The following is a 54,308-nucleotide window of genomic DNA, read 5'->3' on the forward strand; positions in this document are numbered from 1 at the left end:
ACAACTGGTTTTGCAGGTGTTGATTTCGGGAATTATGGTCAGCAGCGTTATAGCGCAGGTATCAGAACTGCTCTAATTAAGGATAAGTTGTTTTTTGGTGCAGCAGGTCTGGTTAACAGGCAAAGTGGATTTTATACCAATGAGTTTAACAATAAAAAATATGATCGTTTACATGGCTACCTGGGAAATTATTATCTGAAATTTCAGGGCAGTTCAAAGTTTGATTTAACTTTAAATGTAAAACATAATGAGAACCGTAATGACGGAACATTTCCATTAGTGGCTTCTGTTGAGGATGCATTAAGTAGCCCTTTTAAAGTAAACCAGAATACGTTAACAAAGATGTTTGATAACTTGTTTAACGCTTCATTGTCTGCAAATTATGCTGGTGATGGTTTTAATTTTACTTCTCAAAGTGCTTATCAGTCTAACTACAGGTATTATGATAAACCCATAGACAGTGATTTTTCACCGATCGATGGAATTTCTCTTATTAATAACTATGGTAAGGACTGGAATAAAATACAGGTTTTAACTCAGGAGTTCAAGTTCAGTTCTCCTTCATCGTCTACTTCAAAGCTTAAATGGGTAGGAGGCGTGTATGGCTTCTATCAGAAAAACCCGGTAAAACAAGGCTTGTCTTTTGGTGAAGATGCGGAAATGGTAGGGTCTATGCCTGGTCTTAATATCATAAGTATTAACAAAGGGAAGGGCTTTGGCTTAGCTGCTTTTGGGCAGGTTAGCTATGCAATAACAGATGAGTTGTCGGCCACTGCCGGTTTACGTTATGATTATGAGCATAAAAAGCAAGGGGTATATGGAGAGATGTTAATGCCTGGCGAGACGCAGCCTATAGTTGAACAAAAAGATACCAGCGCAACTGCTACTTTCAACGCATTATCTCCTAAAGTTAGTCTTGCTTATTTGTTTGTGGCTGACCATAGCCTTTATGCAACTTACAGCAGAGGTTTTCGTGCTGGCGGTCTTACACAAATCGGTTCCGACAGAACTGCAAGACCTTTAGTGGCCTACAAACCAGAATATGGTAATAATCTGGAGTTTGGATCTAAAAATACCTTTTTCGATCAACGCTTAAGCGTTAATGTTGCCGCTTTTTATGTTAGACTTACAGATGCACAAATACCTGTACTGATCTTGCCAGATGCAATAACAATAACCAGAAATGCAGGAAAATTAAGTAGTAAAGGTGTTGAGGTTGAACTTTCGGCCAGACCTGTTAAAGGACTAAGCGTTGATTATAACTTTGGCTATACTGATGCAAAATATAAATCATTGAGTTTGCCGGTAGATAAGGAGGTTGTGAATTTTGATGGCAACAAACAGATCTACACACCGGAAATGACTTCTATGCTTGCATTGCAGTACGGCTATCAAATTGAAAACCTTAATAAGCTGAATTTGATTGCACGAGGTGAGTGGGCGTATACAGGAGATCAATTTTTTGATCTTCAAAACCGGTTTGAGCAAAAAGGCTATCATCTGTTCAATGCAAAAATTGGTGTTTCTAATAAGAGATTTGACGTGTTTTTCTGGGGAAGAAATTTGAGTGATAAAACCTATGTAGATTATGTTTATGATTTCGGTGCTGCCCATTTGGGTAATCCGAAAACATATGGAATTTCACTGGCAGGAAGGTTTTAAAGGTGATTCTTAAGTGACCGTCCAGGCGCTACCGTCATCCATGTTTAAACAAGAGATCTCTCACATGCGTTCGAGATGACGACAGCGTTTCAGACGATCGCCTAAATTATTTCTTTTGCTGAGAAAGGAAAGTAACAAGTGAAGCAAGTTCATCGTACGACAATGAATTGGCTAAACCCGCTGGCATCATAGATGAATCCATTTCTTTGCGCGATAAGATATCGCTTGCTTTAATAGTGAAAACTTCACCGGCAATATTACGCATCACAACCTTAGCAGCTGTTTCTTCAGTAATAAAGCCCATATAAGTTTTATCTCCCTTAGCAGAGATCATCACTGTAGCAAATCCTTGCGAAATTGAAGCACTTGGTTTAAGGATAGACTCAGCAATTTGCTCACGATTCATAATAGAACCGATTTGGCCCATAAATGGTCCTTTCATTTTTTCGCCTTTGCTGATGCTATGGCAGGCAATACATCCCTGACGGGTAAATAATGCTTTACCTTTAACCGCGTCACCTTCTAATTTATTGATGGCCAATAAAACATCCTCAATAGATGATTTACCAACCTGGCCTTTTTGATTCTTAATCTTTTCAAGATCTACTTTAGGCTCTTCGGTAGCAGCAACTTTTTCTTCGGTAGCAAATGCAGTGATATCCATACGATTGCGGGCATCTAAGTCTGCGAAAAATTGCTTGCCGCTGGCACCTTTTTTCTCTGATTCTCCTACAAGGAATTTCTCTATGGCCGGAGAACCTTCCCATAATACTGCTTTATAGTATGGACCGTGAGAATCTGGTCTTGTACCCCACCACCATGACGCATCATAAGCATCTTCTTTCTTATAAAGTCGAGCCAATGTTGTCAGGATTTGTGTTTTAAACTTTTCGTCATTCGATTTCTGATACGCATCAATTAATGCATTAACCGCTTTTTGATCATGCATATAACGTAAAGCCCACAATGCAAGCGTTGAATTTTCACCATTAATTGCTGCTATAGTAGCATCCACAGCTTTAAGGTTTATTAATGCCTGTACAGCTAAGTGAGGTTGAACAATAGCGGGATTAGGAGTAGCATGAGGACCCTCTACATCTTTAGCAGGTTCTACAAATGATGCAGGAACTTTGGTTTGTAATAGGGCAGTGGCAGTTTCTACATGTCCTAAACGACCTAGTCCTATTGCAGCAACAGCTTGAACACGTGGAGAAGGATCTTTAAGTCCCTCTAAAAACGGCTCAGTTGGAACATTTTGTAAGTTGTTTTTGCGATCTGCAAGTGTTTTCAATGCGAACTCTCTCATCGCATCTTCTTTTGTAAATGCTAATAAAGCAGGGATTCCATCAACACCAGCAGCTTGTGCATAAGTGTAAATACCAGCAACACGTGCATATAAAGGAAGTTTTTTGTCGGAAGCAATTTTTAAAGCAGCTGCAGTAGCTTGTTTGTTCGAACGGTTAATCAGCTCCTGCGAAGCAGCTAAACGGGCTACTGCACTGGCTGATTTAAGCAATTCTGCTAATTGTTTAACAGAGGCTTTTTCAACATTTGGGAATGCTTTATATGYCCAGTTGTTTGGTACTGCACGAACTACATAACCTTTACTTGGGCTACCAGAATAACCTGCGCCATCCCATGCAGAAAGGTAAAGTCTGCCCGATCCGTCAACATCTAAATCTGTGATTTGAGGAAGTTTAATAAACTCTTCTTCTTTTTGGGTGAAAGTAGGCCCATCAGGTGTAACTCTATGGATATAGAGCATGCTTCTTCCCCAATCAGCCATCATTGGAACGTTGTTGTATTTTTCAGGCCAGGTTGGTTCGCTCATAAATAAAGCGCCGGTACCTGAACCTCCACCAACATCTACTAATGCCGGTAATATTTCATCAGTAAAGTGTTGAAACAAAACAGGATATCCATATTCTCCAGATTGGATAAAATGCGAAAAGCGAACATTCCATCCACCACCATCATTGGTGTTTTCTCTTGTGAAAACATTCATGTACGGATCAATAGCCACATCATAAACGTTACGCGTTCCATGAATAAATATTTCCATTTCGGTGCCATCAGGGCGCACGCGGACAATACCACCACCAAGCATGGTTAGTTTTTTGCCAGAACGATCTACTGCATTATGAAATCCAAAATCACCAACAGAAATGTAAATCCAACCATCTATACCCATTCTGATTCCATTTGTAGCGTGGTCTGTTCCACGTTCCTGAATGTATTTAGTATTACTAAGGTTTTCAATTAGAGGTTTTGCAGGACCATCAGCCTTTCCGTCACCATCTTTATCTTCAAAAACTACCAGCGCCATTCCTGTAGCTTTACCAGTTTCTTTAGAGAAGGTTGTGTGTAATACAAAGACCTTATCGCCTTGCACGATAATACCACGAGGGTTATCAACCATTGCAAATTCTACATGCTGGTCCATTTTACCATCGTTGTCTTTATCAACAAGTTTAAGGATACGGCCTTTGCCCGGATCTTTTCCTAATGATCCGATCATATCAACACCTACAAAAACTTCGCCTGTTGCAGCAACAGCCAGACAAGCGGGACTTGGTGTAACATCAGGGCCGGCAAACGGCGTAATTGTTAATTCAGGAGGGTCAAAAGAGGTGGTTTTTGGTTCGCCCACGAAGCTTTTTATTCCCAGGAATAGTATCAGGGAATAAATAAGGCTTAAAGAAAATTTAATCATTTGTGTATTCTATTAAGTGTTTACTGTAAGTGTGTTATTGTTTTGCTACTCTTTTTTCTGCCATTAGTTTTTGAACCACTTCCTGTAATTTAGCAGGGCTCTTGGCATACTTTTCTAAATTGATGATTTCAACTTTTCTGAAATCTACCGGATGGCTTTCGCTTTGTAATGAAATAGAACCGCCTTTTAAAAGCTGGCCCTCTGCAGCACCGCCAACAGGGTCTAACTGTGGTCTGGTGTAGCGTAATACCTCTTCGCCATTCACATAGTGAACCACTAAAGAGTCTGCAAGTACAAGAACTTCAACGCGTACCCATTGATCGCCATTGAAAGTTTTTGAGTTAGATTCAATACAATGGGTTTTGATCACTTTGCCGTCTTTTACAAATTGAGTACCAGGGGTACATAGGTTTGCAGTTGAGCGTTCGCCATTGCCAGCGCCGCCCAATAGCTGAACTTCTATAGAGTTAGGGAAATCCTGATCTTTTTTCATCGTAGCAGGATCCTGACCATGGATCATGATGCCGCTGTTGCGGTATGCCCATCCCGGACCGCCTTTTACTTGATCTCCAACAAAACGATACTCTACTCCTATAAGATAATATGAGTAAGGTTTTTTGTAAAACAGGTGACCATATTGCTCATCAAATTCTGAATATTTGTCATATCTAACCTGAATGTTTCCGTCTTTAACACTAAAAGTATTTCCGTAATTGTCATTCAGATCATGCTTTCTTATTTTTACATCCCAGCCATTTAAGTCCTTTCCATCGAACATTTGTTCCCATTTTGGGCTTGGTGAGGATTGCTTAACTGAGCAGCCAAAGAAAATCAGGGGTAAACTCAGGGCAATTGCTACCCTGAACATTGTAGAAATGAAGTTTTGTTTCATTATTGTGGTTTATGTGTAGGTTTTTCATTGTAAACTTAGGAATAATCTTTTTTAGATAAAGCCACTTTGTTGTTTCGACCTGTTTTTTTATTAAATTTTTTCAGTCTCGTAGGTTTTTGGGGCTATTATGTTCATCATGTTACAATTACAATATTGMAGCGCCTATCTTTTTTTTATACTTTGGGCCTTTTAACCGAACCTAACCTATTGTGCGAATTAGCCTCTTTTTACTTGCTTTCTTTTTCTGTTTATCTGTTTCAGCTCAAAAAAAAAATGATGCTTATCAGTTACATATCAATAAAGCTTCGTCGACCATTAAGATAGATGGGGAATTAGATGAGCAAGCCTGGCAAGATGCCGACGTAGCATCAGATTTCTACATGATCCTGCCAATGGATACCAGTTATGCCAAAGTGCGTACTGATGTGCGGATGACCTACGATCAGCAGAATCTTTACCTTTCAGTAGTAAACTATAACGGGGCACCCGGCCCTTATATGGTAGAATCTCTGCGCCGTGATTTTTCCTTTTTAAAAAACGACAACTTTATTATGTTCATGGATCCATTTGATGATCAAACCAATGGTTTCGCATTTGGTGCCAATGCTGCGGGCGCACAATGGGATGGCCTAATGTATGATGGCGGTAAGGTAGATCTGAGCTGGGACAATAAATGGCAATCTGTAGTAAAGAACTATCCCGATAAGTGGGTTTTTGAAGCTGTAATCCCATTTAAAAGTATCAGATATAAGAAAGGTATTACAAAATGGGGGATAAACTTCGGCAGAAATGATCTGAAAACTACGGAAAAAAGTAGTTGGGCACCTGTACCAAGACAGTTTCCATCAGCTTCCTTAGCTTATACCGGTACGCTGGTATGGGATATGCCACCGCCAGACCCAGGTACTACTGTTTCTCTAATCCCGTATGCACTTGGTGGCGTTATTAAAGATTATGAAACGGATAAGCCATCAACATATCGTAAGGATATAGGACTAGATGCTAAGGTGGCTATTACCTCTTCCCTAAACCTTGATCTTACCGTAAATCCTGATTTTTCGCAGGTAGATGTAGATAAACAAGTCACTAATTTAGATAGGTTTGAGTTATTTTACCCTGAAAGAAGGCAGTTCTTTCTGGAAAATGGAGACCAGTTTACCAATTTCGGGTATGCAGGTATTCGACCTTTCTTTTCCCGCAGGATAGGCCTGGGGGTACCCATTAAATTTGGTGCACGCTTAAGCGGTAAATTAAACAAGGATTGGAGGCTGGGCATTATGAATATGCAAACAGAGAAACAGAACTCTACTGCTTTGCCCGCTCAGAATTTCACGGTTGCAGCCCTGCAGCGTCGTGTATTTGCCCGCTCTAATGTTGGCTTTTTATTGATCAATAAAGAATCTTTAAATTATAATCCAAGTGATCTGGCACCGGGCACAGCTACTTATTCCCGTTACAACAGGAACTTTGGGATGGAATATAATCTGGCTTCGGCCAATAACTTCTGGACTGGGAAGGCAATGGTACTTAAATCTTTTAGTCCGGGGAAAAGTGGACACGACTGGACGCATGCCGCTAACCTGCAATACACAAGTGGTAAATGGAACATTAGCTGGCAACATGAATATGTAGGCCGCAATTATACTGCTGAGGTAGGTTACGTGCCCCGCCAGGGATATGTTAAAATGATGCCACAGATTACCCGTCTTTTCTTTCCAAAGAAAGGACCATTACTGAGTCATGGGCCACAAATTACATCTACCAATTTCTTTGATGAAAATATGCACCGTACGGATAACGAGCTGTTGGCATCTTATGGAATGGTGTTTAGAAGCAGGAACACACTTACCGTATGGGGGTCTGGTACTTACATTAAGCTTCTGCAACCCTTTGATCCGGTAAGTACTAAAATAGATACGCTTGTAGCTGGAAGTGAGCACAATTGGACAACCGTTGGGGCCGATTATGTGTCTAAACCTCAGAGCTTGTTTACATATGCATTGAATGCTCGCTATGGAGGCTATTATGCCGATGGTAAACGATTAACATTAGGTGGGGAATTTGGTTATCGTTTTCAACCATATGTAAGTATTGCACTAAGTGCAAACTACAATAAGCTGAACCTGCCCAAACCATGGGGATACAACGATTTCTGGCTTGTAGGCCCAAGGCTGGATGTTACCATGACAAATACATTGTTTCTTACCGGCTTTGTGCAATACAACGAGCAAATGAAAAATATGAATGTAAATACGAGGTTCCAATGGAGATATCGCCCTGCTTCAGATCTGTTTATTGTATATACTGATAACTATTTGCCCGAACCTTTTGCTGTTAAAAACAGGGCTTTGGTAATAAAATTGGTGTATTGGTTAAATATTTAAAAAAATTCATCAAATCTTCATAATTGCTCCCTATGTTTGTATCGAGAGCGTTAATTTAAATAGCCTGCGACATTCATTTGTCGCGGGTTATTTTATGCTTTTTTTCAAAAAAACTACAAATGCTTCGTAGCATTTTCATAAATTTAGACGTATTGATATTTCTGGCTAGTGCCAGGATGTTGCTTAGGAGGTTGCTAAGGCGTTTTTTGGGGTTGTTTCGGATGGGAGCCGAATAAACCGCTTAAAAAGCTCAAGGCAACCACCTGGCAATATTTCACAAAGAAGAGGGGGATGCTGACAAAACAAGTTGTTACTTTATTTGTTAGTGAATAATAAGTCTCATCGAGATGTTTAATATAGATCATCCCCTTAAACTCCCTTTTCTGAGGGAGGTGGCCATTGTCATGATGACTTGTATATTGTTTTGCCTATCCTGTACCGTTAAGCGTACTGCTACACCAACACCACTGGTGCGGCTAAATAAAATAGAGCCTCCAATTTTAAAGAAACATGCTGAAAAAATGGATGTCGCAGCCGAATTCAAAAAAGTTTTTGAAGCCAGCCACCTTACTTTTACTTATCCAGAGCAAATTGACTCTTTTTATAAGAGAAATGAATTTCAACCTGTACTCGTGTCCCGCTTTATGCCGGATAATCAGCTACGAACTTTAGAGGATTATTTAGGGAACGCGAATGTTCATGGGATAGATCCGGAAGTTTTTTCGGTAAGCCGTATAAAAAAGTTATTGGATAATTATAATGATAAAGATTCCCGGAGAAAAGAATGGGAAGTTTATCAGGATGCTATGGAGCTTGAATTGGTCATTGCCGATGCAATGATCAAATATAGTAATGCTTTGCAATTTGGGATTACCGATCCGGCAAGGGTTTATATTAATTATAGCAGTCCAACATTGCGACCCGATAGCATGAGTATTATACAGGTTTTTGAAGTAAGAAATATCAAAACTTACCTTGATAGCATACAACCAAAAGACAAACAATACCTGGCTTTGCAAAAAGCACTAAAATCGGAAAAGGAAAGTGACAGTATTTATCGCACTCTAATGGTAAACCTGGAAAGATTGAGGTGGAAAAACAAGCCTACCGCTGATAAATATGTGCTGGTAAATATTCCAGAGTTTATGTTGAGTGTGATAGATAGCGGAAAAGTGGTGCTTCGCATGAAGGTTTGTGTTGGTGAAAAGGAAGTGAATAAGGAAACTCCTCAACTGAGCAGCATGATCTATAGTGTACAGGTAAATCCGGTTTGGAATATCCCGCAAAGCATTGCAAGTAATGAGATCATCACGTACGCAAAAAGAAACAGGTATTATTTTGCTAACAACGATATCAATGTATACCGGAATGGTAAGCTTGTGGGCGATCCGGAAGCTATCGACTGGCAATCTGAAGAAACAGGTTCTTATTCATTTAAACAACAGCCGGGCGAGCAAAATCCCCTTGGCAGGATCAAATTTCTTTTTAATAATGAGAGTAGCGTTTACCTCCATGATACACCTACACAATCGCCATTTAAGCAAAGTATAAGGGCAGTGAGCCATGGTTGTGTGCGGGTCGAACAACCTTTAAACCTTGCTTATGCACTGTTTGGTAAAGGACCAAAGTTTGATCAGATAAAAAAAGCGATGGCTAATGGTTATCCAAGAGCAAAATATATCGGACTACCTCTTCAGGTTCCTGTTTGTATTACCTATTATACTGCCTGGGCGGATAAAAAGGGTGTTGTTCATTTCTATAAGGACATCTATGGTTTGGATGATGTTTTATATAAACAGGTATCTTTTCCTTTTTCTCAACTCTATTAGGTGGCGTTTAGTCTTATTTTTGCCATAAATTCAATTACCCTTATTTTTTTTGATTTGCTAGGGGCATCTTTGCCACCAATTATAATACGCAAATCATTTTTTTAGGTAAGATTCAGAAAATCTTATTGGTAGAAATAAAAAAGAAACATTAATAATGACTAACAGGTTAGGTAAAATTCTCTTTTCAACCCGTACCACGGGTGTGATGTTGTTGCTTTATGCTTTTTCTATGGCCATGGCCACTTTTGTGGAAAATGACTATGGAACATCTGTTGCCAAGGCGCTAATTTATGACTGCTGGTGGTTTGAATTGATTATGCTAATCCTGGTATTGAACTTTATTGGGAATATTGGCAGATACCAACTTTTGCAACGTAAGAAATGGCCTCTATTGGTATTCCACCTCGCATTTGTGCTTATTTTTATTGGTGGTTATATCACAAGATATATAAGTTTTGAAGGATCAATGCATATCCGCGAAGGCGAAACAAGTAAAGACATTATTTCGGATAAGACCTTTATTAAGGTACAGATAGGTAAGGGTGATGCGGCATTGGCATATGATGATGTGCCTGCTAATTTAACTTCTAGCCGCATTCCTATGTATTTAAAGCCTTTTAAAAAGACATTTACTTCTGAGTACGATTACAATGGAGAGCGTGTTAAGCTAAAGGTTGTTGATTTTTATGCAAGGGCACAGGATTCATTGGTGCGCGGTGATACTGGTAAACCAACCTTACATCTTGTTGTACTTGAAAATGGTAAACGTGTAAATAAATATATTCCTACGGGTGGTGTGCAGCTGATGCAGAACATGCTGGTTTCTTTTAACAAAGAAACACCGGGTGCCATCAATATAAGTGATGCAAGCGGTGCACTTCAGATTTCTTCTCCTTACGAGGGTAATTATATGATTATGGCTACCCAGGAAAGAAAACCTGTTGTTGGAAATAATGTTCCTCAGCCCTTCAATTTAAGAAGCTTATACACTTATGGTGGATTTGCCTTTGTTGTTCCTGAGCCTGCAATACCAGGCCACATCATTTATTTTGAGGGTGATAAAAGGACTCATGAGCATGATCTGGATTTAGTGAAAGTACAAATTACTACACCAACCGCTGTGGATACGGTGTCGTTTTACGGTGGAAAAGGGATGACAAATTTTCAACATCAAAGTGAAGTTGGCGGTTTGAGGATTTCCTTGGCTTATGGATCTAAGATCTATCAAACGCCGTTTTCGCTTAAATTGGTAGATTTTAAGATGGAAAAATATCCGGGTAGTAATAGTCCGGCTTCTTATTCTTCTGATGTCATGATTTTGGATGAGGCTGGAGAAACACCATATAAAATATTTATGAACCATGTATTGGATCATTCTGGTTATCGCTTTTTTCAGGCAAGTTTTGATGAGGACGAAAAGGGGACGATTCTATCTGTAAATCATGATCAGTTGGGTACCAACGTTACTTATATTGGTTATATTTTACTTTTCTTAGGCATGTTTGTTACGCTATTCTGGAAAGGGACTCATTTTTCGAAATTGAATGAGCAATTGAAAACAATCTCTAAATCGAAAACATTGTTGTTGCTGCTTTTCTTTTTGCCTGTCGGTGCGGCTTTTAGTCAGAAGATAGATATGCATGGTACTGATGGCGCAACTACTCATGTTCATGAAAATGGTGAGGTTCACGATAATGAGCACAACGTTGTGCCTGGGAATGGTACTGCCCCAGAACATAAACATGAGCATAATGATACGCAACTGTTTTTGCCTACTAAAACCTTAGACCCGGTACAATTTGCTTCATCTATTAAAATAGATGAGACTCATGCCGATAAGTTTGGCCATTTATTGGTGCAAAATATTGATGGCCGGATTGAACCTGTTAATACGATGGCACTGGAAATCCTTAGGAAATTACATCGCAAGGATCGTTTTTATACATTAAATGCAAACCAGTTTTTCTTATCTATTTCGACAATGCCTTTCAACTGGATCAACGTTCCGTTGATTAAAGTAAATACTAAGGGTGGGCCTGAATTGCTTAAAACTGTGAGCGCTACTCCCGAAGGTTATACTTCGATGGTAAATTTGATAAAGATTAATTCGGACGGGACTGCTGAATTCAGATTAAAAGACGATTATGCAAAGGCATTTGCTAAGAAACCTGCTGAACAAAATAGCTACGATAAAGATGTAATTGATCTGAATGATAAGTTACAGGCTATGGAGCAATTGGTTTATGGGCAGTATTTACGTGTTTCTCCAATTATTGGTGATGCGAATAATACCTGGATTGCTATGACTATAAGTGATTTAGATAGTATTTCCGTTAAACCAAGTGCTATTAGCCGTTATGTTAAAGCTGTTAACGACGCTCAGGTATCAGGTAACTGGTCTTCGGCCGATGCAGCACTGAAAGATATTGGCGAAGCGCAACAGAAATATGGTAAGAATGTAGTGCCTTCACAGTCGAAAGTAGAATGGGAGATCAGTTATAACTCATGGAATATATTCCTGAATCTGATGATTACTTATGCCATTCTAGGGGTAGTGATACTTTCACTTGCCTTCATGAAGCTATTTAAGAATTCTAAATCACTTGATACACTGGTTAAGGTAGTTTTGATACTTATCGGCATTGCAGCAACTTTACAGGCGGTTGGTTTAGGAGCTCGTTGGTATATTTCGGGGCATGAGCCTTGGAGTAATGGTTATGAAGCGGTATTGTTTATTAGCTGGATAGGTGTTTTATCCGGTTTACTAATGTATAGAAACAGTAATGCGTTTATACCTGCTGCGGGTTGTTTAATTGCTGTGATTTTGATGGGCTTTGCACACGGTGGTTCTCAGATGAATCCTCAGATTACTCCGCTGGTTCCTGTATTGAAATCATATTGGTTGATGATTCACGTAGCAATTATTACTTCTAGTTATGGTTTCTTTGGCTTAAGTGCATTGATGGGTACAGTTGTATTGATACTTTATGTAATTGATAACAATAAAATCAGTGCAAAGGTTAAAGCTTCGATAACTGAGCTAACGATTGTGAATGAAATGTCGTTAACGGTAGGTTTATTTTTACTTACTGTTGGTACGTTTTTAGGTGGTGTATGGGCTAATGAGAGTTGGGGCCGTTATTGGAGCTGGGACCCGAAAGAAACCTGGGCGTTTATTTCGGTTATTGTTTATGCGTTTGTACTGCACGTTCGTTTAATTCCGGGCTTAAGAAGTAAGTACTTGTTTAATTTGCTGTCGCTGTTAAGTTTCTCMAGTATAATCATGACTTATTTCGGGGTTAATTACTACCTGACTGGTTTGCATTCGTATGCGCAAGGTGATCCTGTGCCAATTCCGTCGTGGGTGTATATTACGCTGGCGGTAGTTTTTGCTTTGGCTTTTGTTTCTTACAGAAGATATAAGGCAAGGAGTAAGAAGTAATCTCTTATCTTTATTATAGATATGAGTGAAATTTCTGTTTATTCAGTAGCGATATATCCTGTTCTCTCAGTAATGGAAAAGGTGAAGGCTATGAAAGATGAGCTGGCATCCGTAGCTGGTTGGTATGGCAGTAGAAATTCAAAGGCTCACATAACAATATGTGAGTTTAATGTAATTGGTGAAAGAGAATTGTTAGCTATTAAAAGTCAATTGCTTAAGCTTTGTACTTCTGAACCGCCTTTGGATTTAACATTTGATCGTATTGATGTATATGAAAATGGAGTAATATGCATATTGCCAGATAAGGAGTCAGAGATTATACTTAAACAATGTATGAAGAGGATTCAACAAGGTATGAAAGTTAAGTTGACTCATAGAAGTTATAACCCTCATATATCAATAGGTAGGAGATTAAACCACGAACAATTATCCTTGGCAAGAGATCTGTTTATGGATACAAAAGTAAATCTAAACTTTATTTGCGATAGAATAGTTCTTCGTGTTCGTGTGAACGAAGGCCAATTTGTAGTAATTGGAGAGTTTGTTTTTCAAAGCAACTCTCAATCGAGAGATGAGCAACTATCAATGTTTTAGGTAGACTGAGATAGGGCATATATAGATATAAAACAGTCTTGTTTTTTTCTTATTTTTGTAATGAGGATATCAATTTTTAGTGATTTCATCGTAGTCTTAAGATATGGAGCACAGTAGAAAAATAGCCATGGTAGTTAATCAGGTCAAAATGGAAGACGAAGACAGTCTCGATGTTTTATTTTGGCTTAGCAGAACAGTTTCCGAGAGATTATCTGAAGTTAGTCGCTTGAGAAAAAACTATTTTACTTGGGCAGATGGTAAATTTCCCGAAAAAATTGAAAAAGTAGTTCAACAAAGGAAATTATGATCTTCGAACAAGATTTTATTGATTTTATAGAATTGCTCAATCTTCATAAGGTTGATTATATGATAGTGGGTGCCCATGCACTTGCGTACCATGGTCGCCCCAGACATACCGGAGATTTAGATATTTGGATTAAACCAAGCGCCAAAAATGCATCAAGAATGATTAAGGTATTGAATGATTTTGGTTTTGGATCATTAGGTTTAACTGAACAAGATTTTTTAAAGGAAAATTATGTTACTCAATTGGGATATCCACCCTTACGGATTGATATCCTAAATGCAATATCCGGTGTTGAATTTGATGAAGCTTATATAAATAGAGTGGATGGCGAGGTTGATAATCTTAAAGTTAACTTTATTAACGTAACCGAGTTCATAAAAAATAAAGAAGCCTCGGGAAGAAAAAAAGATCTTGGAGATATCGCTTCTATAAAAAAGATAAAATCTTAGCTTTAACTAACTGGTTAATTTAGTAACATTCTCGTATATTAAGAGTCTGATTATTAATTTGTTCAATATGAAATTCTTATTCGTCTTCTTAGTCGTTTTCAATCTGTTTTGTGGTGCTTTATTAGCCCAGCAAAGCCAGGAAAAATATACCAACGAATTAAAGTATCTCCTTTATTTACCGGAAAATTATAATAAAGATGATCAACAAAAATTCCCTGTTGTATTATTTTTACATGGCAGTGGTGAACGTGGAGATGATGTAAGCAAGGTTGCAGTAAATGGTTTACCAAAATTGATCGCCGATGGGAAAAAGTTTCCATTCATTGTAGTGTCGCCCCAGGTGCCAGAAGGAGAACGCTGGGAAAGCACAGATTTAATGCGTTTAATGAAGGATATTAAGAAAAAGTATAGAATTGATGAAGATCGATTGTACTTAACGGGTTTAAGTATGGGTGGTTATGGCAGTTGGGATATGGCAATGAAATATCCTCAGATGTTTGCCGCAGTTGTGCCGATCTGTGGAGGGGGGGATGTTTCCAAAGTCTGGGCAATAAGGCATACACCTGTTTGGGTTTTTCATGGAGGAAAGGATAATGTTGTTCCGCTTAAAGCAAGTCAGGATATGGTTAATGCACTAAAACCTATAAATCCGGATGTTAAATTCACTATTTTTCCGGAAGACGGCCACGACAGCTGGACTTCAGCATACAATACCGATAGTTTATATACCTGGTTGCTGGGCATCAAAAAGTTTAAGTACGCTAAAGTTCCGGTAGATCAGGAACTGCTGGATACTTATCAGGGCTCCTATTATAATGATCTTGCCAACGATACCTTGAAGATAACCGTAACAACGGGCATAGTTACAATGATTCGGAAAAAGGGAGTTACTGAACTAAAACCCTATGCAAATGAAAAGTTCTTTGTAAATGAGAACGATCCGGTTGATGCTGTATTCTCAGGCAAAAAACGAAAAATGCAACTCCTTATAAATGCCGACAGACAGTATGTTTACAAAAGGATTGGTGATTAAAAAGTACAGCTAATCTCAGGGATCATTACCTGTTTTATGTTAAAATCCCTTAAGATGATGTAAGAATTGCTGAATTTTTATGTGCTTTATTTAAGTATCATTGAAAACACTTTTTAACCAAACCTGTATATCACAAAATGAAACCACACAAAAAACAAATTTATGCACTTTTTATTTTCCTGCTGTTTCAGCTTAGTCTGACTGCTCAGGTAAAGAAAGTAGCGCAACCCACACAGGACTTAAAACTATGGGATAATAAGCCTGCCAAAGAATGGATGACAGAAGCTTTCCCTATGGGAAATGGAAGAATTGGCGGGATGGTATTTGGCGGAATCTCACAAGAACACATTCAATTTAATGAAATTAGTTTGTGGACCGGGGACGAAACAAATACAGGTGCTTATCAAGCATTTGGTGATGTGTACATCAATTTTAAAGACAAAGATGCTAAGGCCGCTGTTCCTGCTGATTATCGCAGAGAAACTGATATTAGCAAAGCTGTTCAGAAAATTTCTTTCACAGACAATGGCGTTGCCTATAAACGTGAGTACTTTTGCAGTTTCCCTGATAAGGTAATGGTGTTGCGTTTTACTGCCAATAAAAAGGCAGGATCCTCGGCTACTATACAACTTAGGGATGCTCATGATGCAAAAGTTACCGCTGATGGAACAAGGTTAACCATTGCTGGGAAACTTGAAAATGGAATGGCATACAGCGCTACTTTATTGGTAAAAACAGAAGGTGGATCTGCAGTTATAGAATCGGATGGTAAAGGTGGATCTCAATTAAATATTAATAAGGCAGATGCATTTACTATTTTACTTTCAGCAGCAACTGATTATAGCAATAAGCGTGATCAACAATGGAAAGGTGAGGATCCTGATGCTAAAGTTAAACAGATTTTGGCGGCGGCATCAACTAAAAACTATCAGCTGTTGCTAAACAATCACATTAAAGATTATCAGAATTTATTCGGAAGAGTGTCGTTAAACCTGGGTGCTACCCCGGCAGCAACGCTGTCGCTTCCAACTTATAAAAGGATAATTAATTATAAGAAAGCAACAGATCCTCAATTGGAGGCACTTATTTTTCAGTATGGAAGATATTTGTTAATCAACTCATCGAGAAAAGGGGGCTTGCCTGCCAATTTGCAAGGCTTATGGAACGAAAGTAACAACCCGCCATGGCGGTCTGATTACCACTCGAACATTAATATACAAATGAATTATTGGCTTGCAGAGCCTACCAATCTTTCTGAATCTCATTTTCCATATCTGGATTACATAAACAGTATGCGCGAAGTGAAAAAGGAAAATACCAAAAAGGAGTATCCTGGGGTACGTGGGTGGACTGTGAAAACGGAAAACAACATTTTTGGTGGCGAAAGCTTTTTATGGAACACACCAGGTAGTGCATGGTATGTACAGTCTATCTGGGAACATTACGCATTTACAAGAGACAAAGCTTACCTTAAAAACTTTGGTTACCCGATACTAAAAGAGATCACGGAGTTTTGGGATGATTATTTGAAACGTAGAGATGATGGCACTTTGGTAGCACCAAAGGGCTGGTCGCCAGAACATGGACCTACTGAAGACGGTGTTTCGTACGATCAGCAAATCGTGTATGATCTGTTTACCAATTATATTGAAGCTGCTGATGCATTAGGCGTTGACAAAGCTTATAGAGATAAAGTAATGGATATGCGTGAGCACCTGTTAAAACCCAAAATTGGTAAATGGGGACAGTTACAGGAGTGGGAAACAGATCGTGATGATCCAAAGGATAACCACCGACATGCATCTCATCTTTTTGGTCTACATCCGGGCAGACAGTTCAGTACGACTGAAACACCAGAGCTAACAAAAGCTGCAAAAGTAAGTTTACTTGCACGTGGCGATGCCTCAACTGGTTGGTCTATGGCCTGGAAAATGAACTTTTGGGCAAGGTTACATGATGGTGATCATGCTTATCTGATTCTTAAGAACTTTATTACACTTGTAGGTGGTTCTGGTGTTGATTATAATGAAGGTGGTGGAATTTATGCGAATTTGTTTTGCGCACATCCTCCTTTCCAGATAGACGGTAACTTTGGTTATACTGCTGGTGTTGCGGAGATGTTGCTTCAAAGTCAAACTTCAGAAATTGAATTGCTTCCTGCTTTACCCAAAGAATGGACTAGTGGAAGTGTAAAAGGTCTGCGTGCAAGAGGTAATTTTGAAATTACTGATCTGCAATGGAAAGATGGAAAGATCGTTAAGCTCTCTGTGAAATCGTTATCTGGCGGAGATTGCAATCTTCGTGTTCCAAATGCTTTAAAGGCAGTTTTTGCTGTGAAAAACAGCAAAGACGAAAATGGCTATAAATATGGTTTTAAAACTGTAGCCGGTAAGGTTTATGGTTTTGTAGACCAGTAATTAATTAAGGACAGGATAGTGCATGACACTTATGTCAAATTAATTACGGATAATAGTGAGTTGCTTAGGATTTCCGGGCAACTCATTATTAATCAAATATGAGACCATGTATTAAGACGTTGCTGCAGAAATGTGCAGTATTTGGGCTTTTGTTTGCCGTTAACCTTACGGCCCTTGCCCAGAAATTAAGTGTAAATGACCTTAAGGTTGAGCACCTTAAAAATCCACTGGCTATTGAAACGCCAAAACCCAGGTTTAGCTGGAAAATCATTTCAACAGTAAAAAATACCTTACAATCTTCTTATGAAATTAGAGTAGGCACTAGTAAGGCCTCAGTGAATGCAGGTAAGGATCTTGTCTGGAAAGGATCTACCACAGGAGATCAATCTGTATTGATCGAATATGCAGGATCAGAATTACAATCAAAAAAGAGATATTATTGGCAGGTTAGGGTAAAAGACAATCACGGCAATACATCTGCCTGGTCTGAACCTGGTCTCTTTCAAATGGGAATTGCTCCGACAGACTGGACCGCAAAATGGATCACCGTAGCGGGAAAAGATAGTTCTGCAAGAAGCCCGCTTTTTAGAAAGGAATTCTCCTTACAAAAGAAAGTCAAATCGGCTATAGCCTACATTACTGCAAAAGGATTGTACGAAGCCAACATCAATGGTCAGCGCGTAAGCGATACCTATTTTGCACCGGGATGGACCAGTTATAAAGATCACCTGCAATACCAGGTATACGACATAACTGCTGCTTTGAAAAGTGGAGCTAATGTATTGGGTGTAAGTCTAGGAAATGGATGGTACAAAGGGCGAATCGGTTTTGGAAATCAGCACAACTTTTATGGTGATACACGCGGATTGCTGATGCAGGTAGAGGTGGAATACACTGATGGTACCAAGGAATCGATAAATACAGATGAGAGCTGGAAATATACCTATGGACCAATTATGGCTTCGGACATTTATGATGGTGAGATCTATGATGCCAGGATGGAAATAGCCGGCTGGAACAATACAGGCTTTAAAGAAGATGCTGCATGGACTGCAGTTGGTACAATGGAAAAAGGTACTGAAAAGCTGGTGGCTATGAGTGGTCCGCCGGTAAGGAAACATGAGCAATTTAAAGCACTTAAAGTTTTCAAAACGCCAGCAGGAGAGACAGTAGTGGATTTCGGGCAAAATCTGGTGGGTTGGGTTATGCTTAAAGCTAAAGGTACTGCAGGAACGAAGATCACTTTGAGCCATGCAGAGGTACTTACAAAAGAGGGTAACTTTTATACGGTAAATCTGAGATCTGCAAAGGCACAGGACACTTATATATTAAAGGAAAATACAGAGCAGGTTTTTGAACCTCATTTTACTTTTCAGGGATTCAGATATGTGAAGGTAGAAGGCTATCCAGGAGAATTGAAAACTGAGGACCTAACCGCAGTTGCTGTGTATTCGGATATGGAAACAACAGGCAAGTTTTCGACGTCTAATGCCATGCTGAATCAATTACAGCACAACATCCAATGGGGGCAAAAAGGAAACTTTGTAGATGTACCGACTGATTGCCCGCAGCGCGATGAGCGTTTGGGCTGGACAGGAGACGCACAGGCTTTTGCCAATACAGCAGCTTATAATATGGATGTTGCCGGATTTTTTACCAAATGGTTAAAAGATGTAAAAACAGATCAACAACCTAATGGCCTGATCCCGCATGTGATCCCAAATGTATTAGGACCAAATGATGGTGCATCTGCAGGATGGGCGGATGTATCTACAATTATTCCATGGGATATGTATGTTGCTTACGGTGATCGCAGGATATTGGAAACACAATATGAAAGTATGCAGAAATGGGTGGGTTATATTTCATCCGTTGCAAAGAACAATCTTTGGAATTCAGGTTTCCACTTTGGCGACTGGCTGTTCTATCGTCCGAATGATGATAATGATGGCAGGGCTGCAGTAACCGATAAATATTTGATTGCGCAGACCTTTTATGCGCATTCTACACAGTTGCTGATCAATGCGGCAAAAGTATTAGGTAAACAGGATGATGTAGCTAAATACACCGCACTTCTTGCTGAGATCAAAGCAGCATTTGTGAAGGAGTACATGACGCCAACTGGCCGATTGGTATCTGGAACGCAGACCGCTTATGTTTTAGCTCTTCATTTTGACATGCTGCCCGAAGAACTGAGAGCGCCATGCGCTGAACGCCTGGTTGCTAATGTCCGCGACTATGGAAATCACCTGACAACCGGCTTTTTGGGTACACCTTATTTATGCCATGTACTGACCAGATTTGGACACAACAATGTTGCTTACGATCTTTTAATGCAGGAAAGCTATCCTTCGTGGCTTTATCCTGTAAAAATGGGCGCTACTACGATATGGGAAAGATGGGACGGTATTAAACCTGATGGATCTTTTCAAACTCCTGATATGAACTCTTATAATCACTATGCTTATGGTGCTATAGGTGACTGGATGTATAGAACAATTGCAGGAATAAATTCGGTAGCTGATCAGCCAGGGTATAAGTCTATTGTTATTGCGCCGAAACCAGGTGGAAAAATAACTAACGCATCGGCAGAATTAGAAACTGTATATGGCACGGTAAAATCAGCATGGACATTGGAAAATGGATTGTTAAAGCTTGATGTTACGGTACCAGCAAATACCAAAGCTAAGATCGTATTGCCAGATACAACTAAAGAAATTGGATCTGGTAGTTATCACTTTGAAAGTAAAATTTAATAAAAGAAAAAAGGCCGGTATCATGATTAATGATACCGGCCTTTTTTCTTTTATTACCTTGCTAAAGGTATTTGATATTATTTTATGTCAAACCACAGTCTTGTAGTTAATATATCCGCACCTTGTCTTGCTACTGCGGCTTTATAATTTGTCCCGTTAAGCGATTGTTCACGTCCTGGATATATAAATCTTACAGGTAGTTTTCCGCCTAATGTACCTGCAACGGCAGGAGTAAGTTCCGGATAATCCAATCTTCTCCACTCAGCAAAGGCTTCTAGTCCCTGTCCAAATAAAGCAATCCATTTTTGGTCACCAATAGATTTTTTGTAATTACCAGCGTTATACTTTACGGCAGGAAGGTTTGTATATGTAGTGATTTCACCTTCTGTAACCCCATATTGCCTTAATGATTCTTCAACGGCTTGTTTATACAAAGCTGCCGGATCCTCACTGCTAAAACCACGCGCTGCTATCTCTGCACGATCAAATAATACCTCAGCATAGCTGATGATAACCGCAGGTGCAGAAGGAGCAAGGAAGTAAGTGCCGGGTTTAGAAGTTTTATTTAAACCAAGGCTGTTGGCATCACTGGTTAGCAAACCATTTGGAACGCCCACATAAGTTTCAGGCGTCGCATCTTTAGTAGGGCTGGCAAATATTGGCAAACGCGGATCACCTAAGCTCCTCAATTTATCTACAATTGTTTTGCTTATCCTATGGTCGTTACGTGTGTCAAATGTATTACTTATCGGGTTTTGATTAGGAGAAGCAACATATACCAATTGTGCTATTTCAGCATTGCTACTAATGTAGGCGCCACCTTCTGCTGCAATTTCTGCCAACACGGATTTGGTTTTCTCTGGTTCACGGTCGGCTATTCGGAGTGCTATGCGCAGCCTTAATGCATTTGCGAATTTTTTCCAGCGATCTATCTTACCAGCATAAATGATGTCACCTGCAATTGCCTTACCATTCAGATCGAGATCAGCTTGTGCAGATTTCAAATCATTAAGTAATCCGAAATAAACATCTTTTTGGGTATCATATACTGGAGTTACGAATTTTTTGATCTGGATAGATTGAGAATAGGGTATATCTCCGTAAGCATCTGTTAACAATAGAAATGTCCATGATCTTAATACTTTAGCTACGCCTCTGTAATTGGTGTTTTGTTGTGCATCGGCTAGCTCAATCAGTTTGTTAAGATTGGTAATACCTTTTGTATATCCGGTGTTCCATAAATCCTGAAGATCGGTATTAGAAAAAATATAACGATCGGCATCAGTATACTGTATTTTTGACCAGTGCTGAACAAATAGCAGACTTGAGTTAATATTGTTAGTTCCCCAGTATGCATCAGCAGTGTTCTTTATAGCACCTGTTAGCAAATAATCAGGAAGGGGGTTTTCTGCAGCGTTGGGATTTTTGTTGATATCTGCCAGCTCGTCTTTGCACGAAGTGAAAGCCGTTGCTATAATTGCAGAAAAAAGGATTGGAATATATTTGAATTTCATGATGTCTAGAATTTAAAATTAAGGTTAAAACCAAATGATCTTGTTGTTGGAAGAGTTAGGTCCTCCAGACCCTGAGCGTTTCCTGTGTTGAATGCAGTTTCAGGGTCAATATTTGGTACATCTTTATGGATGATCCAAAGATTACGTCCCACTATTGAGAAAGTAGCGTCCTGTAACCCGATCTTTTTAACCCATTGCGAAGGAATGTTGTAGCTCAATCTAGCTTCTCTTAATTTGATATAAGAAGCGCTGTAAACAAATTGCTCATCTGCATTGGTTGTAGCTTTGTAATACTCTTCTGCAGGAATGATTTTATTGTTCTTAGTGCCATCAGCCAGAACGCCGTCAAAGATCATCCCGTCATTAAATGTTGTTCCTCCTGAGGTATAGGTAAGTCCGCCATTTTCAGCATTTCTTCCTCTCATTGTACTTGCCAGTACACCCGTATAAGTTCCTGTAGCGTTACTACCAGAGAATACCTTACCACCAATTCTGGCGTCTACGAGGAAATTCAAATTGAAATTCTTGTAAGTAAAGTTATTCGTAATTCCGCCTATCCAGTTTGGTGTAAACTTACCAAGAATTTGTTTTTCAGGATTGATAACCGGAGTACCATCAGAGCTTACCAGAATTTGTCCGGCAGCATCACGCTGGTAGGCAGTTCCGAAGAAAGTACCGTAAGGCTGGCCTACAGCTGCCAATACATCAAGCGTTCCACTGGTACCAATTGTATAGCTGCTAATGCGTCCTTCTTTATCCAATTCTGTAACCTTACTGCGATTACGTGAATAGTTTAAATTGATGTCCCAGCTAAAGTCTTTAAGTTTAACAGGGGTTAAACCTAGTTGAACTTCTATTCCTTTGTTATTGATACTTCCGCCATTAATAAGTTTTTGTGTATATCCTGTTCCTGAACTTACATCAACTTTTAAAATCTGATTAATACTGTTTGTATTGTACACACTTAGATCCAGCTTGATGCGGTTATCAAACAACCCAATTTCGGCACCCGCCTCAGTCGATTTGGTGATTTCTGGCAGAAGGTTTGGATTAAGGTCGATCGTATTAACTGATTGTTGTGGATTTCCATCAAATGGAGCAGTGAAGCTATAGGTATTGATCAGTTGATAAGGGTCTGTTGCCTTTCCTACTTTAGACCAGCCTCCTCTTAGTTTAGCGAAACTAAGCACCTCGCTTTTAATATCAAAAGCTTCTGTAAGAATTAAACTTCCATTAACAGAAGGGTAGAAATAAGATAAGTTCGGTTTTGGTAAACTGGAATCCCAGTCGTTACGTGCTGTTAAATTCAGATATGCATAATCTCTAAAGCCCAACTGAGCGGATCCAAATAAACTATAGGTTCTAAGTTTGGTGTAAACGTTTGAAGATACCAATGGATCTCTGGAGTTGCTCAAGGTATATAAGCCGTTTACTGCCAACTTGGTCGCTTTCTGATCGTTTTGTTCGAAAGTTGAAGTTCTAATGTTTCCGCCACCCAAAATATCTATTGAGAAATCTGAATTCAGTTTCTTATTGAACTCTAAACGACCTTCGGTATTATTTTCATTAACCGTATATGCATCTTCCTCATATGAACCGAATGGGGTACCATTTGTTCCATAAGCGATTTTGATCTTTCTACGGTCTGTATAGTAATCATTTCCTGTCCTGAAGTTGGCTGAAAGTGCGCTTGTAATTTTATAATTTAATTCTGCATTACCAATAATGCGATCACGTTTCTGACCAACTGTATTTTCATAGGCTATGAAATAAGGGTTACTATAGTAACTATTGTTCCAGTTAAAGTCGTTTCCGTTTTCGTCTTTATAGTTTTTAAGCTGACTAACATCTACCTGTCTTCCAAACCATGTAAATTGAAGCATCGGGCCAGTTGCACGTTTTCCGCCTGAGGCAGGAAGGTTATCGGCATTGCTTTTTATATAATTTGCAGAAGCGTTTAAAGTTAATTTAGGAGTGATTCTGTACGTGGTATTCAATAATAATGAATTCTTGTCCTGAGAAGAATTTGGCAGTATACCACCTTGCGTAAGGTTGTTGTAAGAGAAACGGACATCTTGTTTTTCTCCAGAGCCTGCAATGGCAATACCATTATTAAGCGCAAAACCTGTTTCAAAGAAATCCTTAACATTATCTGGATGAGCAATAAATGGAACAGCAACACCTTTAGAGTTAAACTGAGGAATTAAACGGCCATCCAATGCTGGTCCCCAGCTTTCATCTACACCGTCGTTTACACCTCCACCTTTTCCATCTACAAAGCTAAACTTGCCGCTTGTACCTTGTCCGAATGAGTTTTGATAATCCGGTAAGGTCAATAGGTTTGAAAATGTAGCGTTGGAGTTAACACTGATACCTAAACCCTTTTGGCCTCTGCCAGTTTTGGTTTTAATAAGGATAACACCTGCTGCTGCACGTGATCCATATAGTGCTGCTGCATTTGGACCTTTAAGTACACTGATTGATTCAATGTCTTCTGAATTAATATCCGAAATGGTATTGGCAAAATCCCTTGATCCAGCTATACCTAGATTCTGCGAATTATCAACGGGTACTCCGTCCACTACAAAGAGGGGTTGGTTGTTACCTGATATAGAGGTTTCACCACGAATAATAATTCTTGATGAACCCATATCGCCCTGGCTATTTGTAGTTTGCACACCGGCAATTTTTCCGGCCAGAGAGTTGATTATATTGGTTTCTTTTGCGGTAGCAATATCTTTAGATTTTAATTCCTGAACAGCATATCCCAACGATTTCTTTTCTTTAGAAATCCCAAGGGCTGTAACAACAACTTCACTTAAAGCATTTGCCGAAACATCAAGCGCAATATTTAATGTAGTTGTAGCTGCGGTAATGGTTACTTCTTTTGTAGTATATCCAAGATAAGATATACTAAGTACATCATTAACATCTGCAGCTAGAGAAAACTTACCGCTGCCATCTGTAGTTGTTCCGCTTTTTTTACCTTTTATGGTAATTGATGCTCCTGGAATAGTCTCCCCGTCGGGGTTTCCGGTAACAGTACCTGTTATTTTAACAGATTGTGCCTGTACGGTTTGCAGGAAAAAAAAGGATATAAGAATCCCTGCAAAAATTTTGTATATTTTTAACATGTGAATTAAATAAATGGGTGTATAATAAATTCTTTGGGTTGCATTAAATAGAGCAACAGTGCATTCGTTTTTGAGTGATCATAAGACCAGATGAAGGGTAATGAGATGGAGATGAGCAGCGCATTTCTTTTTGGTGTACTTTCTGTGTCATGTTTTTATACATTTATAGTTTAGGTCATCCCTTACATACTTTGTCGCGAACAGAATTAGATTTGGTTATGATGATTGATAAGGAGCATTGCGCTGTTTAATCTTATCTTTTCCGCTTTGCAGCGAATTGGAATTAGCACCTTTTACAATAAATTGTAGAGGTTGCTAAGACATCATAGGGCCAATCCCTCAGTCTTTCTTGATAAGCAGGAAGTTTTAAGAACCATTTGCTGCGACAAATATAAGAATAATCTAGTATTCCTATAGAAATTAATAAAATAAATATTCTGTATTTTGAGCAGGACAGTACAGGTTGCTGAAAATGACTAAGAAAATTAACATTGTAAACACACTAAACTTTACCTGAATTATATTCTAATGAAATTTCTTTATTCTTTCTTGCTGATGCTCTTCACCATTTCTATGGCAGAAAAAGCATACTCTAATGAAGTTAAACCCTCAGGTTTGCAATGCGAACATTTAATAAACCCAATTGGGGTAGATTTGTTAAATCCGCGCTTGTCGTGGATGATGACAGATACCCGTCAGGGTGCTAAACAAACTGCTTATAGAATTATTGTAGGTAAAGATTCATCAGAAGTAGCAAAAAAAAGGGGCCTTTCGTGGGAGTCGGGCAAAGTAGCCTCGTCTGCAAATCTTGTTAATTATAAAGGCAAAACCTTAGAGCCGTTCACTAAATACTACTGGTCTGTTGAGCTTTGGGATAAAGATGGTAAACCAGCTTCATCTGGCGGGGTAGCAACTTTCGAAACAGGAATGATGAAAGTCGACAACTGGAAAGGTACCTGGATCAGTGATGGTAACGATATCGATAAACGCGAGGCTCCATATTTCAGAAAAGTATTTGAACCTTCTAAAAAAATAAAATCTGCAAGGGCATATATTGCTGCTGCTGGTTTGTACGAATTATATTTAAATGGKAAAAAAGTAGGGAACCATAGACTTGACCCTATGTACACCMGTTTCGACAGACGTAACTTATATGTTTCTTACGATGTTACTGCCCAACTTCAAAAAGGTAAAAATGCTGTTGGTGTTTTACTTGGTAATGGATGGTATAACCATCAATCTATTGCGGTATGGAATTTTGACAAGGCACCCTGGAGAGCAAGACCTACTTTTTGTCTGGATTTAAGAATCACCTATGAAGATGGAACTGTTGATGTGGTTACTTCCGGGGGCGACTGGAAAACAAGTTCAAGTCCGATAGTACTCAACAATATTTACACTGCCGAGCATTATGATGCACGCAAGGAGCAACCGGGTTGGAATACTGCAGATTTTGATGATAAAAAGTGGAATGGCATCTCGCTTAGAGCTGCCCCGTCCAATAATGTTGTAAGTCAGGTTATGCAGCCAATTCGTAATGTCGAAGAAATTCCTTCTAAAACAATGCAAAAGGTTAACGACACTGTATATGTTTTTGATCTGGGCCGCAATATCTCTGGAGTTACAAAAATTAAAGTAAGCGGAGAGGAAGGCACTGTTATTCGTATTAAGCATGGCGAACGCTTGCATGCTAACGGAAGGCTAGACCTATCTAATATTGATGTTTACTATCGCCCTAAAGATAATACCGATCCTTTTCAAACAGATATCGTTACCTTATCAGGTAAAGGAGAACTTGAGTTTATGCCTAAGTTCAATTACAAAGGATTCCAGTATGTTGAGGTGATCAGCAGTAAGCCGGTACAATTAACCAAAGAAAGCATCACCGGTTACTTTATGCACAGTGATGTTACCCCGACAGGTAAAATAAGCTCTTCAAATAAGCTAATTGATCGACTATGGTGGGCAACTAACAATTCTTACTTGTCTAATCTAATGGGATATCCTACCGATTGTCCGCAAAGAGAAAAGAATGGATGGACTGGCGATGGACACTTTGCTGTTGAAACAGGCCTGTTTAATTTTGACGGTATTACAGTTTATGAAAAATGGCTTGCCGACCACAGGGACGAACAACAACCAAATGGCGTACTTCCTGATATTATACCTACAGGTGGATGGGGTTATGGATCGGCAAATGGAACTGACTGGACAAGTACAATTGCTATAATTCCATGGAATATATACATGTTTTATGGCGATAGTAAGTTGCTTTCAGATTCTTACAACAGCATTAAACGGTATGTGAATTACATAGAGCAAATTAGTCCTGCAGGATTAACAACCTTTGGCAGAGGCGATTGGGTGCCTGTTAAATCACAATCGTCATTGGAATATACCTCTTCTACTTATTACTATGTAGATGCAGTTATCCTTGCAAAGGCTGCAAAAATGTTTGGTAAGCAGGCCGATTATAGCTATTACAGCAACCTTGCAGAGAAAATTAAAAAGGCAATAAACGATAAGTATTTAAACCGCACAACGGGCATTTATGCATCAGGTGTACAAACTGAATTAAGTGTTGCCCTGCAATGGGGATTGGTACCTGAAGAGCTTATTACAAAAGTTGCAGAGAACCTTGCTAAAAGAGTTGCTGCCGATGGAATGCACCTTGACGTGGGTGTTTTGGGTGCAAAAGCAATATTAAATGCATTGAGTGACAATGGTCAGGCCGAAACAGCATATAAACTTGCAGCTCAGGATACCTACCCTTCATGGGGATGGTGGATTGTGAATGGAGCAACTACCTTATACGAAAACTGGGATATAAAAGCCGAAAGAGACATTTCTTTAAACCATATGATGTTTGGCGAAATAGGTGGCTGGTTCTTTAAAGGTTTGGGTGGAATTCACCCTGATGAACAACAACCGGGATTTAAGAATATTCAGCTTCGTCCTAATTTCGTTTCAGGGTTAGAACATTTCGAGGCAGAGCACGACGGTCCTTATGGTAAGATCATATCTTCATGGAAAAGATCAGGAAATGCTGTAATCTATACCGTAACTATTCCGGCAAATTCAAGTGCTACAATTACTTTCCCATTAACAGAGGGGAAAAAGGCCTTTAAAGATGGAAAAGCTGTTGCTGCCAAAACAAACATTGGAGCAGGTAAATATCAGTTTGAAATCAAATAGCAGTTATTTGTCTGGTATGGACCAATTGCATTAAATTACTTACTTTTAGAAAGATGAAGACTAAGTTTTTTGATTTTATTCATATTGATGAGTATTCTGCAACGCCTAAATATCTGCAACTGTCCAGTGCAATTATAAAAGCCGTTGAGCTGGGTAAATTAAAGAAAGACAATTTATTGCCTTCTATTAATGAGTTGAGCTATAAGTTGGAGATCTCGCGTGACACCGCTGAAAAAGGATACAAGTACCTTAAAAACATAGGTGTAATTAATTCCGTTCCGGGTAAAGGCTATTATATTGCCAATATAGATTTTAAGCAGAAACTAAAGGTGTTTCTGCTTTTCAATAAACTTAGCGCACACAAAAAGATTGTTTACGATGCATTTATTGCTGCATTGGGTGAGGATGTATCTGTAGATTTTTATATCTATAACAATGATTTCAGGCTTTTTAAACGATTTCTGACCGATAAAAAAGAAGAATATTCTCACTATGTGATCATTCCTCATTTTATTGAAGGCGAGGAATATGCCAGAGATATCATCAATACCATTCCAAAAGAAAAACTGGTTTTACTGGATAAAAAAATAAAAGGGGTTGATGGCGACTATGCTGCGGCTTATGAGAATTTTGAAAAGAATATTTACGACGCTTTGGAACAGGCCCGTAATGAGCTCAGCAAATACCACACACTAAAAATCATTTTCCCTAAAAAAAGCTATTTCCCTAAAGAGATTTTAGATGGGTTCCATCGCTTTTGTCAGCAGTATGCCTTTTCTCATCATGTAGTAAGTGATATATCTATTGAGCCAATAAACGAAGGAGAAGCTTTTATTAATTTAATGGAAGCCGATCTGGTTATTTTATTAGAACGGCTTATTAGTATGAAATATAAAATAGGAAAGAATGTAGGCGTAATATCTTACAATGAGACCCCTTTAAAGAAAATATTATTAAACGGTATTACTACTATTTCAACTGACTTTAAATTTATGGGTACAGTGGCTGCAAATCTTATCCTGGATAACTCCAGGCGCCATATCGAAGTACCTTTTTACTATACCCGCAGAGCATCAATCTAATTTTTTTTAGACTGTAACGAATTTATTTGTACTTCTTCATGATAGTACATGACAGTTTTAAAAATCTACTTGTATAAATTAGGCTTATTATTTTAACCAAATATAAAGTTCAATAAGTATGCAAGTAATTTTCGGGGTCATTTTCCATTTTATAGGAGGCTTTGCCTCTGGTAGTTTTTATATTCCTTATAAGAAGGTTAAGGGATGGGCCTGGGAGAGTTACTGGATTGTAGGTGGTATCTTTTCATGGTTGCTTGTGCCGCCTTTTGCAGCATGGCTTACTATTCCCGGTTTTACAGATATCATTGCTGCAACAAACGGTAAAATCTTATTACTTACTTACTTTTTCGGCGCCTTATGGGGAATAGGTGGCTTAACTTATGGTTTGGGTGTAAGGTATCTTGGGGTATCATTAGGAAGCTCTATTATTCTTGGATTATGTTCTGTTTTCGGAGCAATAATCCCTTCTGTATATTATAATTTTAATCCAAAACCGGGCAAGGATAGTTTAACAGATATGTTGAACAGCCAATGGGGGCAAATGGTTTTACTGGGTTTAGCAATCTGTGTTATCGGAATTATAGTTTGTGGCAAGGCCGGTGGCATGAAAGAAAAAGACCTGGTAGCGGCAGGTAAAGCCGATCCATCTAATGACGAATACAAAATTGGTCTGGGCCTTACTGTATCTATCATTTCAGGTATCCTTAGTGCTTGTTTTGCCTTTGGTATTGATGCCGGAAAAGACATGGCCAATGCCGCAAATGATATTTGGAAAAGCACACATCCGGGGCAGGGCGAATTCCTTTTCCAGAACAATGTAACCTATATCCTCATATTATGGGGAGGGTTAACTACCAACCTGATCTGGTGTATGATCTTGAATTTCCGTAACAAGACTTTTGGTGATTATACCAACAAAGAGACACCTCTTTTAAAGAACTACATATTTTCTGCGCTGGCAGGTACCACTTGGTTTTTGCAATTCTTCTTTTATGGAATGGGCGAAAGTAAACTAGGTAACGGAGCCAGTTCATGGATACTGCACATGGCATTTATCATTCTGATTGCTAACGCCTGGGGTCTTGCATTAAAGGAATGGTCGGGAGTTAAGAAGAAAACTTTCGGGACCGTGATAGCAGGTATAGCTATTATTATTATTTCTGTGCTAATTGTTGGCTACGGAAACTCAATCAAGTAAATACAAATTTAATTAATGAAATATTTTTATGACTGTTAGAACAACTGATTTTAAACATGTAAGTTATTTGTGGGATGATGCAAAGGCTGCAGAACTGGCTGGTGATGAGGTTGCATTGTTAATCTACCGTTCAAATTTACTAGGTGCTGATCTAAGACTTACAAATTACGGAGGTGGCAATACCTCTTGTAAGGCAATTACAAAGCACCCTTTAACCGGGCAGGATACCGAGGTAATGTGGGTTAAAGGATCCGGAGGAGATCTAGGTACATTGAAACAAAGCGGTTTAGCTGCATTGTATGTGGATAGCTTGCGAAATCTTAAAAATATTTACAGAGGACTTGCACATGAAGATGAAATGGTTGAATTATTTAACCATTGCATATATGACCTGAAATCTAAAGCTCCATCTATTGACACGCCATTACATGGTTTTTTACCTTTTAAACACATAGATCACCTGCATCCCGATGCTGCCATTGCAATAGCGGCAGCTAAAGATGGTGAACGTATCACTAAAGAAYTATTTAACGGAACAATTGGCTGGGTGCCATGGCAAAAACCAGGTTTTGAGCTTGGATTGCAATTGCGTAAATGTTTAGATGACAATCCAGGCATAAGAGGCATTATGTTAGGCTCGCATGGGCTGTTTACCTGGGGAGATACAGCCTTCGAAAGTTATATCAATACACTTGAAGTAATAGAAAAATGTGCCGAATATCTTGAAGCCAACTACGGTAAGAAAAAACCTGTATTTGGAGGTCAGAAAATTGAAAGCGCCGCACAAAATCTACGGCGTAAGCAAGCCGCTGCTATTGCTCCTGTCTTAAGAGGATTCTGCTCAAGTGAAAACCATATGGCTGGTCATTTTACTGATGATGCAAGAGTGCTGGAGTTTATTAACTCTAATGATTTAGATCGTTTAGCACCACTTGGAACAAGTTGTCCTGATCATTTTCTGCGCACTAAGATAAGTCCGCTTGTACTTAAACTTGCTCCTAATGAAGACATCAGTGATGTTAAAGCGCTGAAAGAAAGATTGGCCCCTGAATTTGAAGCATATCGTAAAATGTATGCCGAATATTATAATTCTTGTAAACATGATAACAGTCCGGCGATGCGTGATGCTAATCCGGTAATTATATTATATCCTGGAATAGGAATGTTTTCTTTCTCTAAGGATAAACAAACTGCCAGAGTTGCTGCCGAGTTTTATACTAATGCCATCAATGTAATGAAAGGCGCTGAAGCCATATCTGAATACACTTCTTTACCGAGACAGGAAGCATTCAATATTGAATACTGGCTTTTGGAAGAGGCAAAATTGCAAAGAATGCCTAAACCAAAACCACTTTCGGGTAAAGTAGCCCTCATTACTGGCAGCGCMGGCGGTATTGGTAAAGCCATTGCCCGCAAATTTATAGAAGAAGGTGCATGTGCTGTAATCAATGATAATGATGCAGGCAGGCTGCAAAAAGCGAACGACAGCTTTAACAATGAGTTCGGTAAGGATGCTTATACTGCAGTAATATTAGATGTGACTGATTCAGCAAGCATTAAAAATGCTTTTGAAGAAGCAAGTCTGGAATTTGGAGGGGTAGATATAGTGGTAAATTGTGCCGGTATCTCTATTTCAAAACCTATTGAAGAGCATACTGAAAAAGATTGGGACCTTTTATATGATATTCTGGTAAAGGGCCAATTTCTAGTTACTCAGGCTGGAGTAGAGGTAATGCGTAAACAGGCTATTGGTGGCGATGTATTGAATATAGTTAGCAAAAATGCGTTGGTTTCAGGACCAAACAACGCGGGCTATGGATCTGCAAAAGCTGCTCAGTTACACTTAAGCAGATTAAATGCAGCTGAACTTGGGACAGATCATATCCGCGTAAACACAGTTAACCCTGATGCTGTAATATCAGACAGTAAGATTTGGGAAGGCGAATGGGCTGCAGGCAGAGCTAAAGCATATGGAATTACGGTACAAGAGTTGCCAGCTTTCTATGCAAAGCGTACCTTGCTTAATGAAGTGATATTGCCTGAGGATATTTCTAATGCATGTTTTGCTTTTGTTGGCGGACTAATGAATAAATCAACAGGTAATGTATTGAATGTGGATGGGGGCGTTGCAAATGCCTTTGTTCGTTAAAACTTAAAACCTACACAGATGAAACTAGAAAATTATCAATTAGAATCACATAATAGCGACCTTTTGGCCAAACATGAGCGTCAGCTTGATTTCATTACATCAGAAATTTCTAATGCTCAAAGTATTATTCAGAAACTGGTAGATTTCCAGATTGCTATTCCAAGTTGGGCTTTAGGTACAGGTGGAACAAGATTTGGGCGTTTCTCTTCAGGGGGTGAGCCTAGAAATCTGGAAGAAAAAATTGAAGATATAGGTTTGCTTCACAAGCTTAATGGCTCAAGCGGTGCTATTTCTTTGCACATTCCATGGGATGTTGCTGATAATACCAATGCAATTAAAGCTTTAGCTGCACAACATGGTTTACGTTTTGATGCTATGAACTCAAATACGTTTCAGGATCAGCCAGATCAGGCACAAAGTTATAAATTCGGGTCGTTACAGCATGTAGATAAAGCAGTGAGGAAACATGCCATTGACCATAACATAGAAGTTATTCGTCAGGGTGTTGAATTGGGATCTAAAGCACTTACTGTGTGGCTGGCAGATGGATCTTGTTTCCCGGGGCAGCTTAATTTCAGAAAAGCCTTCCATAACACTTTAGAAAGTTTACGCGAAATTTATGCGGCTTTACCAAATGACTGGAAGATATTTGTAGAGTATAAAGCTTTTGAGCCTAATTTTTATTCAACTACTGTTGGAGACTGGGGACAATCTTTATTATTTGCCAATAAACTAGGGCCAAAAGCATATACTTTGGTAGATCTTGGTCACCACCTGCCAAATGCAAATATTGAGCAAATTGTTTCGCTTTTGCTGATGGAAGAAAAGCTAGGTGGTTTCCATTTTAACGATTCAAAATATGGCGATGATGATTTAACCGCCGGTAGCATTAAACCGTATCAACTGTTCCTTATATTTAATGAACTTGTTGAAGGCATGGATGCCCGTGGAATGGATCATAGAGAAGATCTGGGTTGGATGATTGATGCATCACATAATGTAAAAGATCCGCTCGAAGACCTTTTACAATCTGTTGAAGCTATAATGATTGCTTACGCTCAGGCGCTATCTGTTGATCGTGTTGCTTTACAGGAAGCACAAGCTATTAATGATGTAGCACGCAGTCAGGAGATCTTACAGCAGGCTTTCAGAACAGACGTACGTCCGTTGGTAGCAGAAGCACGCTTACGTTCAGGAGCAGCATTATCACCACTTCAGGCTTTCAGAAAATTCAATGTGCGACAAGAGTTAATTAAAAACCGTGGAGCAAAAACGGTAGCAACAGGGTTGTAATTGATGGGAGTTAAAATGAAGGCAATCCCTGTAATAGCGATTTTCGATGTTGGTAAGACCAATAAGAAGCTGTTTCTTTTTGATGAGAACTATAAAATAGTTTTTGAGAGATCGGCACGGTTTACTGAAACTGTAGATGAGGATGGGGACCCGTGTGAGAATTTGGAAAGCCTAAGGCTATCTGTTTTTGATTCCTTAAGGGAGGTTTTTAGAAATCCGGCTTTCGAAATAAAGTCTATTAATTTTGCAACTTACGGTGCCAGCTTTGTTTATATAGATGAGGCCGGGAATCCTTTGGCACCACTATATAATTATCTGAAAGCCTATCCAGAGGAACTTACAGAACAATTCTATAATGCCTACGGGGGAAAAGAAGCATTCTCTAATCTCACCGCATCTCCGGTATTGGGGAGCCTGAATTCGGGAATGCAGTTGTATCGGATTAAGTACGAGAACCCTGACCTGTTTAAAAGAATAAAGTATGCGCTTCATTTGCCGCAATACCTTAGTTATCTGATTTCGGGCGAAGCATATTCTGATCTTACGAGTATTGGCTGTCATACCAATTTATGGGATTTCACTAAAAGCACTTACCATGAATGGGTTAAAAAGGAAGGTATATTGGAAAAGCTTGCACCTATTGTTCCTTCAAACAGTGTAATGCCAGCTGCATTTCCTGGCAACAATTATGCTGTAGGGGCAGGGTTTCATGATAGCTCAGCAGCTTTGGTGCCTTATCTGGTAAATTTCCATGAGCCATTTATTTTATTATCTACCGGTACATGGTGCATTAGCCTTAACCCTTTTAACGCTAGTCCGCTTACTGCAGAAGAGTTAGAAAATGATTGCCTTTGTTATTTGCAATACGAGGGTAAGCCGGTTAAAGCATCACGTCTTTTTTCAGGATATGAGCATGAACAACAGGTGAAACGAATTGCAGCTCATTTCGGTACAGACATCATCACTTATCGCTCTGTTCCGTACGATCCAAAGATCATTGAAGAGCTGGAGCATAAGCCCCAATCGGATATTACTTCTTTTGCAGAGCGTAACCTGGCAGACTATTCATCAGATATTATAGCTTATCATCAACTCGTTTTAGATCTGGTAAATCTGCAATATATAGCTACAAACAGGGTGCTTAAAGGCACCAAGGTAAAACGAATATTTGTAGACGGAGGATTTAGTAAAAACGCCATATTTATGAATTTGCTAGCCATTGCATTTCCTGAGCTTGAAGTATTTGCAGCCTTTATGGCGCAGGCAACTGCAGTAGGAGCGGCTTTGGCCATTCACAAATCATGGAACACTAAACCCTTACCAAATGATATTATTGAACTAAAGTATTATTCTGTAGTTCAGCACCAGAATTAATTATCGTGAGGCAAATTTAGCGGTAATTAATATTGGTTAATTTTAGTTTATGAATTAAGTCGCCTTAACGGGCGACTTTTTATATTTAGACAAGTTGATGAGTAAAACACTGGCCAGAATAACAATTAAACCCGTTATCTGAATAATGCTTATGATCTCATTTGCAAAAAATACAGCAAGTAATACCGCAACCACAGGGTTTACATAAGCGTAAGTACTTACTTGTGTTGCAGGGCGAACCTGTAGTAGCCATACATAGGCGCTAAATGCCACTATTGATCCGAATATGATCAGATAGGCAATTGACCACCATGCTGATTCGGAAACATTTTGAAACTGAAAACCATTCATTTCTCCGGCAATCATACTTCCCGGTATAAATAAAACTCCTGCAATTAACATCTGCCATGCAGTAGAAACCGATGCAGGAGTATCAGGCGCAGGATGATATTTTGAATACAACGATCCACCAGCCCAGCCAATCGGACCAATAATCAACAGGATCATTCCCAGAACATTTCGAGAATCTTGCTGCACAGAAAAACTAGCAGTTAGCTGTTCCCAAAATAAAAGGATTACACCTAAAAAGCCGATGATTAAACCGGCAACAGTAAATTTGTTGCTAAAGTTTTCTTTCCACTTGCCCTTATCTAATATCACAAACCAGATTGCGGCTGACGAAACCATAATGGCAACCAGTCCACTTGGTAAAAATTGTTCTACCCAGATCACTATTCCATTACCCACGCCGAGCATCAGTATACCACTTATACCTGCATGAAATATATTCTTTTTATTAAATACCGGCAAACCATTTAAAATACACCAGCTAAGCAGGAGTGTGCCCGCAATGATAAATCTAAATGCACCTAAAAAGAATGGTGGAAAGCCGGCTACAGCTTTAGAAATGAAAAAATAGGTTGATCCCCATACCGCGTAAACGATAAGAAAGGCCAACAGAACAAGTAAAAGTGGGGCAGATTTTTTTTGAACGGAGGGCATAATTATTTTTTAACAAATAGAACATTTATCAAAGAGAAAACCATTCTTTAATAAATTATATAACAATTCTATTACCAAAGGTGCCTTGTATTGGCTTTACAGCTCTTCTCCGGTTGTTGACCTTATTTCGTTTCTTACATTAATGCTAACACCGTCTTTATTAACCACCGAATAATCGATTTCAATTGAACTGCTGTTAATCTTTATTTCATTAATAACACCGCTTCTAATTTCTCCGATTTTTTCAAGAAGATCTATGTCGTATTTTACTGAATTATCAGCCAGTCTTTTACAAACAAAATGAAAATCGCTGGTTACCAGAATATATTCTGAATCAGAAAGGGCCTTTTCAGCGTATTTAAGGTCTCTTGGAGAAGGAAAACTTCCTGCCAGGGTTCCTTGCTGATTGTATATGTAATTTACAGAGCTTACAATCTTACCAGCAACGTCTAATTTGCTTTTTGTGATCTCGGTAAGGCTGTTAGTCCATGGCAACATTTCAGAAGTGAAAGGCTCATCTTTGCCAGGTATTACGGAGGTGTAAGTATTCGTAATTGCACTGCTGTTGATGTCAATTTTAGTGAAGTCTTCAATAAACGGATCGGCCGCATTATTTATCTGGCTTTCTCTCATTTGCCGGGTGATATAAATAACTTTATTTACTTCCTTTATTCTGATATAAAAATTATAACCTACCTGAACTTTGGTTCCACTGGCTGTTGGAATTTCAGTAGGGTCTTCGGTGTAAGTTTTAACCTTTAATTGATTGCCAGACCCATCAAAATAGCCGATCCAGTATTTTTTGTCCTTAGCTCCGGCAATTACATAACTGCCTTTACTATCTTTAAAAACCAATACTTTAACGATCAGGTTTTGTTTATCCGAGATTTTTAGATTTAATCTTTTAACCAAAGAGTCATTGCCTAAACTAACATCATCGCCAGGTTGGTTTTCAGCAGGTTTCTTACTGCAACTTGCAATTGCAAGGCATATCATTACCAATAGAGTTAAATGTAGTTTCATTAGGTTAGTTTGGTTCTTTGTTGTTGTATTGATTTTTCTGATCCGTACAGAACTTGATAAGGTAAATATATTGTTTTGTATTAAATAGTTAAAGCCTAATTGTTATATTTTTCTGGTGATGATAGTTATTATTGCTTTTAGTGTTAGATAATGCGTTAATGTCTGAAACAAGCATTAATGTATTCAATCAATTTTATATATTTGCGGACTTTGTCTTCGTAGTTCAATGGATAGAATGTCAGATTCCGGTTCTGATGATGGGGGTTCGAATCCCTTCGAGGACAMACAATTTAGAAAACCGTCTTTATTTAATCAAGACGGTTTTTTTATTAATATACTTACTCATTGCTTCTTGTATTAGAGTATATAAATGGTTCGGTCCAGGCTTAGTAATAACAGGTGTTTCACAGGTGTTATATAGGTGTATAAGCGCGTAAAGTATTGTTATGAGTACTTCCATATTTAATGATCATGGCTGATATTATATGGAATCTGATAGGAGGGATATAAACGCAGAAAGCGTGGAACCCCACTTACCGAGCCAGAGGTCCTAGGAGACCGCGCAACGAAAAGCAGAGCCCACGCTTATCGCGTGAGCACTCTTCACTTATCCTCTTGCTGCTATTTGAAATTTCCTAGGTTTCTGGCTCAAGATTCTTAAGTGCTAAATGCCTCAAATATTTTGAAGATTTCGCAAATTTATAATATTAGCTTGTTACATATCTTTTTAGTTTTATCAAATATACTAAAGCCCTATTTAAGAACAGTAATTTCTATATAGTTAATTTGTGCAAGAATAATTAAAAATTTGAAAGAAAAATCAATATTTTGTAGATATTCAAATTGAATTGAATGATACCGAGAGTTTACTTTATAAATAATTTTATATATTAAAGGCATTGTAAATATAACCAAATGAAAAAACCCTTACTATTCCTGATCCTTACTTTTTTGACCTTTTCCCTATATGCAAATATCCGTTTGCCAAATATATTAGGCAGCAATATGGTATTACAGCAGAAATCAACCACTAAGTTTTGGGGCTGGGGTTTGCCTGGTGAAAAGATAAAAATTACTACTTCATGGGATAATAAAACCATAGAAGCATTAACAGATGGAAATGCAAGCTGGCAAATTAGTATTCAAACACCACAAGCAGGTGGACCCTATACTGTTTTGCTTGAAGGTGAAAATAAAATTACACTCGAAAATATATTTATAGGAGAAGTATGGGTGTGCAGCGGACAATCTAACATGGAATGGAGTCATAATAATGGACTTACAAGCATTAAAAACGAATTTTCGCAACTTAGCAAACTAAATATCAAACTATTCAGAATACCTAAAACAACTTCAAAAACACCTCAGGATAATACCGAGGGTACCTGGGTGGCTTGCGATAGCAATACCTTAAAGGCATTTAGTGCTGTAGGCTATTATTTTGGGAAAGAGCTGAATAAGGATTTGAATGTACCGATAGGACTGATCAGCAGCAATTGGGGCGGTACACCGGCCGAAGTTTGGACCCCTGAAAATTTAGTAGAAGGTAACACGGTTTTAAAGGATGCAGCAGCAAAAAAAACGCCTGCTCCATGGTGGCCTACTGCCCCAGGTTATGCTTACAATGCAATGATTGCCCCGCTCGTTAATTATAACATAGCAGGTTCAATCTGGTACCAAGGCGAAAGTAACACCACAACTGCATCAAGTTATACTGAATTAATGAATACCATGATAAGTGCCTGGCGCAAGGCCTGGAATAACAATTTCCCATTTTATTATGTACAAATAGCTCCTTATAAGTATGATAGTTATAATATCGGTGCATTATTGAGGGAAGCACAGACAAAGAATCTGGCTACAGAAAAAACAGGAATGGTAGTAGTTTCAGATTTGGTTAGCGATACACTAAACATCCATCCGACCAATAAGAAGGATGTAGGTCTGCGGTTGGCCAATTTGGCTTTAGTCGAGACTTACGGTTTAAAAAAAAGCGCATATAAAAGCCCGATTTTTAACTCTTTAAATGTAAATGGAAGTAATGCAGAGATTGATTTAGATTACGCCGAAACAGGATTAATGCTGAAGGGCGACAAACCAAAGGAGATTTTTATAGCTGGCGCCGATAAGGTGTTTCACCCTGCAACGGTTAAAATAAAAGGAAATAAAATCATTGTTTCAAATAAGCTGGTAAAAGTACCGGTTGCTGTTCGCTACCAATTTAGCAATGCAGGCCTAGGTAACCTTTTTAGTAAAGCTGGCTTGCCCGTAGCACCTTTTAGAACAGACGATTGGGAACTTGATATCAGTAAGATAAAGTAATATTTGACAGCTTTTTCTTTATAAAATCGATCTTACCAATCCACCTTCAACCCGAATTGCAGCTCCATTTGTACCAGATGCTAATGGACTTGCATAGTAGGTAACGGTATTGGCAATTTCATCAACCGAAAGAAATCTCTGCAGCAAAGAGGTTGGACGCATGTTCTTAAAGAAATCGACTTCTACTTCGGCAACCGAAATGTTTCCTGCTTTTGCTAAATCTTCAATAAAAGTGCCTACACCCTGAGATTTAGTTGGGCCAGGAAGAATACTGTTTACTGTTACTCCAGTGTTCTTACTAAGCTCGGCCAGGCCTCTGCTAATGGCTAACTGTGCTGTTTTTGTCATCCCGTAGTGGATCATTTCATCCGGAATAAAAACTGCGGATTCGCTTGAAATAAATATGATCCGACCCCAGTTTTTCTTTAGCATTTTTGGAAATAGGTTACGGGATAGTCTGATGCCACTCATTACGTTTACTTCAAAAAACCTGAACCAATCCTCATCCGGTATTTCTTCAAAGGGTTTTGGTTCAAAAATACCTGCATTGTTAACGAGTATATCAATATCGGGAAGGCTTTTGATTAATGTATTCACTTCTTCAGTATTTCCGAAATCGGCAGCCAGGCCTGAAACATCTGCACCCTTTACAAGGCTTTTTAATTTTTCAACGGCATCGGCAACACCACGTTCGGCGCGACCGTTGATAATCACTTTTACGCCTTCTTTTAATAAGCTGTGTGCAATTGCAAATCCTATTCCTGCTGTAGAACCACTAATAAAAGCGACTTTACCCTGAAGTTTTAAATCCATAATCTAAATTTAAGTTAAAACAAATATACATTATGAAGATCGGAAGTAGGAGATAATTAAGCGCGTATCTGCGCATGCAGTTACGCGCTTAATTAAAGTTCTTATTTGGAGTAAGTAACTACCAAAGGAAGGTGATCTGAGGCATGAATATCATTTATAACCTGATGAGAGGCAACCTTAAGTTTACTTCCTTTTTTTAAGAGAATAAAATCAATCTCTTTATCAGGATTTACATCTGGGATAGTAGGTGCACAGTTCTGATCGCAGCTGCGGGTAAAATGTTTCTCCAATATAGCCATAGCAGGGGTAGTAGCGGTAAGGTTAAGGTCACCGGCTAAAATAACCTCTGTTTTCCTATTTCCCAATATCTTGTTGATCTCGGCAACTTGTAATAAACGGTGCTCATTATTCAGGTCAAGATGGGTACAGGCAAAGTCCAATTTGCTGCCATTTGGCAGTGTAACATTTACTATTGCCAATGAGCGTTGCTCTGCTTTTAGTCCTTCTTTAAACGGAAGGGGGAAACGCTCAGATTTGTTGATTTTAAATTTAGAGAGTATAGCTACACCATATTCTCCTCCGTCGTAATCTATTCCTTTTGAAAAGAAACTATACATGCCTGTTAATTCTGCCAGCTTTTTTACCTGATCAACATTACCGCTTCGCGGAGTTAATACATCCAGTTCCTGCAAAGCTACAAGATCTGGCGACTGACTTTTAATGACATCAGCTATTGCCTGAAGATCAATTACGCCTTCCTGAGCAGGTGGATTTGCGTGATGAATGTTATAGGTCATTACTTTTAAAGAGTCTGTATTTGTGCTATTTGCCATAGCAAGCATACTACAGTTACTTAGGGCCAAAATTACCACCAGATGTTTAAGATATGTTTTCATATATGTGTTATTATAAATTAATTTTTGCCTTCCCAATTAGGATTTTGTACCAGGTTCCCATTCAACTGAAGCTCTTGTATTGGAATTGGAAATAGATAGTCTCTGTCTTCACGGAACGTTTTTGGTGTGCCCGGATTAACCAATACGTTGCCACCGCTAGTGTTGTTCTCAAGKATGATCTCACTTCCTAGTTTCAAAAACTGTACTCCTGGTCCTGTGGGTTTGTTGCCAGTATAAATTTCCACATCAGTTGTCCCGTTTTTATCCAGATCATATTTACCAAGCCCCGGGAAATACATGCCTTTATACGGTTCTGCATTCAGGTGTCCTTCTTTCCATCTCATCAGATCATTCCAACGCAGGCTTTCCATTACCAGTTCAATTCTGCGCTCACGTCTAACTTCTAAAATCAAACCTTTGTTTCCTCCATTTACATTTCGATACTGTGCAGCAAGATAAGCATCGGGGTTAGCATTTGCAGCAACAATATTTAAATTGGGCATTGCAACTCTATCGCGTAATAGTTTAACTGATTTGTCAATATCTGGTTGTGTTGCTTCTCCCAGTTCAGCTTTTGCTTCAGCGAAATTTAGCAATACCTCTGCCATTCTAAAAATAGGCATATCGTTATCAGATTTATTGAATGAGTCATTTGCTTCGCTTGTTACGTATTTTATAACCTGGTAACCAGTAGTTGAGGCATTAAACTCGGGTACTAAAATTTTGGTATTTCCTATACGCGTGTAGCCAGGCGTACGGATGGTTTGTGCTAAGCGTGGATCACGGTTTTGTACTTCTTCGTAAAATTGGATCTTATTAAATTCCGGTTTGTCGGTAAACCTGCTGCCGTCTTTCATGAGGTAGGTGTTTACCAGACTTTTGTTTAAACCCGGCCTGCCATACGATGCCGTAATGGTATAATAATTTAAGTTATGCCAAACTTGCAATCCGTTACTAAAACGTCTGGTTAAAATAACTTCCTGATCTATTGCAGCTTTCGAGGCAAAGAGATCGAAGTAAGACTTTTCTGGGGTTGATTTATATATGCTATACGGACCTGTGGTCATTAATTGATCTGAAGCTGAAACGGCTTCGCGCAGGAAACGATCGGCATCTGGTAGCGAAAATTCAGAATGATATTTTCTGAATGTACCTTCAAAAAGACATATTCTGGATTTTAGTGCCAGCGCAGTCCATTTAGTTACCCGTTCTACATTCTTGCCCTCATCAGCATTAGCAATGGCAAAATCAAGATCCGCAAGTACAGAATCCATTACCTGAGCCCTTGGTGTGCGTGCTTTTGATAAGGCCTCTTCGTCCTCAAACGCAATGGTTTTTGAGTACCATGGTACATCACCAAATCTGGAAACTTTGTCGAAGTAAAAGTATGCCCTGAAAAACCTTGCTACTGCTGCATACTTTTTACCGGCTTCTGCAGGCATAATGTTGTCGTAATTTTCCAGAAAGTAATTGATCTTTCTCAGTTCAGTCCATGTCCAGCCACCTCCGGAAATAGGTACTGTACGGTTTCCTGTAATCAGCTCTCCAAGATCGGACTTTACCACGTTATCTACAGCCTCGTTATAGATGCCTTCGGCAGAGGGAATAACAGTATAGAAGGAATTGGTATAAAGTTTTAGATCGCTTTCTGTTCTGAAAAAAGCATCAGGTGAAATTTGAGCCAAAGGTTGCCTGTCAAGGAAGTCCTTTTTACATGCCGTAAAAAGGATGCAAAGGGCAATTATTGATATTTTTATATTTTTCATCTTAGTATAGTTAATAGTTAAAAGGATACATCTAAACCGAAAGAGTAAAGTTTACTGAAAGGATATACCCTTGCGTTTGGATCTGCAGTAGAATTGTTATAATCGCCGGCTGCTTGCTCTGGGTCGATATAGTTCGAGCGCAGTTTGGTGAAAGTAAACAGGTTCTCTCCACTTAAATACACCCTTACTTTTGACAACTTTATCTTTTTCAATAGGGTTTCGGGCATGCTAAATCCTATAGTTAGATTTTTTAATCTGATGTATGCCAGATCCTGTAAATACTTATCGTTTTTAACATTTAACTCTCCTCTGTCATTTAATGCCTCGTAACCCCGCAGTTTTGGGAAATAAGCATTTGGGTTTTGGGGAGTCCATACGTCACTTAGGAAGTCTTTATCTACGAAAGAGTAATATGGACGAGAGAAGGGACCCCAGAATTTATCGGCATTGTTTCCAGGATACCACTGTTGTTTTCCTATTCCCTGGAACATCACCGAAAGGTCAAAGTTACCCCAGTTGAATCCTGCGTTGATACCATAAGAATAACGAGGCAGAGAGTTCCCTATCACCTCCATATCTCCATGATCTGTTAGTGTGTTTTTTCCATTATTTACCACTCCATCGCCGTTGATGTCGAGAAATTTTATATCACCGGCAGATAGTTTAGCCCAGTTTCCAGGTGCTTTTAAGCGTTGTTGATTAACATAGTCCTGATTTACTTTATAAGCCTGGGCTTCTGCATCTGTTTGGAAGAAACCGCCTACACGATAACCCCAAATCTCGCCTATTTGTTGCCCCACATAGTAGTTGCTCAGCAGGTTGTTTGGATTATCAAATCGGGTGATCTCGGCAGTGTAATCTGATATGCCAAAGCCAACATTCCAGTTAAATGGTTTTCCGGCCAATGAGCCGTTCTGTGTCCAGTTTAGGGCAAGTTCCCAGCCCTTGCTTTGCAAATCTGCTGCATTTTGTTTTGGTGAAGCAGCACCGAAAACCGAGGATACAGTTTTTCCGGCTGTTAACATGTCGAAAGTATTTCGAACATAGTAATCAAATGTAGCAGTTAAACGATTATCCAGAAATCCTGCATCTACTCCAAAGTTTGCAGAAGTTGCTCTTTCCCATGTTAGGTTAGGAGAAATAGGAGTTGGAGAGGATAAATATTCAGTCTTTTTTCCATCAGTTATATAGTCTATAGTTCCACGGGATAGTAGTGGGATATAGCCATATTCTGCTGCTTCTTGCTGATTGCCGAGCGAACCATAGGATCCTCTGAATTTAAGCTCGTCAACAATTCCTTTTAAGGGAAAGAATTTCTCCTGACTGATACGCCATCCTGCTGAAATGGAAGGGAAAAATCCAAAGCGACTTCCCGGAGGAAATTTAGAGGTGCCATCATAACGTCCATTTATTTCTAAAAGATATCGGCCTTCGTAATCATAATTTACCCTAAAGAATCCTCCTAGCAATGCATATTCATTGGCATTTCCATTAGCAAGAACATCACCTGATCCAAGATCGAGATCATTTAGGTCTTGTGATATTAGGTCGTTTCTTTGTGCAAACACTCTTTTGTAAGTATTTAATTCCTGATTATAACCTAGTAATGCTTTGAAGGTGTGTTTGCCTAATGTTTTGGTATAATCTCCGAATATATTTACGACATGTGATTGCCTTGTGTAATTGGTTTCATAATACTGATCAAACCCAAACTGACTGATCACTCCGGGATATATTGACCATGGTGCCTGTGCTCTGCGTGCCCAGTTGCTCGATGGCTTAAAGGTATAGGTGTAGTTACCTTTTAGTTCCAGTCCTTCGGCTAAATGAGCATTTACGTTAAATAGGTTGATGAACTCATATTCTTTTTCGTTCCCTTTAGATTTGCCATGCAGCAAATCTGCAAAAAGACCATCGCCAATAGTGTAGTTGTTCAGTTCTGTACGATAGGTTGCTGTGCCGTCTGGATTCATTGGCAAATAGGATGGTAATGCGTGTACGGATACTGAAACAAAATTGGCATTTACACCCCATCCTGGATAATCGTAGTTAGAAGCGTTGAACTGTAAGTTATTACCAACGGTTAACCATTTGTTTACTTTGGTATTTACTTTAGCACGTAGGTTATAGGATTTGTACTTGTCCTGATTTATTTGCATCATTCCGTTTTTCTGATACATACGTCCGGAAAACAGAAAATCAGTATTTTCACTTCCGCCAGACACAGATAGGGTATGATCCATACTAGTCTGCCTATCACGGAATATGGTATGCCACCAATCAGTATCGCCATAATAAACATACTGGTCTTTACCTTTTCTGTTGTCAATAATGTAATCAGGAAGGCTTTTGTCGGTTCTGCGTCTTAACAGGTATGCGTAATCCTCGTCCGTATAACCTGTATATGAATTTCCTACTGCACGGATAAAGGCCTCATCGTTCATTTTTGCAGCATCATAAGCATCGGTCATAAAATCGGTACTTGTTGTTGGGGCTGTAAAACCAAAATTATTGCTGTAACTGATTGTAGTTCTGCCTTTCTTCCCGTTTTTAGTGGTTACCAGAACTACACCGAAAGCGGCACGGGCACCATATATAGCGGCTGACGAGGCATCTTTTAGTACGGAGATGCTCGCTACGTCTTTAGGGTTCAGGTTGTTTATTGAACCGGGAACACCATCAACCAATACGAGTGGACTACCGCCGCTACCACCACTGTTAATAGAGGTAAAACCACGTACATTAATCTTTCCATCTGATCCTGGTCTGCCGTCTCCAAAGGAGATATTTAAATTGGGAACGGCTCCTTGTAAGCCCTGGGTTATGTTGGCTATCGGACGATCTTCAAGCGTTTTGGTGTTTACAGTGGCTACGGCACCTGTCAGGTTCACTTTTTTCTGCGTGCCATAACCAACTACTACAACCTCATTCAGGTCGCTCTGATCTTCCAGCATTCTCACAATTAATGAAATTTGCTCGCCGGCTTTAATTTCATAATTCTTTAAGTTTTGCGTGCGAAAGCCAACGTAACTGATTATAAATGAATATCCTTTACCAGCAGGCAGATCGGTAAAGGTGAATAAACCTTTACTATCGCTGGATGTGGTTTTTTTTAGCTGAGTAGACTCGTTAACAGCCATAACAGAAACACCAACAAGTGGGAGGCCCTTTTCGTCGTTAATTGAACCGGTTACCTTGCCCCCCGTATTTACCTGGGCAAGACCCAGAGAGGTGATGCTGAGCCCTAGCAGAAGTAATAGGAGCCTTCTGCTAAAGCGTTTTAAAAAAAGAGTAATTTTTAACTGCATGATTTTGGTTGTTTAAAGTAGATTGTGATTTATTATGGTTTTTATTAAATGATGATTTCTTATTTTTCTTCTGTAATTTGATAAGAGCTATCAGGAAGCTCAGTTATAGTCAGGTTGTTTAGCAATGCGATTTTATTCAGTATTTCTTTCAGCTTGTCTGTTCCATTGAATTGCCCGGTTAAAAGGATTGGCTTTTGAACTTTATTGCAATTTATTGGTCGGTTATAGCGCTCTGAAAGTTCTGAGCAAACTTGCGCTAATGGTGTTTTATCAAATTCGAGTACCCCACCAACCATAGGAGCTGTGTTTTCAATTGCAGATGGTTTTGGTTTTTTTATTTGCATTTGTTGTCTTAAGCCTTGCTCAAACTGAGTAATTTTTACTTTTCCGGCAGCGTAGCGAAACTGCTGGCCAGGATAAAGTATAACCTGGTTGAATGGTTCTTTTGATGCCCCGGTTGCTCTTTCTATCATTATTTTTCCTTTAAAGAGTCGCACCTCTACGTTAGTTCCTTTAAAGGCTCTTACACGGAAGGAGGTTCCTAGGGCTGTGGTATTGATGCCTTCTCCTGTAACTGTAAATGGACGGGTGCTATCATGGGCTACATCAAACGTGGCCTCGCCTTGCAGCATTAGATTTCGTTGGCTTGGGGGGAATGGTTGTTGGTATTGAAGGGTGCTGTTCKGACTCAATTTAACAACGGAGCCATCTTTTAAATTGATTACCTGTGCCGTTGAATCGGAATTGTGTATTGTAATYTGCTTATTTTGAGACGCGGGTTGTTGATAAGATAGTTGTTGTTTATTTCCTTCTGGAACAAGGTATTTCACTGTAAGTATTGTTAGAACAGCGTAAGCCAGTACGGCAGCAACGGCTGTCCAATTGAATTGCTGCCACCATAGTATTTTAACACGCCCGGCTTCTATCCATTCTTCTTCCGGCAGCAAACGTTCTAATAAGCCCGGATCATTCTTAAGACAATTGTGTACATATTCTGCCTCAGAGGGGCTGCATTGTTGATTGAGGAATTTTTGAAGCAGTTGCTTGTCCATTTTGATCGCATTTATAATACTAATACGCAGCCAAAATGCTTTGCCTCTGCTCTTTACATAAATTTAATGTTATTAATATTTTGGTAACATGAGGGTCGAAGCGTGTTACAGGAAAAAAAAGAAAACATTGTCTCTTAATTTTCTCCTAAGGAGCTTTAGGGCTTTTCCGATATGGTCTTCTACGGTGCTGGTAGAGATAGACATCATTTGTGCAATTTCTTTATGGGAATACCCTTCGATCCGGCTTAGCTGGAAGACCTTTTTCCTTGCCGGAGGTAATGCCGAAATTGCAGAATGGATGTCGTCATTAAGCTGTTTTACCAGGGCATCATTGATTGCAGAAGGTTCTCCAACAACATCAAGGTAACCCATTTCTGTGCTTTTGCGTACGGCTAACCGTCTTATTTCATCAATCATTACTGTTCTGCAAATTCTGAATAGCTGTACATTTAGGGCTATATTTGGGTTTAATGCAGATGCATTTTTCCAAAGTTTAATAAAGCTCAACTGAGCCAGCTCTTCAGCGAATGTTACAGATCCGGTACGCTTGAATAAATAAGTATAAGCTTGACGATGGTAAGTGGAATAAACGTTCGAAAAAGCTTTATCACTACCGGCTATTAGATCAATAAGGAGAGCATGATCATCTTTCGGGTACATCTACATCATTTTGATCTGCAAAAAGAAACAAATAGTGTTGCAGAAAATATATAAACAGATTAATTTTTTGTTAAGTCTGCGCTGGTTCTGCCTTTGGCCCAAATATCTCTGATTGTATCTTCATCGCCATGTCCATTAGGCACGGCGGCACTGCGGTTATTGGCATCATACCATTTCTTATTGGTAAGTTTTGTAGTTTGTCTGCTCCCTGGCATTTCAAGAAATCCATTAGGATCAGCCTTTGCAAGCCAATTATAGGCATGGTGTAGCCAATCTCGACGGTATTGATCACTTTGCTTTGCAAACCAGCTGATCTCATCGTACCCCCAAACGTAAATATCTCCAACAGGTTTGCCCGGCGACTTACTTGCACCAAAGTTATCCAGCTCTGCCAAGTAGGGTAGGTGTTCGCATGTCCAGCCACTTGGAGTTATTCCGCCTTTGCTGCGGTTAAAAAGAGCGTCAGAATGCCCAACTTTAAGAATTGCTTCTTCCGGTTTTTCAGGTGTTTCCAGAATCCTTAAAGGGAAAGAATGAAAGTCCATAAGCAATTTGCCTTCGCGTACAAAGCCACCACTTGGAACATGTGAGTCGCATATCAGCATCTTTCTTCTGGCATGCTTAGCTGCATAACCTCTGATAAGATCTAATACCTGCGCATAATGATCAAGGTTCTTATCATTTTTATTCATTAACTCAACCTGGCCAAAGTGTATACCTTCTATGCCTGCATCAATATATGAAGCGGCAAGAAAATAGAAGAGTAGTTTTGTTTCAGATCTGCTGATGTCGGGCACGCCCGAATTTCCCCAATGTTTATTCATTCTTCCGTCCGCATAAAGTATATCTGAATAGCGGAAGTTTCGTTTTTCAACCGGAAGGCTGAGTGCTTTAAATGCCCATTCCGGTACAGGAACTTTTTCAATTTCAGGGGTAACGATTTCAAAGATACAAGCTTGTAAAATGATATCCGGATCTACCTGATGTACTCTAGCTGCCAGCTGTTTTTCCTGCTCAAAGTTCTTTAAAAGATCAGCTTCGCCTCCCCACTGGCAAACTGCGCGACCGATGAACTTAGCACCTATGTTTTTAATCATCCTTAAGTTATCGTCAAAATTGCCTTCTCCGGTAAGCATCCTTTGCATAGTTATTGAACGATCTAAATAATTTTCCAATACTTTTCTTGAGATCTTGCCTTTAAACTTATAGTCAGTTTTTTGAGGAGAAGTAGTTGCTGCTGTATGTATGCCTGCTATGGCAGAATTAATGAGGCAAATAAAAGTCAGCATTAATAAAGTTGACTTTAAAAACTTAGGGTTCATATAATCAATATTAGGGTGGTAGTGGTTGTTTATCAAACTTAACCAGTATGCGTATCAAATACTTATTATTGAATGTAAAGTTTGGTTTTTCCTGCCATGGGGTAAGGTATTTTCCAAAACGGATAAGGTCTTGTCTTCTTACCCCTTCCCAGAAAAACTCGCGCCCTCTTTCATCTAACAACTGGTCAAGTGTTACGGCAGTCCATACGGTTGCCTTCCTCACTAATCTTACCTGATTAACTAATGCTAAAGCAAGCGCAGGCTGTTGAGTTCTTAATAACGCTTCGGCCTTCATCAGTAAAACATCTGAATAGCGATAATACACCCAATCATTTTCAGGTATTCCTGTAGCTGAATTGGTATAGTCGATAGGATACTTGATTACGCGTATGCCCGCAACTTCTAATCTGTCTTTATCCCTTTCAATGATATTAACCTCAGGTGTGAATATCAAATTATTGCCTCTTCTATCCTTTATGGCAACTCCGTTCTGGTTAACTTGCTGCCCAACAAGGAAGCCAACTCTTACTCCGGATACGTTTGTAACACCCGGGTAGGCTGCACCTCTTCTGGAATCTACACTTTCAAACTTGTTGTAGAAGTCGGATAAGGTACAAAAGCCATTATTACCACTTGGATTTTGGTTGTAGTGTAAAGGAGCAACCCACATTGCATTCAGTCCGCCAGCATCTGATCCACCAACATTGCGTCCGGCAAAAACATTCTCCTTTGAGGCATCATTTGAAGGTGCAAAATTGTCGAAGTAATTTGCAGCCAATACATATTTGTTGGTGCCAATAATTTCATCAGCAAGACTGATAACTTTGGTCATATCTGCTGCATCAAAGGTTGGCGCTGCACGGTTTAAGAATGCTCCTTTGTTCAAATAACATTTCATGAGCAGCATACGAGCGGCATTTTTGTTGGCACTTGTTGTAGGACCATCTGGTAAATTAGGAATAATTGCCGTAATCTCCGTAATCAGGTAATTGATCTCATCGGCAGCATTTCTTACTCTCGAAGGTTGTGTAACATCCTCGCCCGGTTCTCTATAAGGTACCTGACCCCAGCCATCCAGAACAGCAAATTCTGAAAATGCACGAATGAATCTGGCTTCTGCGGCCTGTTGTGGACTAGGATTGAATTGAAGTACGCTGGTGGCAACATAACTTGCACTACCCAGGTCCCTGAATACACTATGAATACGGGTATGATCTGGTGCCCATTTGTGCAGATGGAGCGCTCTCCATGCACCATTGTCGTCCCAGTCTCCACCGCGGGTTGGAACAATGGCCTCATCAGTAGGGAATTCCTGCAATGCCCACCATCCATAAGGTCCCTGGAAAGGAGCCCTCATTGCATTATAGCTTGCATTTAGTACAGCTGCAACATTGCCGGAGCTTACACCACTGTCATTGATCTCGCCATTAAGTGTTTCATCAAGTTTTGTACAGCCCGCAATTGATAAAGCAGTAATTATTAAGGCTGTTATATATCTATTTTTCATGTCTGAGAATATTTAAATTAAAGAGAAAAATTAACCCCGAAATTGAACGTTCTTGCGGATGGGTAAGGCACATATTCTATACCTGCCGATGGAACGCCATTGATGCTCTTGTCAACATTTACCTCCGGATCAAAGCCTGAATAATTTGTAAGCACAAATAAATTTTGTCCGTTAACGTATATGTTTAATCCTTTAATTGCTTTTCCTATATTTCCAATGTTATAGCTTATTGTGGCATTCGCCAGTTTTAGGTAATCGCCTTTTTCTATATAGCGTGAAGAAGCAGAAATTGGATTAGCCAGTGATTCCTGTATGCCGGAATTTAACAGTGCCGATGCAACATTTCGGGTGCCTAAATTGGTAATTGGCAATACAGAGTTGGCGGTGTTGTTATACACATCTTGCCCTAAAGAACCATTAAAGTTAAGACCTAATGATAATTTTTTATACCTGAAATCTGTACTGATACCCAGGATTACACTTGGATTTGGGTTACCAACGTAATAATATGTAAAACCATCATCGGTGTATTTCGAAAATCCATTCTCATCAAGGCCCTCATAGCGGCGGGTAACCATAGCAAAAAGCGGCACGCCATTCTGGATCACTTCTAATGTTACATCGCTTAATCCCTGTCCGTTTAAAGAACCGGTATTAATAATTCCTGTAACATCCTGTACTTTGTTTTTTATAAACGTAGCATTACCACCTAACGACCAGCTGATGTTTTCTTTATCAATGATACTTCCATTTAATGTTAACTCAATACCATTGTTTTTGATTTTACCGGGAAGATTTACCCAGGTAACTGATGCTCCTGCAGCAGAAGGATAGAATGGTATTTGTGGAAACAACAGATCAGTAGTGGTTTTTCTAAAATAATCTACCGACCCTGTTAATCTGCTTTTAAAAAGACCAAAGTCTATTCCAATATTGGTCTGCTCATCTGCCTGCCATTYTAATTTATCATTTTTATTGTTTATCCCCGTTAAAGTTTGGCCTCCCTGGTCGTAACCAAAAGCATAACGCTGTTGTGCCGATCCGGATGGGAATTCCTGATTCCCTGTTTTGCCATAGCCAGCCCTGATTTTAAGCTGATCCAGCCATTCTGTTTCTGAAAGGAATGCTTCGTTTTTAATATTCCATGCAGCAGAGAAAGATGGGAAATAACCATACTTATTATCGGCACCGAACTTGGTAGAACCATCTGCTCTGAAAGTTGCCGTTAACAGATATTTATCTGCATAGTTAAAGATGGCTCTTGCAAAGTAAGACTGAAGTTGTGTTTTAGGGTCGTAGTATGAGCTCATCTTACGATTGGCCGGTGCAGTTGCCTGTAGTGCATCTGTATAATCCACAGGAATGTTTCCAAAACCTGTTGCATTCATGTTTGAACCCTTATTGATGTAGTTGGTATATTCATAACCAACAAGGGCATTCAGGTTTAAACGCGAGGCAATCTCTTTATTAAAAGTTAAGGTATTGGTAAATTGCTGTGTTATTAATTCAGTGCTCGAATAACTTGCGTAACCTCCCAAAAAGTTCTGATCTGGTTTTTCCTGTACGCCCTCCAGGTTAATAAAGCTACGGGTAGATGATCTTCTTACCCCCGTGCTATAGTTTATGCTGGCCAACATTCGGAATTCAAGCCATGGAGCAATTTTGTAATATGGTGAAATACTACCCAGGATGGTTGATACTTTTGATTTATCGTTATACGCTTCAGACATGGCTAAAGGGTTAACAATTCTACCATTCTCAATAAACAATGATCCGTCGGCATTTCTTAATGGTTGCGTTGGATTCCATGAAAGGGCCTGACTGATCAAACTACCTGTAAAACCTGCGTCTGTTGTGATAGGCGCAATGGTTTCATTGAACTGGCTACTCAAGAGGTTTACATCAAGCCCAAGGTTTTTGCTTTCCAGAAACTTGAAGTTTCCATTAAATGACCCGGTGTATTTTTTTAAACCTGTTTTTCTGATAATACCCTGCTGATCCTGATAGCCTAGTGATGCCCGATAGGTGTTCCCATCGCCGCCTCCACTAAAACCAATAGAATAGTTTTGGTTGTATGCAGTGCGCGTAATGGCGTCCATAGCATCTACATTGCTTCCAAAATCACCACTTGTAAGTCCATATTTATTCAATGCCGAACGATAGCCATCGCCGTCTAATACATCAATCTGGCGCATGATATTGGAAACACCAGTGGAAGCATTAACATCTAACTTTACACCACCGCTGGCGCCTCGCTTTGTTGTAATTAAAACTACACCATAGGCAGCCCTTGATCCGTAAATGGCTGTTGCGGATGCATCTTTAAGAATTTCCATAGAGGCGATGTCATTCGGGTTAATAAAGTTTAAAGGGTTTCCACCTGGTGCAGCACCAATACCTCCTCCCGGAGAGCTTTTAACCCCTCCAACGGTGCTTGGACTGGCCGATGGTCTGGCTGAACGACCATCAAGAGCAATTCCATCAACTACATATAAGGGTTGTCCGGAACCAGTCATGGCTGTGTTACCTCTTATCCTTACTGTTGTAGAACCTCCGGGTTGGCCACTGTTATTGATCATTTGTACCCCGGCAACCTTACCCTGAATGAGTTGGTCAGGTGCAATGAGCGGGCCTTTATTGAAATCTTTTTCGGCTAAAGTGGCTACTGCTCCGGTAAGGTCTTTCTTTTTCACCGATCCGTAGCCTATTACCTGAACCTCACTTAAATTATTTGCAGATTGTAATACAGGGTTTATTACATTTTTACCTGCAATTTCGACAGTTAAACTTTCCATGCCGACATAACTGAAGATCAACCGTTTTGCAGTCTGCGGGACTTGGATGGAGTATTTTCCATTGCCATCAGTAAGTGCTTTAACGTTTGTGCCTTCAACACTGACTGTAACACCAATTAAGGTGTTGTTGTCTTTATCTGATACTGTACCTGTAACTACTGACTGAGCTAAAGCTGCTGAACTGATCACTAATAGCACAAGTAGAACTACTGCTTTTTGCAGCATACGTACTCCGGGCCTGTTTTTTAAAACAATGCCGGTACTTTTTAATAAATAGTAATTCATCGTAAATTTTAGTTAGATTATTAGAATAAGAGTTGATTACAGTGATGATCAAAGTCTGCCCGACAAAAGCAAAGCGCATATAAATTCCCCGACGCGAATACGCCAAGAAAACAAGGGCCTGATTTTGCAGGATATACTAC

At 39.3% G+C, this 54,308-nt stretch carries 32 protein-coding genes, 1 tRNA gene and 1 riboswitch (1 of these 34 only partly in view); of the genes, 18 read left to right on the forward strand and 15 right to left on the reverse strand.

Annotated features, from left to right (window positions below):
* On the forward strand, positions 1-1,662 hold the 3' portion of the coding sequence (locus AC1DG9_RS04530) for a TonB-dependent receptor (protein WP_337716397.1). 693 nt of this gene lie to the left of the window's left edge; 1,662 of the gene's 2,355 nt are visible here — the last part of the coding sequence; its start codon lies off the left edge, out of view; the stop codon is at positions 1,660-1,662.
* 106 nt (positions 1,663-1,768) lie between these two features.
* Here the strand turns inward: AC1DG9_RS04530 and AC1DG9_RS04535 are convergent, their stop codons facing one another.
* Both AC1DG9_RS04535 and AC1DG9_RS04540 read right to left on the reverse strand, forming a co-directional pair.
* Entirely contained in the window at positions 1,769-4,375 is a 2,607-nt protein-coding gene (locus AC1DG9_RS04535) for a DUF7133 domain-containing protein (protein WP_477634348.1), read from the reverse strand.
* 34 nt (positions 4,376-4,409) lie between these two features.
* On the reverse strand, positions 4,410-5,267 hold the full coding sequence (locus AC1DG9_RS04540) for a 3-keto-disaccharide hydrolase (protein WP_172659516.1): 858 nt from the start codon (positions 5,265-5,267) through the stop codon (positions 4,410-4,412).
* Between the two features lie 209 nt (positions 5,268-5,476).
* On the opposite strand from AC1DG9_RS04540, the gene AC1DG9_RS04545 reads away from it, so the two are divergent.
* The 9 genes from AC1DG9_RS04545 to AC1DG9_RS04585 all read left to right on the forward strand — a co-directional run bounded on the left by AC1DG9_RS04545 (position 5,477) and on the right by AC1DG9_RS04585 (position 20,478).
* Positions 5,477-7,651, forward strand: a complete 2,175-nt coding sequence (locus AC1DG9_RS04545) for a DUF5916 domain-containing protein (RefSeq protein WP_172659517.1) — start codon at positions 5,477-5,479, stop codon at positions 7,649-7,651.
* 347 nt (positions 7,652-7,998) lie between these two features.
* Complete coding sequence (locus AC1DG9_RS04550; protein ID WP_288881091.1) at positions 7,999-9,480, forward strand: L,D-transpeptidase family protein; 1,482 nt, start codon at positions 7,999-8,001, stop codon at positions 9,478-9,480.
* A 154-nt stretch (positions 9,481-9,634) separates the two neighbouring features.
* Positions 9,635-12,922 carry a cytochrome c biogenesis protein gene (locus AC1DG9_RS04555; RefSeq protein ID WP_337716401.1) on the forward strand — a complete coding sequence of 1,096 codons (3,288 nt, stop codon included), beginning with the start codon at positions 9,635-9,637 and terminating at the stop codon, positions 12,920-12,922.
* A gap of 21 nt (positions 12,923-12,943) precedes the next feature.
* On the forward strand, positions 12,944-13,516 hold the full coding sequence (locus tag AC1DG9_RS04560; RefSeq protein ID WP_172659519.1) for a 2'-5' RNA ligase family protein: 573 nt from the start codon (positions 12,944-12,946) through the stop codon (positions 13,514-13,516).
* A 148-nt stretch (positions 13,517-13,664) separates the two neighbouring features.
* Positions 13,665-13,823, forward strand: a complete 159-nt coding sequence (locus AC1DG9_RS04565) for a hypothetical protein (RefSeq protein ID WP_246269395.1) — start codon at positions 13,665-13,667, stop codon at positions 13,821-13,823.
* Positions 13,820-14,272: a hypothetical protein gene (locus AC1DG9_RS04570; RefSeq protein ID WP_246269397.1), complete on the forward strand. Its 453-nt coding sequence runs from the start codon at positions 13,820-13,822 to the stop codon at positions 14,270-14,272. Before AC1DG9_RS04565 ends, AC1DG9_RS04570 begins: the two co-directional genes overlap by 4 nt.
* Before the next feature lie 67 nt (positions 14,273-14,339).
* Complete coding sequence (locus tag AC1DG9_RS04575) at positions 14,340-15,305, forward strand: carboxylesterase family protein (protein ID WP_337716403.1); 966 nt, start codon at positions 14,340-14,342, stop codon at positions 15,303-15,305.
* 137 nt (positions 15,306-15,442) lie between these two features.
* Positions 15,443-17,722, forward strand: coding sequence for a glycoside hydrolase family 95 protein (locus AC1DG9_RS04580; RefSeq protein WP_337716405.1), 2,280 nt, complete (start codon positions 15,443-15,445; stop codon positions 17,720-17,722).
* A 98-nt stretch (positions 17,723-17,820) separates the two neighbouring features.
* Positions 17,821-20,478, forward strand: coding sequence for a glycoside hydrolase family 78 protein (locus AC1DG9_RS04585; protein WP_172659522.1), 2,658 nt, complete (start codon positions 17,821-17,823; stop codon positions 20,476-20,478).
* A gap of 77 nt (positions 20,479-20,555) precedes the next feature.
* Here the strand turns inward: AC1DG9_RS04585 and AC1DG9_RS04590 are convergent, their stop codons facing one another.
* Together AC1DG9_RS04590 and AC1DG9_RS04595 are read right to left on the reverse strand one after the other, a co-directional pair.
* Positions 20,556-21,992 (reverse strand): SusD/RagB family nutrient-binding outer membrane lipoprotein, encoded by a 1,437-nt coding sequence (locus AC1DG9_RS04590; RefSeq protein WP_172659523.1) that lies wholly within the window; start codon positions 21,990-21,992, stop codon positions 20,556-20,558.
* 5 nt (positions 21,993-21,997) lie between these two features.
* Positions 21,998-25,126: a SusC/RagA family TonB-linked outer membrane protein gene (locus AC1DG9_RS04595; RefSeq protein WP_172659524.1), complete on the reverse strand. Its 3,129-nt coding sequence runs from the start codon at positions 25,124-25,126 to the stop codon at positions 21,998-22,000.
* 250 nt (positions 25,127-25,376) lie between these two features.
* Positions 25,377-25,485, reverse strand: a riboswitch (SAM riboswitch).
* A gap of 169 nt (positions 25,486-25,654) precedes the next feature.
* Here AC1DG9_RS04595 and AC1DG9_RS04600 point away from each other — a divergent pair.
* The 6 genes from AC1DG9_RS04600 to AC1DG9_RS04625 all read left to right on the forward strand — a co-directional run bounded on the left by AC1DG9_RS04600 (position 25,655) and on the right by AC1DG9_RS04625 (position 35,417).
* Complete coding sequence (locus AC1DG9_RS04600) at positions 25,655-28,321, forward strand: alpha-L-rhamnosidase (protein WP_477634349.1); 2,667 nt, start codon at positions 25,655-25,657, stop codon at positions 28,319-28,321.
* 53 nt (positions 28,322-28,374) lie between these two features.
* Positions 28,375-29,403, forward strand: coding sequence for a GntR family transcriptional regulator (locus AC1DG9_RS04605; RefSeq protein ID WP_048907015.1), 1,029 nt, complete (start codon positions 28,375-28,377; stop codon positions 29,401-29,403).
* 118 nt (positions 29,404-29,521) lie between these two features.
* Entirely contained in the window at positions 29,522-30,601 is a 1,080-nt protein-coding gene (rhaT, locus tag AC1DG9_RS04610; protein ID WP_337716411.1) for an L-rhamnose/proton symporter RhaT, read from the forward strand.
* Positions 30,602-30,629: 28 nt separating this feature from the next.
* Entirely contained in the window at positions 30,630-32,750 is a 2,121-nt protein-coding gene (locus AC1DG9_RS04615) for a bifunctional aldolase/short-chain dehydrogenase (RefSeq protein WP_337716413.1), read from the forward strand.
* An 18-nt stretch (positions 32,751-32,768) separates the two neighbouring features.
* A complete protein-coding gene (locus AC1DG9_RS04620) occupies positions 32,769-34,043 on the forward strand; it encodes a sugar isomerase (protein WP_337716415.1) in 1,275 nt (424 codons plus the stop codon).
* A 15-nt stretch (positions 34,044-34,058) separates the two neighbouring features.
* Positions 34,059-35,417: an FGGY-family carbohydrate kinase gene (locus AC1DG9_RS04625; protein WP_172659529.1), complete on the forward strand. Its 1,359-nt coding sequence runs from the start codon at positions 34,059-34,061 to the stop codon at positions 35,415-35,417.
* Positions 35,418-35,471: 54 nt separating this feature from the next.
* Here AC1DG9_RS04625 and AC1DG9_RS04630 read toward each other — a convergent pair whose 3' ends face one another.
* Positions 35,472-36,419, reverse strand: coding sequence for an EamA family transporter (locus AC1DG9_RS04630; RefSeq protein WP_337716417.1), 948 nt, complete (start codon positions 36,417-36,419; stop codon positions 35,472-35,474).
* Between the two features lie 96 nt (positions 36,420-36,515).
* Positions 36,516-37,442 carry a hypothetical protein gene (locus tag AC1DG9_RS04635; RefSeq protein WP_288881070.1) on the reverse strand — a complete coding sequence of 309 codons (927 nt, stop codon included), beginning with the start codon at positions 37,440-37,442 and terminating at the stop codon, positions 36,516-36,518.
* A 212-nt stretch (positions 37,443-37,654) separates the two neighbouring features.
* Between AC1DG9_RS04635 and AC1DG9_RS04640 the strand changes: the two genes are divergently transcribed.
* Both AC1DG9_RS04640 and AC1DG9_RS04645 read left to right on the forward strand, forming a co-directional pair.
* Positions 37,655-37,726, forward strand: a tRNA-Arg gene (locus tag AC1DG9_RS04640).
* A gap of 631 nt (positions 37,727-38,357) precedes the next feature.
* Positions 38,358-39,764 carry a sialate O-acetylesterase gene (locus AC1DG9_RS04645; RefSeq protein WP_337716419.1) on the forward strand — a complete coding sequence of 469 codons (1,407 nt, stop codon included), beginning with the start codon at positions 38,358-38,360 and terminating at the stop codon, positions 39,762-39,764.
* A gap of 18 nt (positions 39,765-39,782) precedes the next feature.
* Here AC1DG9_RS04645 and AC1DG9_RS04650 read toward each other — a convergent pair whose 3' ends face one another.
* From AC1DG9_RS04650 to AC1DG9_RS04690, 9 genes are all read right to left on the reverse strand, one after another.
* Positions 39,783-40,577 (reverse strand): SDR family NAD(P)-dependent oxidoreductase, encoded by a 795-nt coding sequence (locus AC1DG9_RS04650; RefSeq protein ID WP_172659533.1) that lies wholly within the window; start codon positions 40,575-40,577, stop codon positions 39,783-39,785.
* A 101-nt stretch (positions 40,578-40,678) separates the two neighbouring features.
* A complete protein-coding gene (locus AC1DG9_RS04655; protein ID WP_337716421.1) occupies positions 40,679-41,473 on the reverse strand; it encodes an endonuclease/exonuclease/phosphatase family protein in 795 nt (264 codons plus the stop codon).
* A gap of 17 nt (positions 41,474-41,490) precedes the next feature.
* Positions 41,491-43,239: a RagB/SusD family nutrient uptake outer membrane protein gene (locus AC1DG9_RS04660; RefSeq protein ID WP_337716423.1), complete on the reverse strand. Its 1,749-nt coding sequence runs from the start codon at positions 43,237-43,239 to the stop codon at positions 41,491-41,493.
* Between the two features lie 17 nt (positions 43,240-43,256).
* The gene (locus AC1DG9_RS04665) at positions 43,257-46,547 is read right to left on the reverse strand and encodes a SusC/RagA family TonB-linked outer membrane protein (protein WP_337716425.1); all 3,291 of its coding nucleotides are present in this window, start codon (positions 46,545-46,547) and stop codon (positions 43,257-43,259) included.
* A 59-nt stretch (positions 46,548-46,606) separates the two neighbouring features.
* Positions 46,607-47,599, reverse strand: coding sequence for a FecR family protein (locus AC1DG9_RS04670; protein ID WP_477634350.1), 993 nt, complete (start codon positions 47,597-47,599; stop codon positions 46,607-46,609).
* A gap of 105 nt (positions 47,600-47,704) precedes the next feature.
* Positions 47,705-48,259: an RNA polymerase sigma factor gene (locus AC1DG9_RS04675; protein ID WP_337716428.1), complete on the reverse strand. Its 555-nt coding sequence runs from the start codon at positions 48,257-48,259 to the stop codon at positions 47,705-47,707.
* Between the two features lie 59 nt (positions 48,260-48,318).
* Positions 48,319-49,581, reverse strand: coding sequence for a hypothetical protein (locus AC1DG9_RS04680; RefSeq protein WP_337716430.1), 1,263 nt, complete (start codon positions 49,579-49,581; stop codon positions 48,319-48,321).
* A gap of 10 nt (positions 49,582-49,591) precedes the next feature.
* Positions 49,592-51,088 carry a RagB/SusD family nutrient uptake outer membrane protein gene (locus tag AC1DG9_RS04685; RefSeq protein ID WP_477634351.1) on the reverse strand — a complete coding sequence of 499 codons (1,497 nt, stop codon included), beginning with the start codon at positions 51,086-51,088 and terminating at the stop codon, positions 49,592-49,594.
* Between the two features lie 17 nt (positions 51,089-51,105).
* Positions 51,106-54,168, reverse strand: coding sequence for a SusC/RagA family TonB-linked outer membrane protein (locus tag AC1DG9_RS04690; RefSeq protein WP_477634352.1), 3,063 nt, complete (start codon positions 54,166-54,168; stop codon positions 51,106-51,108).
* Positions 54,169-54,308: the final 140 nt, after the last annotated feature.

The organism is Pedobacter sp. 05L430, from assembly GCF_056397585.1.

What these genes read in the sequence shown, in the direction of transcription:
- AC1DG9_RS04540 (WP_172659516.1), bottom strand. Translation starts at nt 5,267, where the DNA reads ATGAAACAAAACTTCATTTCTACAATGTTCAGGGTAGCAATTGCCCTG.
- AC1DG9_RS04550 (WP_288881091.1), top strand. Translation starts at nt 7,999, where the DNA reads ATGTTTAATATAGATCATCCCCTTAAACTCCCTTTTCTGAGGGAGGTG.
- AC1DG9_RS04560 (WP_172659519.1), top strand. Translation starts at nt 12,944, where the DNA reads ATGAGTGAAATTTCTGTTTATTCAGTAGCGATATATCCTGTTCTCTCA.
- AC1DG9_RS04565 (WP_246269395.1), top strand. Translation starts at nt 13,665, where the DNA reads ATGGAAGACGAAGACAGTCTCGATGTTTTATTTTGGCTTAGCAGAACA.
- AC1DG9_RS04570 (WP_246269397.1), top strand. Translation starts at nt 13,820, where the DNA reads ATGATCTTCGAACAAGATTTTATTGATTTTATAGAATTGCTCAATCTT.
- AC1DG9_RS04575 (WP_337716403.1), top strand. Translation starts at nt 14,340, where the DNA reads ATGAAATTCTTATTCGTCTTCTTAGTCGTTTTCAATCTGTTTTGTGGT.
- AC1DG9_RS04580 (WP_337716405.1), top strand. Translation starts at nt 15,443, where the DNA reads ATGAAACCACACAAAAAACAAATTTATGCACTTTTTATTTTCCTGCTG.
- AC1DG9_RS04585 (WP_172659522.1), top strand. Translation starts at nt 17,821, where the DNA reads ATGAGACCATGTATTAAGACGTTGCTGCAGAAATGTGCAGTATTTGGG.
- AC1DG9_RS04590 (WP_172659523.1), bottom strand. Translation starts at nt 21,992, where the DNA reads ATGAAATTCAAATATATTCCAATCCTTTTTTCTGCAATTATAGCAACG.
- AC1DG9_RS04595 (WP_172659524.1), bottom strand. Translation starts at nt 25,126, where the DNA reads ATGTTAAAAATATACAAAATTTTTGCAGGGATTCTTATATCCTTTTTT.
- AC1DG9_RS04605 (WP_048907015.1), top strand. Translation starts at nt 28,375, where the DNA reads ATGAAGACTAAGTTTTTTGATTTTATTCATATTGATGAGTATTCTGCA.
- rhaT (WP_337716411.1), top strand. Translation starts at nt 29,522, where the DNA reads ATGCAAGTAATTTTCGGGGTCATTTTCCATTTTATAGGAGGCTTTGCC.
- AC1DG9_RS04620 (WP_337716415.1), top strand. Translation starts at nt 32,769, where the DNA reads ATGAAACTAGAAAATTATCAATTAGAATCACATAATAGCGACCTTTTG.
- AC1DG9_RS04625 (WP_172659529.1), top strand. Translation starts at nt 34,059, where the DNA reads ATGAAGGCAATCCCTGTAATAGCGATTTTCGATGTTGGTAAGACCAAT.
- AC1DG9_RS04630 (WP_337716417.1), bottom strand. Translation starts at nt 36,419, where the DNA reads ATGCCCTCCGTTCAAAAAAAATCTGCCCCACTTTTACTTGTTCTGTTG.
- AC1DG9_RS04635 (WP_288881070.1), bottom strand. Translation starts at nt 37,442, where the DNA reads ATGAAACTACATTTAACTCTATTGGTAATGATATGCCTTGCAATTGCA.
- AC1DG9_RS04645 (WP_337716419.1), top strand. Translation starts at nt 38,358, where the DNA reads ATGAAAAAACCCTTACTATTCCTGATCCTTACTTTTTTGACCTTTTCC.
- AC1DG9_RS04650 (WP_172659533.1), bottom strand. Translation starts at nt 40,577, where the DNA reads ATGGATTTAAAACTTCAGGGTAAAGTCGCTTTTATTAGTGGTTCTACA.
- AC1DG9_RS04655 (WP_337716421.1), bottom strand. Translation starts at nt 41,473, where the DNA reads ATGAAAACATATCTTAAACATCTGGTGGTAATTTTGGCCCTAAGTAAC.
- AC1DG9_RS04665 (WP_337716425.1), bottom strand. Translation starts at nt 46,547, where the DNA reads ATGCAGTTAAAAATTACTCTTTTTTTAAAACGCTTTAGCAGAAGGCTC.
- AC1DG9_RS04675 (WP_337716428.1), bottom strand. Translation starts at nt 48,259, where the DNA reads ATGTACCCGAAAGATGATCATGCTCTCCTTATTGATCTAATAGCCGGT.
- AC1DG9_RS04680 (WP_337716430.1), bottom strand. Translation starts at nt 49,581, where the DNA reads ATGAACCCTAAGTTTTTAAAGTCAACTTTATTAATGCTGACTTTTATT.
- AC1DG9_RS04685 (WP_477634351.1), bottom strand. Translation starts at nt 51,088, where the DNA reads ATGAAAAATAGATATATAACAGCCTTAATAATTACTGCTTTATCAATT.